41 protein-coding genes (1 of these 41 cut by a window edge) are annotated in these 54,743 nt (G+C 71.1%); 13 read left to right on the top strand and 28 right to left on the bottom strand.

Features of this window, described 5'->3' with window-relative positions; translation table 11 throughout:
• Positions 1–142: 142 nt before the first annotated feature.
• A complete protein-coding gene (locus tag ABD205_RS07025; RefSeq protein WP_344043804.1) occupies positions 143–4,489 on the bottom strand; it encodes a family 78 glycoside hydrolase catalytic domain in 4,347 nt (1,448 codons plus the stop codon).
• A gap of 225 nt (positions 4,490–4,714) precedes the next feature.
• On the opposite strand from ABD205_RS07025, the gene ABD205_RS07020 reads away from it, so the two are divergent.
• Genes ABD205_RS07020 through ABD205_RS07010 form a run of 3 tightly spaced genes read left to right on the top strand, consistent with a single transcriptional unit; the run spans position 4,715 to position 5,906 of the window.
• Positions 4,715–5,188, top strand: a complete 474-nt coding sequence (locus tag ABD205_RS07020) for a DUF5994 family protein (RefSeq protein ID WP_344043802.1) — start codon at positions 4,715–4,717, stop codon at positions 5,186–5,188.
• A gap of 36 nt (positions 5,189–5,224) precedes the next feature.
• On the top strand, positions 5,225–5,464 hold the full coding sequence (locus ABD205_RS07015) for a hypothetical protein (protein ID WP_344043800.1): 240 nt from the start codon (positions 5,225–5,227) through the stop codon (positions 5,462–5,464).
• Position 5,465: 1 nt separating this feature from the next.
• Complete coding sequence (locus ABD205_RS07010; RefSeq protein WP_344043798.1) at positions 5,466–5,906, top strand: hypothetical protein; 441 nt, start codon at positions 5,466–5,468, stop codon at positions 5,904–5,906.
• Positions 5,907–5,933: 27 nt separating this feature from the next.
• Here ABD205_RS07010 and ABD205_RS07005 read toward each other — a convergent pair whose 3' ends face one another.
• A complete protein-coding gene (locus ABD205_RS07005) occupies positions 5,934–6,656 on the bottom strand; it encodes a GAF and ANTAR domain-containing protein (RefSeq protein WP_344043796.1) in 723 nt (240 codons plus the stop codon).
• Positions 6,657–6,700: 44 nt separating this feature from the next.
• Complete coding sequence (locus tag ABD205_RS07000; RefSeq protein ID WP_344043794.1) at positions 6,701–7,417, bottom strand: ANTAR domain-containing protein; 717 nt, start codon at positions 7,415–7,417, stop codon at positions 6,701–6,703.
• Positions 7,418–7,614: 197 nt separating this feature from the next.
• On the opposite strand from ABD205_RS07000, the gene ABD205_RS06995 reads away from it, so the two are divergent.
• Positions 7,615–8,535, top strand: coding sequence for a fatty acid desaturase family protein (locus tag ABD205_RS06995; protein ID WP_344043792.1), 921 nt, complete (start codon positions 7,615–7,617; stop codon positions 8,533–8,535).
• A gap of 8 nt (positions 8,536–8,543) precedes the next feature.
• Here ABD205_RS06995 and ABD205_RS06990 read toward each other — a convergent pair whose 3' ends face one another.
• The 8 genes from ABD205_RS06990 to ABD205_RS06955 form a co-directional block, all read right to left on the bottom strand.
• The gene (locus ABD205_RS06990; protein ID WP_344043790.1) at positions 8,544–8,996 is read right to left on the bottom strand and encodes a DUF309 domain-containing protein; all 453 of its coding nucleotides are present in this window, start codon (positions 8,994–8,996) and stop codon (positions 8,544–8,546) included.
• A 10-nt stretch (positions 8,997–9,006) separates the two neighbouring features.
• On the bottom strand, positions 9,007–9,396 hold the full coding sequence (locus tag ABD205_RS06985) for an STAS domain-containing protein (protein WP_344043788.1): 390 nt from the start codon (positions 9,394–9,396) through the stop codon (positions 9,007–9,009).
• A gap of 126 nt (positions 9,397–9,522) precedes the next feature.
• On the bottom strand, positions 9,523–10,170 hold the full coding sequence (locus ABD205_RS06980) for a hypothetical protein (protein WP_344043787.1): 648 nt from the start codon (positions 10,168–10,170) through the stop codon (positions 9,523–9,525).
• A gap of 175 nt (positions 10,171–10,345) precedes the next feature.
• The gene (locus tag ABD205_RS06975; protein ID WP_344043785.1) at positions 10,346–11,731 is read right to left on the bottom strand and encodes a hypothetical protein; all 1,386 of its coding nucleotides are present in this window, start codon (positions 11,729–11,731) and stop codon (positions 10,346–10,348) included.
• Positions 11,728–13,176, bottom strand: coding sequence for a CHAT domain-containing protein (locus tag ABD205_RS06970; protein ID WP_344043783.1), 1,449 nt, complete (start codon positions 13,174–13,176; stop codon positions 11,728–11,730). Before ABD205_RS06970 ends, ABD205_RS06975 begins: the two co-directional genes overlap by 4 nt.
• Positions 13,169–14,647, bottom strand: coding sequence for a hypothetical protein (locus ABD205_RS06965; protein ID WP_344043781.1), 1,479 nt, complete (start codon positions 14,645–14,647; stop codon positions 13,169–13,171). Before ABD205_RS06965 ends, ABD205_RS06970 begins: the two co-directional genes overlap by 8 nt.
• Positions 14,644–16,032, bottom strand: a complete 1,389-nt coding sequence (locus ABD205_RS06960; RefSeq protein ID WP_344043779.1) for an alpha/beta hydrolase — start codon at positions 16,030–16,032, stop codon at positions 14,644–14,646. Before ABD205_RS06960 ends, ABD205_RS06965 begins: the two co-directional genes overlap by 4 nt.
• A 133-nt stretch (positions 16,033–16,165) precedes the next feature.
• Positions 16,166–16,882, bottom strand: a complete 717-nt coding sequence (locus ABD205_RS06955; protein ID WP_344043777.1) for a hypothetical protein — start codon at positions 16,880–16,882, stop codon at positions 16,166–16,168.
• 176 nt (positions 16,883–17,058) lie between these two features.
• Here ABD205_RS06955 and ABD205_RS06950 point away from each other — a divergent pair, with 176 nt between their 5' ends.
• The 4 genes from ABD205_RS06950 to ABD205_RS06935 all read left to right on the top strand — a co-directional run bounded on the left by ABD205_RS06950 (position 17,059) and on the right by ABD205_RS06935 (position 21,473).
• A complete protein-coding gene (locus ABD205_RS06950) occupies positions 17,059–17,472 on the top strand; it encodes a DUF5994 family protein (protein ID WP_344043775.1) in 414 nt (137 codons plus the stop codon).
• Between the two features lie 187 nt (positions 17,473–17,659).
• Positions 17,660–18,736 carry a glycosyltransferase family 4 protein gene (locus ABD205_RS06945; RefSeq protein ID WP_344043773.1) on the top strand — a complete coding sequence of 359 codons (1,077 nt, stop codon included), beginning with the start codon at positions 17,660–17,662 and terminating at the stop codon, positions 18,734–18,736.
• Between the two features lie 13 nt (positions 18,737–18,749).
• Entirely contained in the window at positions 18,750–20,885 is a 2,136-nt protein-coding gene (locus ABD205_RS06940; RefSeq protein ID WP_344043771.1) for an amylo-alpha-1,6-glucosidase, read from the top strand.
• A gap of 102 nt (positions 20,886–20,987) precedes the next feature.
• Positions 20,988–21,473 carry a DUF4279 domain-containing protein gene (locus tag ABD205_RS06935; protein WP_344043769.1) on the top strand — a complete coding sequence of 162 codons (486 nt, stop codon included), beginning with the start codon at positions 20,988–20,990 and terminating at the stop codon, positions 21,471–21,473.
• A gap of 9 nt (positions 21,474–21,482) precedes the next feature.
• Here ABD205_RS06935 and ABD205_RS06930 read toward each other — a convergent pair whose 3' ends face one another.
• The 9 genes from ABD205_RS06930 to ABD205_RS06890 form a co-directional block, all read right to left on the bottom strand.
• Positions 21,483–24,893 (bottom strand): class F sortase, encoded by a 3,411-nt coding sequence (locus ABD205_RS06930; RefSeq protein ID WP_344043767.1) that lies wholly within the window; start codon positions 24,891–24,893, stop codon positions 21,483–21,485.
• Between the two features lie 337 nt (positions 24,894–25,230).
• Positions 25,231–25,719 (bottom strand): response regulator transcription factor, encoded by a 489-nt coding sequence (locus ABD205_RS06925; protein ID WP_344043765.1) that lies wholly within the window; start codon positions 25,717–25,719, stop codon positions 25,231–25,233.
• Positions 25,694–27,139, bottom strand: a complete 1,446-nt coding sequence (locus tag ABD205_RS06920; protein WP_344043763.1) for a M20/M25/M40 family metallo-hydrolase — start codon at positions 27,137–27,139, stop codon at positions 25,694–25,696. Before ABD205_RS06920 ends, ABD205_RS06925 begins: the two co-directional genes overlap by 26 nt.
• A 6-nt stretch (positions 27,140–27,145) precedes the next feature.
• Positions 27,146–28,381 carry a hypothetical protein gene (locus ABD205_RS06915; protein WP_344043761.1) on the bottom strand — a complete coding sequence of 412 codons (1,236 nt, stop codon included), beginning with the start codon at positions 28,379–28,381 and terminating at the stop codon, positions 27,146–27,148.
• Position 28,382: 1 nt separating this feature from the next.
• A complete protein-coding gene (locus ABD205_RS06910) occupies positions 28,383–31,460 on the bottom strand; it encodes a hypothetical protein (RefSeq protein ID WP_344043759.1) in 3,078 nt (1,025 codons plus the stop codon).
• A gap of 41 nt (positions 31,461–31,501) precedes the next feature.
• The gene (locus tag ABD205_RS06905) at positions 31,502–31,969 is read right to left on the bottom strand and encodes a hypothetical protein (RefSeq protein WP_344043757.1); all 468 of its coding nucleotides are present in this window, start codon (positions 31,967–31,969) and stop codon (positions 31,502–31,504) included.
• Between the two features lie 5 nt (positions 31,970–31,974).
• Positions 31,975–33,939 (bottom strand): peptidoglycan recognition protein family protein, encoded by a 1,965-nt coding sequence (locus ABD205_RS06900; RefSeq protein ID WP_344043755.1) that lies wholly within the window; start codon positions 33,937–33,939, stop codon positions 31,975–31,977.
• 35 nt (positions 33,940–33,974) lie between these two features.
• Positions 33,975–34,778, bottom strand: coding sequence for a hypothetical protein (locus tag ABD205_RS06895; RefSeq protein WP_344043753.1), 804 nt, complete (start codon positions 34,776–34,778; stop codon positions 33,975–33,977).
• Positions 34,779–34,834: 56 nt separating this feature from the next.
• Positions 34,835–36,118 carry a hypothetical protein gene (locus ABD205_RS06890; RefSeq protein ID WP_344043751.1) on the bottom strand — a complete coding sequence of 428 codons (1,284 nt, stop codon included), beginning with the start codon at positions 36,116–36,118 and terminating at the stop codon, positions 34,835–34,837.
• A 238-nt stretch (positions 36,119–36,356) separates the two neighbouring features.
• On the opposite strand from ABD205_RS06890, the gene ABD205_RS06885 reads away from it, so the two are divergent.
• Positions 36,357–36,986, top strand: coding sequence for a Pycsar system effector family protein (locus ABD205_RS06885; RefSeq protein ID WP_344043749.1), 630 nt, complete (start codon positions 36,357–36,359; stop codon positions 36,984–36,986).
• A 209-nt stretch (positions 36,987–37,195) separates the two neighbouring features.
• Positions 37,196–37,999, top strand: coding sequence for a hypothetical protein (locus tag ABD205_RS06880; RefSeq protein ID WP_344043747.1), 804 nt, complete (start codon positions 37,196–37,198; stop codon positions 37,997–37,999).
• Between the two features lie 45 nt (positions 38,000–38,044).
• On the opposite strand, the gene ABD205_RS06875 is transcribed toward ABD205_RS06880, so the two are convergent.
• The 3 genes from ABD205_RS06875 to ABD205_RS06865 are packed head-to-tail and all read right to left on the bottom strand — an operon-like array spanning position 38,045 to position 45,486.
• Positions 38,045–38,551 (bottom strand): hypothetical protein, encoded by a 507-nt coding sequence (locus ABD205_RS06875; RefSeq protein WP_344043745.1) that lies wholly within the window; start codon positions 38,549–38,551, stop codon positions 38,045–38,047.
• 2 nt (positions 38,552–38,553) lie between these two features.
• Entirely contained in the window at positions 38,554–39,165 is a 612-nt protein-coding gene (locus ABD205_RS06870; RefSeq protein WP_344043743.1) for a hypothetical protein, read from the bottom strand.
• Positions 39,166–39,177: 12 nt separating this feature from the next.
• Complete coding sequence (locus tag ABD205_RS06865) at positions 39,178–45,486, bottom strand: RHS repeat-associated core domain-containing protein (protein ID WP_344043741.1); 6,309 nt, start codon at positions 45,484–45,486, stop codon at positions 39,178–39,180.
• Positions 45,487–45,667: 181 nt separating this feature from the next.
• Here ABD205_RS06865 and ABD205_RS06860 point away from each other — a divergent pair, with 181 nt between their 5' ends.
• A complete protein-coding gene (locus tag ABD205_RS06860; RefSeq protein WP_344043739.1) occupies positions 45,668–49,078 on the top strand; it encodes a hypothetical protein in 3,411 nt (1,136 codons plus the stop codon).
• A 74-nt stretch (positions 49,079–49,152) separates the two neighbouring features.
• On the opposite strand, the gene ABD205_RS06855 is transcribed toward ABD205_RS06860, so the two are convergent.
• The 4 genes from ABD205_RS06855 to ABD205_RS06840 all read right to left on the bottom strand — a co-directional run bounded on the left by ABD205_RS06855 (position 49,153) and on the right by ABD205_RS06840 (position 52,380).
• Positions 49,153–49,716, bottom strand: coding sequence for a hypothetical protein (locus tag ABD205_RS06855; RefSeq protein ID WP_344043737.1), 564 nt, complete (start codon positions 49,714–49,716; stop codon positions 49,153–49,155).
• Between the two features lie 66 nt (positions 49,717–49,782).
• Complete coding sequence (locus tag ABD205_RS06850; protein WP_344043735.1) at positions 49,783–50,592, bottom strand: 3-keto-alpha-glucoside-1,2-lyase-like domain-containing protein; 810 nt, start codon at positions 50,590–50,592, stop codon at positions 49,783–49,785.
• 314 nt (positions 50,593–50,906) lie between these two features.
• A complete protein-coding gene (locus ABD205_RS06845; RefSeq protein ID WP_344043733.1) occupies positions 50,907–51,956 on the bottom strand; it encodes a TolB family protein in 1,050 nt (349 codons plus the stop codon).
• Positions 51,957–52,116: 160 nt separating this feature from the next.
• Positions 52,117–52,380: a hypothetical protein gene (locus ABD205_RS06840; protein WP_344043731.1), complete on the bottom strand. Its 264-nt coding sequence runs from the start codon at positions 52,378–52,380 to the stop codon at positions 52,117–52,119.
• A gap of 244 nt (positions 52,381–52,624) precedes the next feature.
• Between ABD205_RS06840 and ABD205_RS06835 the strand changes: the two genes are divergently transcribed.
• A complete protein-coding gene (locus ABD205_RS06835) occupies positions 52,625–52,984 on the top strand; it encodes a LytR/AlgR family response regulator transcription factor (protein WP_344043729.1) in 360 nt (119 codons plus the stop codon).
• Positions 52,984–54,462 (top strand): sensor histidine kinase, encoded by a 1,479-nt coding sequence (locus tag ABD205_RS06830; RefSeq protein WP_344043727.1) that lies wholly within the window; start codon positions 52,984–52,986, stop codon positions 54,460–54,462. The genes ABD205_RS06835 and ABD205_RS06830 overlap by 1 nt, the downstream gene beginning before the upstream one ends.
• An 18-nt stretch (positions 54,463–54,480) precedes the next feature.
• On the opposite strand, the gene ABD205_RS06825 is transcribed toward ABD205_RS06830, so the two are convergent.
• Positions 54,481–54,743 carry the end of a TRAP transporter substrate-binding protein gene (locus tag ABD205_RS06825; RefSeq protein ID WP_344043725.1) on the bottom strand. The gene runs 1,156 nt beyond the window's last position, so the window shows 263 of its 1,419 coding nt (coding positions 1,157–1,419); the start codon falls outside the window, past its right edge — the gene reads right to left on this strand; the stop codon is at positions 54,481–54,483.

Genomic DNA, 54,743 nt, shown 5'->3' with positions numbered 1-54,743 from the left:
ACTCGACCCCTGCCAGCTGCCAGGTTGCGCCGACTCGACCCCTCTCAGCTGCCAGCTTGCGCCGACTCGACCCCTATCAGCTGCCAGGTTGCGCCGACTCGGCCCCTGTGAGCTGCCAGGTTGCGCCGACTCGGCGATGCCATCAGCGAAGACGGAACCCGGCGCTCAGCCGCGACCCGTCCTGGGTGGTGACACTGACCTGGTAGCAGCCGCCCGGGTCCTTGGGCGTCTTCCAGTTGGCGACGAACGTGCCGGCCGAGGCGTCGTACCGCACCCCCGTGTCACCCGTGGTCGTGAGCTCGATCTCGTCCGCCGGGGCCGAGGTGTCGCAGCTCGTCCTCGTCGCCGTGAGGGCCTTGATCGCGGACGTGTCGGTCAGCTCGGTCGAGCCGGCGAACACCTCGAACTTCAGCGGGACCGTCGACCCGCCCTTGACCGTGTTGACGACGCCGTTCATGTCGACCGGGCTGGTGAACCCGACCAGCCGCCAGGCCTGCACCTGGTAGTCGCGCGTCGCCACGGTCGTGTTGCCGGCCACGTCGCGCCCGGTCGCGGTCAGCGTGTGCGCGCCAACCTCCGCGGAGTAGCCCGTCACGGCGCAGCCCGCGGGTCCCGAGCCTGCGTCGGTGACCGCACAGGTCGGCGCCGACGGCACGCTCCCGTAGACGTAGGAGTCGCCATCCCGGATGGCGCCGCTCCAGGTCAGGTCCGGCCCGGTCGAGTCCCGCTTCACGGTGAGGCTGCCGACCGCGGACACGTGCCCGACGTTGTCCACGGCGCGGAACCGGTACGTCGTGACGCCCTCCGGGACGGCGACGTCGTCGGAGTACGGCTGCCACTCGCCGGCGTCGCCGGTGCTGAGCTCGATCGCACTGACGCCGGATGCGGAATCGGTCGCGGCCAGGTGCAGGGTCGGCTGCCCGGCGTACCAGCCGTCGTCCCCGTCGGGCGCGGACGGGTCGAGCGCTCCGGTGACCTCGGGCGCGGTGACGTCGCGCCGCACGGTGACCGAGCCGGTGCCCGAGACGTTGCCCTCGTGGTCTGTCGCGCGGAACAGGTAGGTGTGCTCGCCCTCGGCGGCGGCGATCGGGCCGGTGACGGGCGTCCAGTCACCACCCTCGGTCATGTACTCGACCGAGGCGACACCCGACCGGGCGTCGGTGGCGGTGGCCGTGACGGTGACGTCGCCGACGTACCAGCCGCCGGGCCCGCTCGGCTCGGCCGGGTCGACCGAGACCGCGACGACGGGCGCGGTCAGGTCGGGCTCGGTGCCGGGCGGGCAGACCGAGGTGAGCCGGCCGTCCTCGCTGGCGGTCGCCCCGGCGGTCAGGCTGAGCACGTGGCAGCCGGCGGCGACGTGCTCGACCTGCAGATAGCCGCGGTCGTACGTCGCCGGGGTCGCCTTGCCGTCGACGTAGACCGTGTCGTCGGTGCTGGCGCCGCTCGCGTCCGGCACGGAGATCCGCGCCGCGGTGTTGCCGGGCACGTAGACGCCGACGTCGGTGCGACCGTCGATGGTGTCGTAGGCGGCGCCGATCCGACCCTTGAGCGTCGGGACCGTGACGTGCGCCCAGGCGACGTCGGCCGGCTGGGGCCGCACGTCGAAGGTCGCGTAGCCCGGCGTCGTCGGCTGGATGCCGAACATGCCCTGGGGCACGTTGAACGCCGGGGAGGCGGCCCACGGGTGGGAGTACGTGAGGTTGCTCTTCAGCGAGACGTCCCACGCCTCCATGGTCGCGCCGGCGCCGACCTTGATCATGTTCATCCAGCTGCGCAGCCCCGTGCCGGTGAGCATCGCGTGGGCGACGTCCGCCCGGTCGCCGTTGTAGAGCGAGCGCACCAGGAACGCGGCGCAGTAGACGCTGCACACCATCCCCCGCGTGCGCAGGTACTCGCTCGCCTGCGCCGCGCGGTCGGAGTCGGCGATGCCGAAGGCGGCCGCGAACACGCTCGCCTGCACCGCGTAGTGCGCGACCGGCGTCCCGTCCGCGTTGAGCCCGTCGCGGTAGGCGCCCTTGGCGGGGTCGAACATGCGGGCGTTGACGGCGTCGCGCATCCGGGTCGCGATCGCGGTGAAGGAGGCGGCGTCGTCGGGCTTGCCCAGCGCCGTGGCGATGTCGGCCATGTCGACGTAGCTGCGGTAGCCGATCGCGTTGATCACGGTGTTGTAGGGCCGGAAGACGTAGCCGTCCCGCTCGCTCGTGGGCCAGTCGACGATGTCGCAGTCGTTGCAGCTGCTCGCGCCGTTCGACCCGGTGTCCTTGCGGATCAGCCCGGTGCTCGCCTCGAGCCACTGGGCGGGCAGCTTGGCCTTGAGCGCCGCGTAGTTGCGGGCGAGCGCGGCCATGTCGCCGGTCTGCTGGTAGCTGTCGTGGAAGGCCAGGATCATGTACATCGGCCACTCGGTCGGCCAGGTCCGGCCGGTGAGCAGGTACTCCAGCGAGTAGTTGCCCAGCGTCGGGTCGTCGGAGACGAAGAAGTTGGACATCATCTGCAGGTAGGAGTCGGCCTCGTACGCGCCGCGCTCACGCGTCCAGGAGTCGACGTACAGGTTGTGGTTGGTGGCGTCGACCGTGTTGCGCGAGAGCGCCCAGACCTGGTTGAGGTTGCTGTCGGCGGAGTCGAACGACGCGCCGTCCGGGTCGTAGGGGTAGAGCTGGGCCAGGGCCGGGAAGTCCTTCGCCGTCAGCCCCGAAGGCGCTCCGAGGACCTCGGCGTAGCGGAAGACCCGCATGCCCCACGTCTCCAGGTGCTGCGGGCCGGCGCGCAGCGTCCACTTGTCCTGGTAGCTGTTGCCGGTCGCCATGGCGTACTGGACCGTCTGCGGCGCCGACAGCGCCTCGCCGAACCGTACGTCGAGCACCTGACCCGCCGTGCCGACGACGTCGAGGCTCAGGCCGCCGACCCAGGTGCGGCCGTAGTCGATGAAGTAGTTGCCCGGCGACTTCTCCACGACCGACACCGGCGTCTTGAGCTGCTGCTGGACCTTGGCCGTCGGGGTGGCCTCGAGCGAGCTGAAGGCGTCCTTGGTGCTCGCCGGAAGCCAGGAGGAGTCGTCGAACCCGGGCTGGTCGAAGCCGGTCGGGTACGCCGACGACTGGATGTTCTCCTTGGGCGCGACGTAGTAGCTCGTGCCGATGCTGCCGGCGGCCGGGTAGACCGCGGCGCCGTTGTAGGTCTTCCACGACGGGCCGGTGCCGAACGTCTGACGGGTGCCGTCGGCGTACTCGACGACCATGTAGGCCTGGAAGCGCTTGTCCGAGGTCGTGTAGGCGATGGCGCCGAGGGCGTTCGCCTGGCCGCGGTGGAGCAGCGCGGTCACGTCGTAGCCGTCGTAGCGGGTCTCCGTGGCGATGGGCCGGGTCGGGCCGAGCCCGACGAACGTGCCGTTGAGCCACAGCTTGTAGACGAACTGGCGCGCGGGTGTCGTGGAGGCGCCCGTCGCGAAGACGTTGGCCCAGGCGATCGGCTTGTCCTGCAGCGTGACCTCGCCCCGGAGGAAGGCCCAGTCGGTCGCGGCGGCGCCGTAGACGCAGTTGGCGTTCACCGGCACCAGGAGGCGCCCGTTCGACACCGTGGCGCACGGGAAGTCGGTGCTCGGCTGGTTGAAGGAGTTGAGGTAGAGCACCTCGCCGGAGGCGCTGGTGACCTTGAGGTCGTCCCACGAGCTGGTCTCGGTGGAGCCGGTGCGGAAGCCGATCGAGCCCGTCGCGAACGAGGAGTTGGTCGTGGTGTCGACCAGCGTGCCGTCGAGGTAGGTCCGGATCGTCGAGCCGACCGCCTCGATCTTGAAGGCGTAGTCGGTGTTGGTGACCAGGGCCTTGGGCAGCGCGACGGACTTGAGCTGGGTGAACGTGCCGTTGATCCGCGTGTGCGGGGCGAGGGTGTTCACGCCGTTGCCGCGGAACTGCCACATGAGGTAGTTGTTCGCGTCCTTGGCGCGGAACACGATGCTGGCGTTGACAGCGGTGATCCGGAAGACGCCCGTCAGCGTGTAGTCGCTCCAGCTGGAGCTCGCCGCCGCGCCACCGAGCCAGATCGGCTGGGAGTCTCCCCAGGTCGCGCCGGCGGCGGTCCCGAAGCGGCTCGGCGCCGACCACGGGCTGGCGACGTCGGCGCCGTCCCAGGTGCGCACGCGCCAGACGTAGCTCTCGGCGGCGGCGAGCTTCGGGCCGGCGTACGCCACGTTGGTGCTCGCGCTCGACACCACCTTGCCCGAGTCCCACACGTCCGGGGAGCCCAGCGCGTCCGCGGACGACGCGACCTGCACCTGGTAGCCGGTCTGCGTGGCCGTCGGCACCTCCCAGCCGAGCAGCGGCGCGGTCAGGTCATCGACGTCGGAGGGCGCCGGCAGCTGGCCGACGGTGAGGCCGACGGGCCGGTCCTCCGAGCTGACGGGAGCGGCCTGCGCCGCCGGCATCGCTTGCGCGAGGAAGGCGCAGACGACGAGTTGGAGTCCGACGAGGACGGAGAGGAACGAACGGCGCACCGAGGGCCTGCTTTCGTATTGAAACGAATCAACGGCCCCGACCGTAGGGTGTGATCGCCATCACGTCAAGACGTTTGGCTGACTGACGTCACAATGTTGAACCGATTCAGGACGAGGGGGTCGAGACGGCGGTCTCCGTAACTACCCCGCGTGTACTGTGGAAGCAACTGACCTGCCACGCGAGCGCTCTCCGAGCCTCCAAGACAGGACCGAGAGGCGGACGTCATGACGACGTCTTCGACTGTCCTTTCCACCGCGACCCGGAGTCCCGAGCAGTTGCGGCTGCGCCTTCCCGACACCGAGTCGTCCGGCCAGGCCGACGGCGCCTGGTGGCCCCGGTCGCGCGACCTCCAGCTCGAGGCCGCGGACCTGGTCGATCACTACCCGTCGGAGGGTGGCCGGATCAGCCGCCTGCTCTACTCCCGGCCGGACTGGGACGGCCCGCCGGCCGGCACGGAAGGCATCCACAAGATCCGGGCCGCACGCGGCTGGGTGAAGGCGGGCTCCTTCCCCAGCGACGACACCCACCTCATGGTCCTCACCATGTCGAGCGGACGCCGGCTCAAGCTGCTGGTGATCCCCCACGACACGCCCGCCGCCGAAGGTCAGAAGCGCCTGACGGCGGCGGGTCAGGGGGCCGCAGGGGACGGCGGGGCGGTCGACGTCGCTCGATGGGACAACGAGAGCCCCGGAGACTGACGACAGTCCCCCTGGAGGTCCTCAGTGGCATATCTGATGTTGTACGGCGTGGGCTGGGCCCAGCGCTGGCAGGTGGCGGATGACGCTCGAGACGCGATCGAGCGCGAGATCGGCCGCGTCGGCCAGGACGAGACCGGGCACCTGGCCGTGCTCGACCCGGGCAGCGGCGAGGCGACGACCCTGGTCGTGGCGTGGAAGCACGTGGCCGCTGCGATCGTGCTCGGCTCCGAGGACGCCGGCACGCACGACATCAGCGCCACCGGCCCTTACCGCTGACATGATCCCGACGACGCCCGACCGCGATCTCGAAGCGTTGCTGCACACGGTGCTGCCCTGCGCCGGTCACGTGCTCGGGCGGGCGGAGGGGTTCCCGCCGTTCGCGACGACACTGTCGATCGACGGTGTCGTGGTGCTCCTCGCCGCGACAGGCGCGTCGAACGGCTCGTCCCCGGGGGTCGACCCGCTCGACGTCCTGTACGACGAAGCGCGTGGGGACAAGGAGGCGCTGCGAGCCGTCGCGATCGCGGCGGTCATCCACACGCGCAGCGGGGACTACGTACGCGTCGAGGTGGAGCGCTCCGACGCCGAGCCGTTGATCGTGCTCGTGCCCTACCGACGTGCGTGGTTGTCGAAGCGGGTCACCTTCGGGACCCACGTGCACTTCAACGGCACGTCGCGGATCTGGCTGGGCGGGGCGAAGCCCACGACCGCGGCCTGAGGCACCGGGGTCGCGGGCCCGACGCGCTCACGGCCGCCGGAAGTCGTCCACGGTCAGGACGCGATCGATCACGCTCTGGGCGACGATCTTGAGGGAGCGGTTGTGGCGCCTGCTGTAGTCGCGCATCAGCTGGAAGCCCTGGTCGACCGGGACGCCCGCGCTCGCGAGCAGCACGCCCTTGGCCTGCTCGACCATGATGCGACTGGTGAGGGCGGTCTGGAGCTGCTCGGCGATCAGCCCGGACTGGCGGACCGCGCGCTCCTGGAGGAGGCCGATCGTGGCGATGTCGGCCAGGGCCTGCCCGAGGGCGATGTCGGCGTCGCTGAGGCGGACGTCGTCGCGGCAGAACAGGTTCATCGCCCCGACCACCGAGTCGCGCAGGCGCAGCGGGAGCGCGTGCGCTGACCGATAGCCGACCTCGGCCGCCGCCACGCTGAAGCGCGGCCACCGCTCACGGGCCTCGTCGATACCGACGTTCACGACGGGGCGGCCGCCCTTGAAGCAGTCCAGGCACGGCCCCTCGTCGTTCTGCAGCTCGAAGAGCTCCAGCAGCTGGGCGGCGTCGCTGGTCGAGGCGACGACGTGCAGGTTGCCGCGCAGGTCGTTGAGGATCACGCCGGCCGCGTCCGCGTTCAGGAGCTCGACGCTCCGCTCGGTCAGCGTGGCGAGGAAGTCCAGTGCGTCGAACTCGTCGACGAGGGTGTCGGCGAGCTCCACGAACACCTGGGACAACCGTTGTTCAGTGGTCATGACGGTGGCCTCTTTGCGGTCTGCCACGGGTCGCGGCGGGGGTCTCAACCATCTTCGCCTTCTTGCAGTGGAATGCGTAGTCGTCCGGACAGCACGTCACGGGCGACATCGAGAAGTGGGCGATCGGCCGCGAAGGCGTGGGCACGCAGCAGGAGCAGCGCCTCGGTGATGCCGACCGACGCCTGCACCGACACGAAGCCGGTCGCCTGGTGCACCTCGGCCCGGAGCCGCAGCATGTCGCCCAGGTCGGAGTGGAGGGAGGAGCCGGGCGCCACCTCGGCGTGGAGACGCAGGAGCACCTCGGTCGCGGCGTCGGCGTACGCCAGGGCCGTGGCCGTCCCCTCGACGCCCAGGCTGCCCGGGGCCGACCGGTAGAGGCAGAGGCTGCCGAGCCGGACCGCGCCGACCTGGAGTGGCAGCGCGAAGACGGCGCTCACACCGGCTGCCACGGCCACGGGGCCGAACACCGGCCACGTCGCCGACCCACGGGCACCCAGGTCGGAGCGCAGGATCGGCGCGTTGTCGCGGGAGGCGTCCAGGCCCGGTCCCTCGCCGAGCTCGAACTGGAGCTCCTCCAGGCGGGCCGTCAGCGCGTCGGAGGCACCGACCACGCCCTGGTGGCCGGTGTCGTTCATGAGGGCGATCCCTGCCCCGACGAGGCCGAGGTGCGTGGCGCAGTCGTCGCACAGCAGCTCGGGCAGCGAGCGCGCCGACCCTGCGACGGCGTCGACCGCCGCGAGGATCTGCGCCGTGGTCCGCACTGTCACTCCTCAGGATGCGAGGTAGTCTCGAAGGAGAGCCACCTCAGACCCCGGCGGCGCCGTCAAGCGATCAGCCGGGAGTGCTCATGTCGACCACCGATCCGGTGCATCCGCCCCTCTCGAGCGGATACAGCGAGCTCGTTCGGGAGATCCGAGGCCAGGGACTCCTCCACCCTAGACCCCGCTACTACCTGGCCGTGGGCGCGATCGACCTCGCCGCCCTCATCGCGGTCGTGGCCGGGCTGGTGCTGCTGCGCGACTCGTGGTGGACGCTGGCGCTCGCCCCGGTGCTGGCGGTCGTGTCCACGCAGATCGCCTTCCTCTCGCACGACACCGCCCACAGCCAGGTGTGCCGCGGCCGGACCAGGACGGTGCTCTGCCTGGTCCAGGGCAACCTGCTCAGCGGCCTGAGCTACGGGTGGTGGGTGGACAAGCACAACGCCCACCACGCCCACCCGAACGACCTGGAGTCCGATCCCGACGTCGCCGTCGGAGCGCTGGTCTTCGACGCCGGACAGGCCGGAGCCCGTACGGGGTTGGCCGCCTGGATGACGCGGCACCAGGCGGGCCTGTTCTTCCCGATGCTCACCTTCGAGGCCTGGAACCTGCACGTCTCGAGCGTCCGCGCGGTCCTTCGCCCCGGGCTGCGCCACCGGCGCACCGAGGCGCTCCTGCTGCTGGGATATGCGGTCCTCTACGTCGCGCTGCTGGGCACGACCATGACCTGGCCTCAGGCGCTGGTGTTCCTCGTGATCCACCAGGGCCTGGTCGGCGTCTACCTCGGCTGCTCGTTCGCTCCGTCGCACAAGGGGATGCCGACGCTCACGCCCGCCGAGGACGCGGACCCGCTGCTGCGCCAGGTGCTGTCGTCGCGCAACATCCTCGGCGGGCGGTTCGTCGACGTCGCACTCGGCGGCCTCAACCTGCAGATCGAGCACCACCTCTTCCCGAGCATGCCCCGACCCAACCTCCGGCGCGCGCAGCCCATCGTCGAGCGGCACTGCCGGGCGCACGGCATCCCGTACGCGGAGTCGACCCTGCTCGGGTCGTACGGCCTGGCGCTGCGCCACCTGCACCGGGTCGGCGCGCCGCTGCGCGCGCACGTCGAGGATCGCTGAGGCAGGAGTCAGGCGTTCGGGCTGTCCCCCAGCGCCGCTGCGCGGTCCCGCACGCAGGCCACGACCGCCCGCAGGTCCAGGCCGTACGCCGGCTCGCTGTCGACCCCGTACTCCTCGACTCGGGACGCGCCCCGCTCGAGCAGCCTGGCGGCGCCGACGCGGTTGCCGCGCGCGGCGTGGGTCAGCCCGACGCAGATCTGCGCGAGCCCTTGCCACAGGCTGCGCTCCTCATCGGGGCCTGCCTTCCAGCGCGCCTCCAGCACCTCGTTCGCGGCGAACGGCCGACCGTCCCGCACCAGCTCGCGGGCCCTGTCCAGCGTCTCGGCGGGCGGCAGCGCCTCCTCCGGGACGGGCTCGACGCCGGTGGCGCCGTACGGCAACGGACGACCCAGGGCATCGCGCGGGCGTGCCTGGCGCGGACGGCCGGCGTCGTCCCGGTCACGAGCCTCGCTGCTGGTCACGCCCGCAACCCTAGGCGAGCGCCTCGTCGAGAGACCCGTAGACCTCGAGCGGAAGGTTCAGGGCGGTGAACTCGAGCAGTCGCCGTGCCTGCGGGGAGGGCCGCGCGACCCGGACGGTGCAGTGCCCGTGGGCCTGGTGGTTGACGATCTGAGCGAGGAAGTCCAGGAAGCTCGCGTCGACGAACGTCACCCGGCCCAGGTCGAACACGACCCGCGCGGCGTGCCGCTTGAGGGAACGGCGCAGGAGGGGAACGGTCGTGATGTCGAGCTCGCCTTCAGGCTCGATGACGAGCCAGCTCCCCTGCTTGTGGCGCCGGACGATCCCCGGGGTGTCGTCGGGCCGGTCCTCGGCGCGCGCCAGCTCATCACCCGGAACCGAGATCGAGTCGCCGAGGCTCATCCTTCACCGCCTCACTCGCACGTACGACGGGGTGGCGGGGTCCTGGCCAGCTGACATTCCACTGTGGCACCGCGGGTGTCGGTTGTACAGGCCATCGAGCCTGTGGCTGGCCGTGCCTCTGCATCTCTACTTCTTCCCGCCCGTCTCCGACGGCGTGGACTTCGCATCACTGCTCTTGCTGATGGTGGAGATCGTGTCGTGGAGCTGCTTCGAGCCGGCACCGACGATCAGGCCGGTCACGGCCATCATCACCAGCCTCGCCACGAGTCCGGGACTCGTGTCGTTCCCGGGCGTGAAGTCGACGCCGACCGAGGAGAGGAAGTCCGCACCCAGGTAGCCGCACAGCAGCATCCCGAGGGCACCGGTCGCGCCGAACGTGATCAGGGTCCTGTCGGTGCGGGCCTGGTCGACGTCCGCCTGCGTTGCCGCGGCATTCGCAGCGTGCTCTCCAGCGTCGGAGGCCGAGGTCTCGACGGCCATGACCGCGTCGACGACGGCCGCGTCACGCGCCTGAACGCGTTCGCCCTTGGGCTTCCCGCTCGCCTTCGCGACCGCCTTCTCGGACAGCGGCATCGTCATCTCGACGAACCGCTCGGCGGCCTGGGCGACGACGTAGAAGAGGGCGAAGGCGCCGATCCCCTGCGCGGCGACGTACGACGGTCCTCCGTCGTCACCGAGCAGGATCGCGGCGATCAGCAGTGCGGGCACGAAGTAGGCGAGTGCGAGGGTTGCAGCGTTCGAGGATGGGCGCGGGGCGCTGGAACCGCTCGCCACGGCGACCGTCGTGGATCCTCCGGCCGCCTGACCGCCTGCCCCGGCAGGAGGTCCGGTGCCGCCCGCCGTCTGAAGCGAGTCGAGACCGCCGGGCGGGCGCGTGAGGACGGGCCCCGTGCTCCGAGTCGCTCTGAAGATCGCCATCGCCGTACCTCCCGAGATTGCGTTGGTGTTGTCAGGGCACCGCGACCGTCGGGTCGCCCAGGATCACGAGGCTCTGCCGGTCCAGAGCCGTGAGGCGCTCGGTGAGGGCCTTCGGCAGCTCGGCGTCGTCGCCCCCGTTGATCCGGTCCCGGTCGGTCGCCCAGTCCGACCACAACCCCCCGACCGGCTCGTAGTGCCGGCTCAGGGCGTAGCCGATCGGCTCGCTCTGCGGCTGGTAGAGCCCGTTGTAGAGCGTCTTCACGAGGCTCGAGGTGAGCAGCTGGCCGTTCACGGGATCGCGCAGCGTCCAGTTGAACGTCGGCTCCACGTGCCCGACGAAGGCACGCAGCGGGCTGACGCAGCCGAGCAGCTGCCGGGGCAGCGGAGCCGTACGCGCTCCGGCCTTCGCCGCGACGCCCTGCAGCACGCGGTCCACCTCCGAGCCGGGTGCCGCGACCCTGTCGTAGACGGTCGTCGCGTCGGCGCCGGCCGAGCAGCAGGCGTGGGCGTACCAGATCGCGCCCTGGGGCTCCCATCGATCGATCATCTCGGCGCCGAGCACGTCGCCCGACTGGTCCACCGGCCGCCCGAGTGCCGCCCGCACCTGCTCCGGCGGTGAGTCGACGGGCGTGGCGCCGTGACTGGTCGTCACGATCACGCCCGGCTGTCGCCCCAGCGCGGCCAGCAGCTTGTCGAGCGTGGCGTCGTCCTGCGCCAGGTGGATGGCGTTGGTGACGTCGACGTCCTCGCGATACTTGGCGGCGAGCTTCTCGGCGAGGCCGTGCCGCATCAGCCAGGTGATGTCGGCCTCGCCCCAGTCCACCGACCAGGTGATGGCGGTCCGCCGGGACGCCGTGGACCCGGGCCACCCGTCGATGAGCGCGGACACGTAGTGGCGCAGGCCGACGTCGTCGAGGTCGAGACGGCCCACGAAGTGGGTCGCGTTCAGCACGTACTGGATCCGCCACGGGATCTGCTCGGGCGAGGCGACGATCAGCAGGTAGTGCGGCAGCTGACGGGCATCGGGTCCGAGCTCGCCGCCGGCGGTCTTGACCTTGCGCGCCTCCTGGCCCCGCTCGCACAGCATGAAGTACGCCGACCCCAGCTCCGGTCGGTAGCGCAGCACCGGCGCCCCGTCCCGATGGTCGAGGAGGTCGCGTACGGCGGCCGGCGCGTCCGTCGCCTCGGCACGCTGCCGGTCGTCGAGATCGTCGTCGTCGGGAAGGACGACGCCCCAGCCCGCCTGCCTCCAGTCCTTGAGGTCGGGCTCCTCCTTCGCGTACAGGACCTCGTGCGGAGGCAGCGTGCCGCGCTCGCGGATCGTCCAGTCGTCGAGGTGGGGCGACGGAGCCCCGCGTGCCGCCCGGAGGGTGCCGGGCAGCCACGCGTTGATCTGGAGCTCCGGTGCGCCGTTCACACGCCGTCGCCGTCGCCTTCGCCGCCGCCTTCGCCGTCGCCTTCGCCGTCGCCTTCGCCGGGCTCGTCGCCGGTCCCCCGCCGCAGGTCGGGGCCGAGGAGCTGCCGGATCGCCTCGGCGAGCTCGCGGTTCGCCTGCATCGCCTCGCGCAGCACCTGGTCGGTGACCGTGTCGGTGATCGCCTTCGCGTCGGCATTGCTGACCTCGGTCCTCCCGAGGTCGTCCGAGTCGTCGGGCCGGGCCGCCGCGACGATCACCGAGAGCGGCTCCTGCGCGACGTACAGCACCGGCAGAGCCCACGTCAGCAGGTCGCGGTGCTTGTCGTGCAGCGCGGCGCGCAGGGTGCTCCCCAGCGTCGCCAGCTCGATCGGCACCGTGTCCTCCGGCCGTGCGCCGTTGAGCCGGTCGCGCAGCTCCCGGAAGAACGCCGCGTACACCGACTGGCACAGGACGTGCGCGCTCTCGGGAGCGATCGCGGTACGCCAGCCCAGGGCCGCTCCGGCGCCGGCGTCGACCGTCTCCTTCGCCAGTGACTGGATGGGCCCCGAGGATGCGGCCCCCACGCAGCAGTTGAGCGTCACCAGCCACGGCTTGCGACCGTTGACGAGCCGGCCCAGCCGCGCGAGGTCCACCGTCACGGACGCGGTCGCCAGGTTCGGGTCGTCCTCGGCCCGGTCGCTGCGCGTCGCGAGGGACAGCGTCCCCCCGCCGTACTCGAGGCGACCGTGGCAGAAGAAGTGCACGATGTGGGGCTCGCCCGCGAGGTGCTCCTCGACCGTCTCCTGGCTGTCCAGGCTCACGACCTTGAGCCAGCTCTCTCCCTCGGCCTCGCGCGCGGCGCGGTAGTCGTTGAGCTCCTTGACCAGCTGCGGCTCGGCGGCGATCACCGTCAGGTGGATCGGCAGCTTGTCGCCCTCGCCACGGCCCGGGCGGGGCCGCCGGGCCGCCTCGACCGCCCGCCGGATGCCCTCCCAGTCGCCGCGGGCGGAGACACCGAGCGCTGACATGACCGCCAGCATGCGCACCGGCGCGTGGTAGACCCGAGCGGTCGTCCCACTGTCGACCAGGCGCGCGATCGGCCACTGCGGCTGGAGCGCGAGGAACTCCTTCCCCCGGACCCAGAGCACCTCCCACATCCAGGCGTCGATGAGGCTGGGCTCGCCCTCGATCTTGAAGCAGAGCGGGCGTACGTCGTCCACGGGGGCGCGCAGGGCGTCGCGCATGGCGGCCTTGAGTTTGCGATCGGCGCACAGCTTCGCGTGCAGGGCGGCCCCGTAGGCCTGTGCCGTCGCCTCGGTCGCCTGCTCCGGGTCGAGCTCGAGGTCGAACGGCGAGAGGAGCATGCTGCTCCCGGACCGGCCGGACGGTGCCCGGTTGAGCCGCACGCGCAGCTTCCCGCCCTCAGCGTCCTCGATCACGATGGTCGTCCGCTGGTTGTCAGCCATCCTGACCTCCGCTGTGTCGGGTCCGCTCCTCGAGCACGTCCTGGATCACCGTGAGTGCTCGCTTCACGCCGCGGGCGATCGCCGCGGCCTCGGGGCTCAGGCCGTCCGGTCCGCTGTCGCGCTCGAACTGCGCCAGCTCGACCTGCCGCTGCTCCACGAAGCGCTGCGCCGCCGCGAGCCACATGGGGGTCTCACCGCCGGCGATGAGCTCGGCGACGGCGCCGCGCGGCTGCTCGTCCTGCGGCGTCTCGATCACGGAGCTCACGGCGACCGCCTCCGGCACCGCCGCCGCGACCCGGGGAGGCTCGCAGCAGACCAGACCGGACCGCAGGCGCGGCGGCGCACCGGGGTCCTTCGTGAACAGGAAGCGGTATCCGGCCTCCACCTCCAGGAAGTCGGGGTCCCGGGCCGCGTCGGTCATCAGGATCGGCCCGGGACGGAGCTCGGCGAGCCGACTCGCGACGTGCCGCAGCTGGGGCGCCACGTCGTTGTACGCCGGCGCCGTCATGCAGACCGCCCAGGCGCCGATCTCGTCCAGGGTGGCCATCAGGGTGCGCAGGGACACGTAGCGCGAGGCCACGTTGGTGCTGGTCTTCAGCGGATCCGCGACGACGAGTCGGGTCGCCGCATCGTTGACGCTGGCGTCGCAGACGAGGTGCACCACGTCCGCCTGCTCACCGTGCAGTGCGGCCTCCAGCGTGCGCAACCACGGTGTCTGGGCCAGGCTGCCCCGCTCGGCAGATCGCTGCACCTCCTCCCGGAGGATGTAGGCGTCGTGCAGGCGGACCGGCCAGGTCTCGGGGTCCCGCTTGCGCCAGCGCGCCTTGAGGTCGGTGTGCAGCCAGGGCGTGGCGACGACGTTGACGGTCGTGCGAGCGTGAGGCAGCCCTCGCAGGATGGCCCCCAGCAGACGGTCGACGTCGCCGGCCGTGAAGGCCCGGCTCGTCGGGCGTGACGCCTTCACCCGCTTGTGCGGCTCGCTGCTCGGGGTGAGACCGAGCCGTGAGGTCGTCGCGACCCGCGCCCCGTGCAGGCTGGTGCGCAGGTCGCTGGACCGCTCGGGGTTGGGCACCGCGATGAGGAGCACCACCTGGAGGCTGTCGCTGCGCCGGCGGGTGAGCGTGAGCACGGGGAGCCGCACGACGCCGATGCCGAACCGGTCGACGAGCAGCCTCTCCCACGGCACCAGCCCGAGGTAGCCGAAGGGCGCGACGAGCTGCAGCCAGAGCGAGTCCGGTCGATCATCGGTCTCGATCACGGAGGCCAGCAGCCGGTCCAGCTCTCGCGGGATCCGGAACGCGGTGTCGTCGATCGGCTGGCCGGTCAGGCTCACCGGGATGCCGAACTCCGCCGGGTCCAGCGTGATCCGACGGTCGTCGGACGGGTCGCTGTCGCTGGGCAGGGACGCCTCGACGACCGTGATGGGGCCGGGAGCGGCGACCAGGGTCAGGCGCAGGATCGGCGTACTCATGGCAGTGTCCGGCGGGGTGCGGCCACCAGGTTGTCCAAGGCCCAGTGGGTGGAGTCGTTGTCGATGGACCCGTGGCCGTCGATCGTCGAGGTCGCATCGATGCCGTAGACGCCCGGAGCGTCCTTGCCGAGGTCGTAGGTGTTGGTCGCGGACGACGGCAGCAGGACGTCGATGAGCTGCGCGCCGTCACCGAGCCCGTGCGGGCCGACCCCGCCGAGCGCCGCGAAGCGACTCGGCGCGCCGGCGGCGATACGGGCCTCGTCGCGATCGACCTTGCGGCGCGCGGCGTACGGGAAGAAGCGACCCAAGGGGATGTCGTGGTCGCTGAAGGTGCTGAGGATCGGCAGGTCGACACGGTTGACCGGTGCGTCCGCGTATCCGCCCCTGCCCTCGCCGTCGTCGGCGAAGCAGCGGTGGGAGACGGCCGGCTGCAGCAGCAACAGGGAGTCCACCGGCCGCGGCAGCTCGGCGGGGTAGCAGATCGCGGAGAGGCACACCTTGGCGCCGTACGAGTGTCCGACCATGTGCACGCGCGGTTTCGTGGCGTCGCTCGCCGCGAGCAGGTCGACGAGGAACGAGCCCAGTCCACGCGCACCGACCCGGCCCGCTCGATCCTTCATCGTCTGGACCGTGGCGAGTCTGACGATCTGGCGGGGGTCGAGCCTCCCCAGACCGGCGCCGGTGAGGGAGTCCGACGGGCCGCTCCGGCCGAAGTCGTCGAGGCGCGCGGCCACCGACTCGACGTCGGCGCCGGCTCCTGCCACTGATCCGTCCACGGGCGGCATGGACTCCCACAGGTCGACCATCGAGATGTCGTCGTCCTCGGCGGAGGCCGGCGTCTCGTCGTCCGGGCGGTCGAGGACCGGCGCGAGGATATGCGCCAGCTCCTCGCCCTCCGACCTGGAGAGCGCGTCCTTCTCCACGAGTGCGTAGAGGCGCTCGATCTTGTCGCCGTCGATCTCGTCGGCCAGCGCACTCAGCTCGGCCCCGAACTCCTCGACGTCGGCCGCCTTGACGGCGTCGGTGGGCTGGCCCGCGGCGATCTCGATGCCGCGCTCCGACCCGAAGACGAGGGCCGTGCTGGGCCAGAAGACGCCGACGAGCAACGGCCGGATCGGTCGATCGGCCGGCATCCCGCCGTCGCGCCGAAGGGCCAGGTATCCGTCGATGAAGCTCCGGTAGCGACGTGTCGCGACGTTCCAGTCGTTGTTCCAGCCGTGCGAGAAGACGAACACATCCGTGATCGCGGGATCGGCGGCTCGGTCCACCAGGTGGGCGCGGGTCTGTGGCCCCATGCACCGCCCCTGCTTGTCGAACGGCAGCATGAACCAGTCGAAGCCGCCACCGGCGCTGCGGAATCTTTGGAATGGCTCGACGTCGGGCATCGGCAACACCCCCCGCGGGTTCACCCGAGTGTTTCCCTACCTCCTCTATAGGCCTGTCTCCCCCAGATGGGAACCGTCACAACGGGCTATTGACGCGTATGCGTCCTGCACACTCACGCAGCACGTCGAGGGGTCAGTGGACGTCGTCTGCCTTCTGGAGCGATGAGTCGGTCTCGGGCGCGCGCGACCGACGCGCGCGCTGGTAGGCAGGTTCGCGCAGCCGCTCGACGGCGGGGTACTGCCGCAGGCCGGGGAGCTGGTGTCGGACCGGGTCGAACGAGATCGCCGCGTCGCCGCCGCGGGGCGCCTCGAGCCGGAGCGTGGCGAACGCGTGCCACCGGCCGGCAGGACGCGCCCAGGAGAGCTCGTAGGTCTCCGTCCCCACGCCGACCGCACTGAGCAGCACAGCGCCCGAGTCGGTCTCGTAGGGCAGCAAGGTCGTCAGCGGCCAGCCTTGGGGATGTCTGCTGGCCGTCAGCGTGAAGCGACTGAGCCGGCCGCGGCCGGTGGTGGCGAACAGGAGATCTCCGCCGGCCTGGCCCTGCACCCGCACCGCGAGCCCGTGGATGTCGGGCAGGCGGCGAGGCAGGCCGATGGCGCGTGAGAGACGTACGGCGACGTCGTCCTCGCCGGGCTCGTCGAGCCAGGCCACGCCTGTCTTCTCGTCGGCGCCCCGTCGCAACAGGGTCCCGTCACGGACGTCTCCGTCGGGGTGCAGCGGCTTTCGCGCGGGGCGCAGCGCCGCCAGCGCTTGCGTGCCGGCGGCCAGAAGAGCGCCGCCGACCGATGCGGCCGCCCGAGGGACCGTCGATCGGCGAGTCACGTGCGCCCCGCCCTCGCTCTTGTCCACGTCGTCTCCTCGCCTCGCAGATGCGGTACCCGCGTCGCCGGCACGAAACCTCACCCGCCGGGGGCGCCCCTCCCACCCCGACCGGACCGCCGCGGGCGCGGGGTAGCCTGTGAGGACGACCGCGGATTCCGGACACGTAGCTCCGGTGACGCGGCAATCGTGAGGCGGCGGTCCTGATGGACACGCTCGACAACGCACGACTGACGCTGAACGTGTCAGCAGATCGACGTACGCTCGACGGGGCGTGGTGGCCACAGAGCCGCGCGCTGAGCGAGGAGCTCGTTCGCCTCTTCGCGGCCTGGCCGGCCAGCGCCGGCTACATCTCCCGGGTCATCGTCTCGCCGCGCGACTGGGACGACACGCCGGTCAAGGTGGAGATCCCCGACCGCCGAGGCCAGGTCAAGACCAGCCTTCTTCCCACTGACACCGTGCATCAGCTGGTCCTCATCATGCTCGACGGGCAGCGTCGGACACTCGTCGTCATCCCGCCGCACGCCACGGAGAAGACAGCCACGAAGTTCCTGGGCGCCTTCGACGTGCGACGTCACGCCGCGCCCGAGGGGTCGACCCCGAGCCTGGCCGAGAGCTGACCCCCAGGATCGCAGGGACCGGACCCCGTTCGCTGCGTCGCACGCACACCTGGCCGCTCCGCCGTCCACCCGTGCCGTCCCGGCCACGGTGCGGTGAGGCACGCCACCGAGCACCATCAACCAGAAGGCGACCCCTCATGAGCAACTGCACGCACACCATCTCCTCGAGCCGCGCCAGGTGCTCCGGATGAGGATCGGTCTGATCGCTCCCCCGTGGACGCCGGTCCCGCCGGTCGGTTACGGGGGCACCGAGGTCGTCGTCGACAACCTCGCCCGCGGGCTGCAGTCCCTCGGCCACGAGGTCCGGCTCTTCAGTGTCGGGGAGTCCGCGTGCCCCGTGCCGACGTCCTACCTCTACGAGACCGCACCGCGCCCGATCGGCACGACGGTCGAGGAGGCCGCGCACGTCCTGGCGGCGTACGACGCGATGGCCGATGTCGACGTCATCCACGACCACACCGTCCTCGGCCCGCTGCTGGCGCCGCAGCGTCAACGCGGCATGCCGCCCGTGCTGAGCACCCACCACGGCGCCTTCACCGGCGAGAACCGTCGGATCTTCCGACAGACCGCACGGCGCGCGGCCGTCATCGCCATCTCCCACGACCAGGCGTCCAGGGCGCCCGAGATCCCGGTCGCCGCCGTCATCCACCACGGCATCGACCTGGCGACGTACCGGGCCGGCCCGGGGGACGGCGGCTACCTGTTGTTCCTGGGCCGGATGTCTCCCGAGAAGGGCGCCGCCACCGCCCTCCGGGTGGCACGTCGCAGCGGGCACCGTCTGGTGCTGGCGACGAAGATGCGGGAGGCGGCGGAGATCGACTACTTCAAGACCGTCGTCGAACCGCTGCTCACCGATGACGACCAGGTGCTCGTCGAACCCTCCCTCGGGGTGCGGCTCGAGCTCCTGCGGCACGCCCAGGCGCTGGTCAACCCGATCGCGTGGCCCGAGCCCTTCGGCCTGGCGATGGCCGAGGCCCTGGCCAGCGGCACGCCGGTGGTCGGCCACGGGACCGGGGCCGCGCCCGAGATCGTCGATCACGGCGTCACGGGGTTCCTGTGTCGCGACGAGGACGAGCTGGCCGACGCCGCCGGCCGCATCGCCACCCTCGACCGTGCGGCGTGCCGGGCGGCCGCGGAGGAGCGCTTCTCGCTGCCCCGGATGGTCCGCGACCACGTCGAGCTCTACGAACGCGTGCTGGCGAACCCGGCTTCCACGCGCGAGCTGCACCTCGGCGACCCGTTGCCGGACGCGGTCGTCGCATGAGCGGGCGGTCCGGATGACAACACCCTGGACGTCCGACGCAGAGCCGCCCAGCGACCTCGGTGCGGCGAACACCGTCACCCTGCTGGACGGCACCACCTTCTGCATCAGCGAGACGGGTGGGGACATCCGGCCCTCCGGGGCCCAGGGCCTCTTCGTCAGGGACACACGCGTGCTGTCACAGTGGGCGCTGACCTTCGACGGGGTCGCCCCCACGCTGCTCGACATGCAGCGCGGAGAGCCCTCTCACGCGACGTACCTCAGCCGGATCCCCCCGGTCGACGGCCAGGGTGACAGCACCATGCTGGTGGTCCGGAGCCGTCACATCGGCGAGGGCATGACGGAGCGGATCACCCTGCGCAACCTGGCCACGACCGACGCCCGGGGCGTGCTCAGGCTCTGCGTCGACGCGGACTTCGCGGATCTGTTCGAGGTCAAGGACGGCCGTACGTCTTCTCCCGATCACCTCGCGCGGGCCGTGGACGACGAGGGCATCGGCATCTCGCGGACCCGCGGCACCCAGCATCCAGGGGTCCACGTACGGGCCGACGGCGACCCCGATCTCGAGCCGCAGGCGTTGAGCTGGCGCGTGACCATCCCGGCCCGCAGCGAGTACGCCGTCACCGTGCACGTGGAGCCCGTCGTCGACGGCGTCCGTCTCACCGGCCGCCGGGAGCCGGGCGATCCGAGCGCATACGCGAAGCCGGCCAGCAGGTTCTACGAGTGGCGCCACGGCATCCCCGAGCTGACCACCGGAGATCCCGGACTGTCCGCCGTCCTGGAGCGGAGCATCGAGGACCTCGGCGCGCTCCGCATCTTCGACGACAAGCACCCCGACCGCGCCGTGGTCGCGGCCGGAGCACCCTGGTTCATGGCGCTCTTCGGGCGCGACTCGATCCTGACCTCGTGGATGCTGCTGCCCCTCGACAGCAGCATGACCGTCGGCACCCTCCAGACGCTCGCCGACCACCAGGGCACCGAGACCGACGCCGTGACCGAGGAGCAACCCGGACGGATCCTCCACGAGATCCGGTTCGGTCACACGGCGGTCGACCTCACGCTCGGCGGAAGCCGCGTCTACTACGGCACCGCCGACGCGACTCCGCTGTTCGTCATGCTCATCGGCGAGCTGGCCCGATGGGGTGGTGACCCCGCGGTCATCAAGGGGCTCCTCCCGCACGCGGACCGGGCCCTGGACTGGATCGAGGACGCCGGCGATCGCGACGGTGACGGCTTCGTGGAGTATCAGCGCGGCACGGACCAAGGCCTGGTCAACCAGGGCTGGAAGGACTCGTGGGACGGCATCAGCTTCGCCGACGGCCGCCTTCCCACCGGCCCGATCGCCCTGGCCGAGGTGCAGGCCTACACCTACGCCGCCTTCCTCGCGCGCGCCGACCTCGCCCGGGCCGCGGGCGACGACGACGGCCATCACTCCTGGAGCACCAAGGCGGCCGACCTCAAGCGGCGGTTCAATGAGGCGTTCTGGATCCCCGACCGCGGGTGGTACGCCGTCGGGCTGGACGGCGACAAGCAGCAGATCGACAGCCTGACCTCCAACATGGGGCACTGCCTATGGACCGGGATCGTCGACGACGACAAGGCCGCGGCCGTCGCGGACCACCTGCTCTCCCCCGAGCTGTTCAGCGGATGGGGCATCCGCACGCTGGCGACGAGCATGGAGCGCTTCAACCCGATGGGCTACCACAACGGCTCCGTGTGGCCCCACGACAACGCCCTGTGCGCCGCGGGCCTGATGCGCTACGGGTTCGTGGACCACACCCAGCGCGTCGTCACCGCCCTCCTCGACGCCGCCGGTCACTTCGGCCACCGGCTGCCCGAGCTGTTCAGCGGCTTCGACCGCGACGACTTCCCCTCCCCGGTCCCCTACCCGACCTCGTGCTCGCCCCAGGCGTGGGCCGCCGCGACCCCGCTCTCGTTCCTGCGGACACTGCTGCGCTTCGATCCCGACGCCCGACGCGAGCAGATCGTGTGCGCGCCGTCCGTCCCCGACCAGTACCTCCCGCTCGGCGTGCACGGGCTCCGGATCGACGGGCTCCGACTCACGATCGACGTCACGGCCGGGGGCTGGCTCATGGACGGTGTCGGCGACGCCGGCTTCAGCGTGATGTCGCCGAGCGACCATCGCCGGTGAGGTCCGGGCCGCACGGCGTCGCGCTCGCGGCTCGGCGGCCCGCGCCCGGTCCAGCGGCAAAGTCGAGTGCGCACGACGCCTTCTGGTGACACGCTTCGTCGCGTGCAGGACGAGTCGTGGGTCGAGCAGTACGCCGAGTTCTCCGTGAACGCCCGTTCCTTCGACGGAGACTTCGACCCCGAACTCATCACGCAGACGCTCGGTCTCGAGCCCAGCGACACGAGCCGCCGGGGCGAGACCGTCGACGACGAGCCGGTGAATGCGTCGACCTGGAGCTGGGTCGGGCCGCGACGGATCGAGTTCCGCTGCGAGGCGGTGCTGGACGACGTACTCGAGACGTTCGGGCCGGTGGCCGACCTCCTCGCACTGGCGAGGGATCGCTACGACGTCGAGTACACCGTCCGACTGGTCATCGACATGCACGGCTTCGTCGAGACGAGCAGCCTGGGCGAGCCCGACTTCCTCGTCGCCACGCCGGCGCCGATCTTCAACCCTGCGACGCTCTCGCGGCTGGTCGCGTTGGGTTGCCGGTTCGTCCTCGAGCAGACCGTCCACGCCGACGCGCACGAGTACCGCCAGCCAGAGTGACCCGGGGACCTACCCGCCCACCTGCCTGGCGACGACGACGACGTAGCGCCTGTAGTGGAAGTGTCCGTTGGGGAAGACGACGCGGTCCGTGCAGCTGACGAGGATCAGGCGGTGCGGACCGGTGGTGGCGAAGTACCGGCGCGGCAACCGGTGGGTGCGGTCGAACACGGACGTGCCGACCACCCTGAATCGGAGTCGGTCCGCACCGTGGCGGATGCTGATCCGTTGACCGCGGTGGGCACGGCTCAGGTGGAACATCGCACCGGGGTGGTCGCTCCGGTCGGAGACGTGTCCGCCGACGACCGCCGTGCCGATCATGTCGCCGAAGCCGGCGGACTTCCGCAGCCAGCCCACCTCGCCGACGTCGCCCGGAAGAGTCATCTGCCCACGGACCACGCCCTCGGTGCGGACCGTGGCGTGCAGGCCGATCGCCGGCATCCGGATCGTCACCGGCAGGCGCCTGTCGAGACGCGAGGGGTCGATGGTGCCTGAGAACCCACCGCTGATGATCGGCGAGACGTACCCGCGCTTGGCGACCGTGGTCGTCTCGGCCAGCTGGCCGCAGGGGTGGGACACCGCCCGGTTGGCGGTGTTCGCGAGGACGGTGACCCTCCACGTGTAGATGCCCGACGCGCTGACCCGGACGCTCCGGGTCCGGTTCCAGCCGTTGGTGACGTGCACCGTGTCCGTCCAGGCAAGGGCCGACGCGTCACAGCTCGCCGCCTCGCGGGACCGGAACGGCCCGTACAGCTGGGCGACGGCGGTCGCACCCTGCGCACCCGCGAGTCCGCTCACCTGGATCCGGTCGTAGAACGGCCTGCCGGGCGTCACGCGGCGGTGAGAGGTGACCGTGCTGAGGAGTGGTGTGCTGCTCGGGGTCGGTGGCCGCCGGACGGAGTTGGTGACCACGCACGAGGTCGAGCCGGGAGTGGCACCGACGGTGAAGGCGACCGAGGTGAGGCCGGAGATTCCGTTGTCGCAGACCAGCTCGGAGGTGTAGCTGCCGGTGTTGCCCGTCCCCAGCACCTCGGCGACGGTCACGGTCTGACCGGAGAAGACCTCGGCGACCGCCGCGTTGCCGGTGTCGTCGAAGGACGGTGGCGCCTGGCTCGGCACGGTCGAGGTGCTCTCCCCCGTGCCGCCCTCGCCGGAGACGGTCAGGTGCGCGGTGTCACCCGCAACCCCGCCCTCCCAGATCTTGTGCACGGTCACCGAGCCGGAGGTGCGGGCGTTGGTGAAGGTGCAGAGAACCACGCTGCCTGCCAGAGCCCCGGTCACGATGAACGACCCGTCCGCCTCCGGCACGACGCCGTTGTCACAGCTCGGCGGGCTGACGTCGTAGCTGCCGGTGTTGTCGTTCTGCAGGCCCTCTCTCAGGTCGACCCGGTTGCCGGTGAGCACGGGAGTCCGTGCCTGGTTCACCTCGTCGGTGAACGTCGGTCCCGTCGCCTCGGTCACCGTCGAGGTGGTGATGAGTCGGTTCTGCCTGCCGCTGAACGCGAACAGGTTCGCGGAGTCACCGACGGCGCCGTTGACCCACCGCTTCTGCAGCACCACCGTGGCCTGCTGCCGGGTGTTCGTGTACACGCAGTTCACCGGGTCGGAGGACGGTACGACGAACTGAGCGGTCGCTCCGCCGCCCGTCGGCTCGAACGCGACCGGCTGGCCGTTGCAGACCAGCGCCGTCGCCGTGTAGGTGCCGGTGTTCGTCCTGTTGGGGGCGGGCAGTGCCTCGGACAACGTCACGGTCTGGCCCGCGACGATGGGCAGGCTGGCCACGCTGGTCGAGCGCCCGGACAGGCCCGCCGGGACGACGGCCACGGCGGAGTCCGCGTCGGTCGGGCTGGTGATCGTGAGCTCGGTGCTGTCGCCGGGGGCTCCCCTCACCCAGTCCTTCGCCAAGCTCAACCGGGCGGGGATCGCGGTGTTCGTGATCGTGCAGGCGATGTCGGTCGGTGCGTCCGGGACGGTGAAGGAGCCGCCGTGGTTCCCCGGCTCGAAGTCCTCGGTGTTGGTGCAGGCGGTCGTCGCGTCGTACGACGAAGCGTTCGCAGCGCCGAACGTCTCGACCACGGTCACCTGCTCCCCCGAGAAGACCGGCGCGCTGATCGTCGTGCTGGTTGGCGCGGTCGAGGTGGTCGGGCCGGTCGTCGGGTGTTCCGAGGCACCGATGCTGATGTCAGCCGTGTCGCCGGGTGTCGAGCTCGCCCAGACCTTGGTGAGGCTGAGGGTCGCCTGGGCGCGCGTGTTGGTGAACGTGCAGGTGATGGCGATACCGGCGTCCGCGTCAGCCGGCATGGTGAACGAGCCGGCGCGGCCCGGCGAAGGTGGAGCGAGGAAGCCGTTGTCACAGCCGATGGTGCTGCCGTAGGTGCCGGTGTTCGCGGCGGCCAGGACCTCGGCGAGGTCGACCACGGAGCCCGGCTCGACCGGAACGATCGCCTGGTTCGCCAGGTCGGTGAAGGTGGGGCCGGTGTCGAGGGTCACCGTCGAGGTCGCGGACGTCGGAGTCGTGGTGCCCCCGATGATCGACAAGGCGGCGGCGTCGTTCGTGGACCCGTTCACCCAGCGCTTGCGGAGTACGACGGTGGGGCACGTGCTGGGGACGCTGAGGTCGACCGGGCGCACCCAGTCGATGAGGCCCGAGGTCAGCGTCGTCGACGCGCTCGTGCGCACGTTCAACGTGCCGAACTGGCCACTGCAGTTGGCCGGCCCGAACAGGGTCGTGAGGTTGACGGCCACCTCACCGAAGCGACCTGCGGTCAGTGTCCTGTTGTCCAGGCTCGTGACCGTGGCGCTGTTGGCACGGCCCGCCGCGACCAGGGTGAGATCGACCAGCTCGATCCAGGCCCTGCCGCTCCAGGTCCAGGCGCGAGCGAGCGTGATCGGGGCGCTGCCACTCTTCTCGAACGCCAGCAGCAGGTCTCCGACCGTCCGACACGGGCTGGGGACGCCGCGGTTGGCACGTGGACAGGACGGGTCGGCGTTCGGCTTCTGGTTCAGCTCCACGTGGAGACTGGCTGTTCCGGTGCCGCCCTCCAGCTCGAAGCCGAAGTAGGCGAACACATCCGCGCCGGCGACCCGGGTGGACGCGTAGATGTTCCCGACGTCGCTTCGTCCCTGCCCGGACGGGATGCCACTCGAGTTGGTGGTCTGGGTCTGGGTCCAGTTCGGCCCGTTCGACTCGTCTGCGCCGCCGGTGAACGCCGAGTGGTCGGCGCTGGCCACGGGATCGGTGGCGACGGGCTGGCCGCCGACGGTGTCCCACTCGAGGTCGCCGGTCGTGCCGTTCGTGTTAGTGCACAGGTTGCCGTCGATCTCGAACCCGCCCCACAGCGCCGGGTTCGCCGGGAGGTTCTGCGCCTCCGTGCAGGCGGCGGCGAGAGCCGGAGCGATCGGCAGCACCAGACCCGCGATCACCACCGACAGCGCAATGGCGATCCGGCGCGCGGCCCTGTGGCGCGAGGGCGCAGGGCCGCGCGGCAGGAGCGGTCGGCGTGGCGGCCTGGTCGACCTGGGTCGTCGTACGAGCACGAGGCCTCCTCACGGATCCGCGCTCGTGCGGAGGGCGTGGCTGGGTCGATCTGCTTCCGCCGGAGCACGCACGATCAGGGTAAAGCGCTTCCACGGTGGTGGCCATAGGTCGGGCTGGAGGCCGGCATCGGACGTGCGGCGGTTGTCTCGGACAGCTCGCGACGCCCACTGACGTCGACGCGCGCTGATCCCGGCCGACCGCTGCGAGGCGATCGGCCACAGCTCAGCGCCACAACTCGGAGGTCGCCCCTCTGTCGGTCGCCTCGGGCGGCACGTCTCCCCCGCCGTAGAACTGGGCGACCATCTCGGCGCGGCTGCACACGCCGAGCTTCGAGAAGATGCGGCGCATGTGGGTCGACACGGTCCAGAGGCTGATGTCGAGCGAGCTGGCGATGGCCCGGTTGGTGGCGCCGCTCGCGACGAGCCGGGCGATCTGCATCTCCCGAGGGCTGAGCGAGTGTCGCCGCATCGGGGGCGAGACCACGAGTACGCACCGGACGTTGTCGTGCTCGAGCATGAGTGCCACGCCGTTCTCGGTGGCGGTCAGGTCGAGATCGTTCTCGGCAACCTCATCGATCATGGCGTTCAGCGCTGCGACGACGTGCCCGCGCACCCGCTCCTCGTCGTGGGGGAGCCAGGCGCGGAGCGGATGTTCTCGGTCGGGCTCGTCGCGCGGGTTGTCGGCTTCAGTTGACAGGCCAACGCTGTTCAAGGTCACCACACCTCCCCGGGAGGGTGCGTCGAGGACGCACCCGATGGACAGACCTGAAGATTTCAGTCTCCTGCTTGCCGCCTTCGACGGCCACACCATGCCCGCGATTTAGCCCTGCCAGACCAGGCATCAGCGCGAGCGACGTCTCGACGCTTGCGGCCCATCCCCCGAGGTCCATCGACTCGTCGGGCCCATGGGCGTTGCCGCCCGGGGAGCCGAAGCCGAGCAGGACAGGGTCGATGCCGAAAGCGCGCGCCAGCATCCCTGCGGCGGGGATGGATCCGCCGGATCTCACGTACACCGGGCCCTGCCCGAAGCCGGCCTCGCAGGCGGCCTCCACAGCGCTTCGGAGCGGCGGCGCCGGCATCGTCTCCAGACCACGAGTGGCCGCGATGAGCCGCAGGCGGACGGTCGTCCCGGCGGGGGCGAGCTGCTCGACGAGCCGCCGGGCCCGATCGACCACCACGGTCGGGCTCGCGCGCGGAGGCAGCCGTATGTCGACACGCGCCGCACTCTCAGCCGGCAGCGCTCCGCCTCGGCCTCCCCCGACGAGCCGGGTCACCCCCAAGGTGGCCCGCCGGGTGATCCGCTCGTCGAGATCGGGACCTGTCGTGGACCTGCCCCCCGCCGCGCGGACGACGGCGCTGTCGGGTCGCACCTGCACCGGGACGTCCGGGCGACCTGGGGTCTCGCCGTCGAGCATCTCGAGCAGCTCCGCGCGCAGCGCCAGCAGGATCTCGGCGAGGACCAGGCCGGCGTCCACGACCGCGCCGCCGAGTCGACCGGGGTGCACGTCCGGACCGCCCGTGTCCACCTCGACGCCCGCGACGACGTGGCCGCGCTGGCTCAGCGTCACCGTGGGCGCGCCGTCAGCAGCGCGCTCGGTGTCGGAGATGACGACCGCCGTCGGTCGATGCCGGCGCGCCAGTCGCCCTGCCACCACGTCGAACCCGGGACTGCCGACCTCCTCGGCGCCGTCGGCGATGGAGAGCACACGGACAGGCAGGACGCCCGCCCGGCGCCAGGCCGCCAGCGCGCACAGGTGGGCGAAGAACTGGCCCTTGTCGTCCCCGGCGCCTCGCGCCACGATGCGGCCGTCGCGTACGAGCGGGCGGAACGGCGGCGACGACCATCCTGGCCCGGGCGGCTGCACGTCGTAGTGACCGTAGAGCACGACGAGCGGCGCGCCCGGCGGGCCGGCCCAGTGCCCGAGGACGACGGCCGACCCGTGCGCCGTCCGCCTCACCTCGACGGTGGCTCCGTGGGCACGCTGCCAGGACACCAACCACCTCGCCGCGCGCGCGACGTCGTCAGCCCGCGCCGGGTCTGCGCTGACGGAGGGGATGGCGAGCCATGCGCAGAGCTCGCCGAGTCGCTCGGCCTGCGCGGTCCGAGCGGCGGTGAGCACGGCGCGTGGCACCACCGGTCACCCACGAGGCCTGACGGGCACGCCGCTGCGACCGCCACCGTAGGTGCCCAGTCCGTCGCGTCTCGGGTATGTCGGACCGGCGCGGCGTACGCCGGGCGGCATCTGCGAGGGGGACCTCTCGGCGTACCTCGCCGCGATCCCGGCCTGACCCAGCTGCTCCCAGGGCATGACCCGATCGGTCCCGGTCCGCTTCGCCAGGCTCATCGCCTGCGCGGAGGTGAGCCACTCCTCGGCGGGCTCGGCGATCTCCATGAGCAGCGCCTCGAACTGGCCACGACCGGTCTCCATCACGTGGTCGCCGGCGAGCCAGCGCAGCACCTCGCGCCCGTTGACCGCCATCCGCTGCCGCGGGCTGCTCTGCAGCCTCACGTCGAAGTAGCGGATCAGCACCTCGTCGACGACGTCCCACGCGTTGGCGGCGCCGAACAGGTCCTTGACGTCGTCCGCGCCGAGGATGCGGAAGCACTCCTCCAGCAGCTGCATGACCTCGACGCGCAGCACGTTCAGGTGGCCGTAGGAGGTGAACTTCAGGTTGTTGCGCAGGTCCAGGCCTGCTCGGCGGACCACGGCGATCGATCCGAAGCTCGGGTCGAGCGCACGCTCCCTGATCACGTCGCTGATCCGCTTGTCACGCCAGAAGAGGGTGACCTGGTTGACGAAGTGCGTGAACAGCATGTGGAAGTCGGTGTTCGGCCGGCTCTGTCCCGCCCCGAGCCCACGCCCGTAGCCGAGCACCCGGCGGTACGCCGCGATCCGGTCGTTCTTCGTGTAGCGCAGCACGTCGCGCCGGTCGAACTGGTAGAGCTTGTAGGCGCCCTCGCCGCCGGACAGCCGGATGGCCCCGCCCTCGAAGAGCTCCTTCAGCTTCTGCACCACGCGGAAGACGCCGATGCGCTCGTGCTGGTAGATGTAGTAGAGGTCGCCGACCGCGACGACGCGCTCGGAGTTGACGTTCTCGTCGTACTCCGCGACGCCCTGCGGGATCTTGACGTCGCCGAACCGCTGCGCAGCGTCGGGACCGACGCCGACCAGTTCGGCGAGGCCTCGGTCGGGCGGCACCGGTCCGGTGGCGTCGGCGTTGCGAGTCGCCTGCAGGAGGCCCTCGAGCTGGCGGTTGATCTCCTCCGCCAGCGCCGGGTTCGAGACGAGGCTGCCCGAAAGTCGGTCGGCGACCTGGCCGCGCAGCGCCTGCATGCGGTCGAGCAGTTCCTGGTACTCCTTCTCGGAAAGCATGTCACTTCTCCTGCCCGTCCGTGTTGTCCGTCTCCTGCGGCGTGGGCGCAGCCGCGTCCTCCGGCGGAGGTGCAGCCGGTTCGTCCGGCGGAGGTGCAGCCGGTTCGTCCGGCGGGGGTGCAGCCGGTTCGTCCGGCGGGGGTGCAGCCGGTTCGTCCGGCGGGGGTGCAGCCGCCTCCTCCGGAGGAGGGACTTCCCCGGGCTCGATGTCCGGCAGCACGGGCTCCTGCGGCTCCTGCTCGAGGGCGCTGAGGAGGAACTGCCCAGCGGCCCGAGTCATCTGGAGGCTGCGGATCCGTCTCGCGAGCGACAGTGACTCGTCCTGCGCCTCGAAGACCCGGCGAACCTCCGCCAGGCTCTCCTGCCACTCCTCCGGGGGCGGCGTGGCGGCCGGCTCCTCTGCCGGCTTGTCGATCGGCTCGAGGTCCTCTCCTCCGATGACGGCGGGCTCCGGCACGGGCCCGACGTCCACCACGGGCTCCGGCACGGGCCCGACGTCCACCACGGGCTCCGGCACGGGCCCGACGTCCACCACGGGCTCCGGCACGGGCCCGACGTCCACCACAGGCTCCGGCGCGGGCTCCGGCACGGGCTCGACGTCCACCACAGGCTCCACCACGGGCTCCGGCACGGGCCCGACGTCCACCACGGGCTCCGGCACGGGCCCGACGTCCACCACGGGCTCCGGCACGGGCCCGACGTCCACCACAGGCTCCGGCGCGGGCGCCGGCACGGGCTCGACGTCCACCACGGGCTCCGGCACAGGCTCGACGTCCACCACAGGCTCCGGGACGGGCTCAACCACAGGCTTCACCACGGGCTCGTCCACGGCGGTCAGCCGCGCCTCGAGGCGGTCCCGCGCGATCCGTGCGCGCCTGGCACGGTCCTCGGCTCGGGCGACCTCCTCCTCCGCAACTTCGGCAGAGGTGTCGGCCTGTTGTCTGGCCACCGCGATCCGCTCCTCCGTCGCGCGGTGCTCGGCGACGCGCCGATCGGCGCCGACGACCGCCTCCACCAGCTTCGCCAGGGGCTCGCCGGTGAGGAACCTGAAGGCGTCACCGGGCCCGCCCTCCGACGCCTTGGCGAGGTGCTCGTTGGCCACCTTCGCCGCGTCCGTGACCTGGCTGTCGAGCATGACCTCGCGAACGCGCTTGAAGACACCGTGCAGGGTGCCGAGGGAGTGACACCCGCAGCCGCAGTCCTCACAGTCGTCGTCGCAGTCCTCGAGGCAGTCGTCCTGCACGACCGGATCGACCGGGTCGATCGGGGACTGGGGGACGAACCGCTGGTTCGACGGGATGGTCCCCCACGTGCCGGGCCCGTCGAGGCCGGTCACGACGCCCGCAGGCTGCAGCCTCGGCCAGGTCGTCACTGCAGGCCCCTGGACCAGGCGGCCGAGCTCGCCGTCGACGATCGCGAGCGGAACGTCGCTCGCCGCCATGAGCACGGCCTGGCCGCCTGCGACGAGGGTCCGGAGCACCAGAGGAAGGGCGGACGTCTCGAAGATCCCGGCCATGCTGTCGGAGTCCGCGCTCGCGCTCCCCTGCAGCGGAAGGACCAGAGACGAGAAGTCGTTCGGGTCGCCGACGTCGGTGACGAACGCAGGCAGGTACGTCGGCCGCAGGTGCAGGCCGCGCACTTCGACCCGCACGTAGTCGGAAGAGCTGCCGCCGTCCTCGTCGAAAGGCACGACCGACACGTCGAGCAGGACCGCGCCCGCATACCGGCCGATGCGGATCGACTTCGCCGTCAGCCGCTCGACCAGTCCGCAGAGGGACGACACGGCGATCTTCACCCGGCCGGCGTAAAGCCCTGGCGGCAGCGGACTGCAGCAGCCGAGCGGGATGCAGGAGACCATGCCGCGCGAGCCGCACTGGCAACCGTTCGCGCACGACGCCCCGCAGCACGGCACGAGCCGGCGCACCAGCTTGTCCCGCAGGGTGAGCAGCAGCGCGACGGCCGTCGGGGTGAAGGACGAGACGAGCCCGTCGCGACCGGTGTCCCGGATGATGTTGGGACCGTCCTGCGTGACGAAGACGCGCAGCCACTGCACCAGGTCGTCGAGCGTGAGCCCTGTCGGCGGGTCGAGCACGACGGTCTGTCGCTCGGCACCGGAGACGAGCACGGAGTCGAGCACCGCCTCGAGCTCGTCGACCTGCTCGGAGGTCGCGGCCAGGAGCCGGCTGATCTGCACGAGGTCAGTGCCGAGGAAGCCGTTGCCGGCGGCGAGGGTGAAGTCGAGCCGGCGGGTGTCCCACGACCGCTGCAGGTCGGTGATCAGCTCGACGAGCGTCCAGAAGCTCGTCCGCTGCTTCTCCTCGTCGACCGTGTTCACGTGGTCGTCGTCCAGGCCGAACCTGTCGCGGAGCGTCCCGAGCTGTCCCGGCACAGTGTCCGGATCGATCTCCGCGACGGCTGGGGGCACCGGCGACACCGTCGCCTTCCCGATCGGCGCCCCGGCGCTCGGACCGGACATGAAGCGCCTGAGCGCGCCCCCGCGCAAGATCGAGCCGCCTCCGGTGGACGGCGGACCGGCCGCCGAGGTCGTCGGCTGGTAGCCGGTGAGCACCGAGAACGCGGAGTCGACGAGCGGGACCCTCGGGCCGCCCTCGCGGCCGAGCTCCGCGACGATCCGCCGGACCGAGTCCCGCACGAGTCCGCGGTAGGCCTCGCAGTCCTGCGGGTCGGCATCGGTACGCAGTGGCCGCAGGCTCTCCAACATCCGGGTGATCTGCTCGTGCCCGGCCTGTGCGCGCAGGTACAGCGAGGCCTGCCCGCCGGTCACGCCCCCGAGGTCGGCCTGCACGGCGACGCCGCGGGGCACGTACCTCGCGACCACGTGATCCTCGACCGTGGACAGCTGGAAGGAGGCGGTCAGGGCGGACGTGAACGCCTGCGGGTCCTCGACGCGGGGGCGCCAACCGAGCACGTCCCGGATCGCCGCGGTGACCGTTGGTCCTTGGTCGGCACCGGCGCCGGCCGTCCGGGCCGGGCTCGAGACCCCGTCCGTCGTCATCAGGGGGAAGGCCTGGTCGACCTCGACGACCGACAGCCCTGCCTGCTTCTTGTCGTTGGTCACGGCGACCTCCTGGGGTCTCATCCTGGTCGTTTCGGAAGTGCTCACGGTCGCGGCGGCATGCTGGTGACGAGCTCACGCCAGGCCGCGCCGACGGCTTGGCCGGCGGCGACCAGCGGCTCCTCGCAGCGCTGGAGGCTCTGCTCGACGCCGGTCCACCACGAAGGCCAGGCGCCGCCGCGCCGCTGGGTCGAGCTGCGCAGCTGCGAGACCGGTCCGTGAGCCCGCAGGTCCCGCCAGTAGATGAGGCCCGCCTCGCGCAGCAGCCGCTCGACCTCGCAGAGCTCGAGGGAGGCCTGCCGCGCGTCGACCGGCGACGCGCCGTCCACTCCGGCGACCGCCTGCGCGAGCCGGGCCTGGACCTCGACCGCGAGCTCGGCGACGTGCTCGGCGGAGGCGAGGTCGCTCTGGACCGGCTGGTCGTCATTGGCGTTGAGCACGAGCTCGGCGACGGCCAGCCAGAGGTTGCGGACCGCCAGTCGCAGGGCCTCGCGGCTCTCCTGCAGCGTCACGTCCATCACCGCCTCGCCAGCTGCACGTAGAAGTTGCGCATCAGGCGATCGGGCTCGGCGAGGCGCCGGTCCAACGCCGAGCGCACGGCTCCGATCATGAACCGCTCGGGCACCACCCCGGGGTCGATGCCCTTGGCCAGCCGACGTCCTGCCTCCTCGATCATCGCCTGATGGCGGGGCTCGAAGAAGATGACGTCCCGCAGGGCCTTGCCGCCCAGGCTGGGGAAGGGCGTGTAGCAGACGGCGTCCACGACAGCCGGGATCGCACGGTCGGCGGTGGCGAGCAGCTGGGGAGGCATGCTGGACCCTCGCGGCGACGGGTAGAGCTGCGTCCAGGCGCGCCGGAGCTCCCTGGCACGCTCCTCGAAGCCCATCCGACGCAACAGCTCGCACGACAGGAACAGCCGGAGGTACGGCGTCGGGTGCACGCCGTGCGGTGAGTAGCCGAGGCTCTGCGCCGGCGATCGGCCGATCACGTCCATCAGCGAGGAGATGAACGCCTCGCCGCCGAGCATGCACCCGACCATGTCTCCGAAGATCTCGCGGTTCCACCTCACCCAGATCGCCGTCACCGGCGCGGGCACGCCCGCCGCGCGCACGTGCCGGCCGATCGACGAGGGCACCGCCTGCTCGAGCTGCAGCTCGTTCTGCAGGTTGTGGCTGACCTCGTGCAGGATCGCGCCCATGGTCCAGGGGTTGACCATCCGGTGGTAGGGCAGCTGCACGAGCGGGAAGGGGTTCAGCTGTCGCCCGAGACGACGGAGCGGGATGCCCCGCCGGAACGTCGCCGGCGAGAACCCGGTGCGCATGTAGCAGAAGGGGGGCGGCGCAGGGATGCTCCGCTCGACACCGAGGTGCATGAAGACGTGCTGGTAGCAGTCGAGCGTGATCCGGTCGCAGGCGTCCAGCCACTCGCCGAACGCACTCTGCCGCTGACCGAACAGCTCGAAGTAGAAGTCCCACACGCGCTCGGTCGCCCGCACGAGGTCGTGGGCCTGGGTCTTCATGCTCATCGCCCGGCTGAGCCTGACCTCGGTCGGCCGGGTCTGGGCGGCGTCCGCGGCGCGCTCGAGTCTCTCGACGGCGGTGATCAACGGACGTCGCAGCTTGGCCAGGAGCGCATTCACGGCCTGGACGTGACCCTCGCTGGGGCGAGCGGGCTGCGAGCCGAACTCGTCGCGGCGGAAGTCGCGGAGCGAGTCGAGGTGGCGGCGTACGTTCAGGGCCTGCCCGGACAGGTAGAGAGGCAGCACATCCTGCCCCGCGCGCCGGTCGCCTCGACGAGCGACGGGCGTGGCGCCTCCGGTGCCTTCGGTCTCCCCTTCGAACCACGGGAGCGACGGCACCCACGACCACCAGGACGCTGATCCGGGCGTCGAGGCCGGTGACGGAACGGGCGGCGGGGTCGGGACAGTGGTTTGGACGGGTGCGGGGGCCGGCGCGCCGCCGAGCGCGCTGACGCGGAGGCGGAACGCCGTCATGTCGAAGTTCGGGTCGATCTTGCGGCCCGGTGGATCGGCGACCTCCTTGTGCCCGAGCACCGCCGAGACGCTCAGGCCATAGTGGTCGGCGAGGACCCGGCACAGCTGCGCGTACGCCGCCATCTGGATCTCCGGCCAGGTGGAGTCCGTGCCCGTCGCCTCGGCCTCGATGCCGATCGAGTGGCTGTTCCCCCAGGACGGGTTCTGGACCGTGCCGGCGTGGTTGCAGCGCCCTGCGGCGACGACGTAGACCTTGCCGGAGCGTGAGAGCCCGAAGTGGGAGAGCGGACCGGCCAGGTCCGAGCGGCCGTTGATCAGCGTGGGCAGCGACGGCATGTCGTCCGTCCGGTTGAGGGTCGCCGTGTGGTGGCAGACGACGGCGCGTACGTCGCTCATCTCGCCCCGGCCGCGCGTCTCCCAGCCCGGCACCTCGATCACGTCGAGGCTCGTCTTCCTGGCGACGGCTGCGAGGTCGGTCAGGTACGGCATCGTCCCTCCCCTCCAGGACCGGTCGGTCCGCCGGGTCAGCGCCGGGCGCGTCGCCTGGCGACGCGACGAGGCGGAGCCGTCCGCTGGGTGCGGCGGCGCGCCGCAGGCAGGGGGCGCCGGCTGCGCCGGCGGTATCGGCGGTCGAAGGTGTTCACGGCACGCACGGCCCTGTTGCGGTCCGCGGGCGCCCGCAGCACCTTGTCGGCGATCCGCGCGAGTGTCGCGATCGCGGTGTCGGCGGTGACGGCACGCCCGGACCCGGCCTGGTCGGCCAGGCTCTGAGCGGTGCGCTGCAGGATCACGGGCATCGCGACGACGTACTTGCGTGTCGACGGGTTCTGGCGCAGTCGCCGTCCCAGTGCAGAGGTGCCGCGGATCAGTGCCGGGGCGTTGCGCGTCAACACACCGGCCGCGCGTGGGACGAGCCTGGAGGCCATCGAGGTCATCGCGCCGAAGAACGCCTCGGCCTCCGCGTCGCTCGGGGCCTGGGCCGCCTTGGCGGACAGGTGTGCCATCAGCTCGGCGTCGGGGTAGATCCGATGGACGGGATTGACGAACGCCTCGTCCTCGTACTCGTCCTCCGCCTCCTCCTCGGTCTCAGCCTCGACCTCGAAGTCGAACTCGACCTCGTCCTCGGCCTCGCCCTGACCGAGGATGCCGCTGAGGGCCTGGCCGAGGCCGCCCATCGCGCCGAGGAAGTCCTCGTCCTCGTCCTCCGCCTCGAACTCGTCCTCGAAGTCACGCTCGTCCTCGAGCTCGTCCTCCAGCTCGAGCAGCTCGGACTCGTCCTCGAGCTCGCCCTGGATCGCCGGGTAGTTCCGGTTCAGTGCGGACGCCATGTCGTCCCTCCGCTCGGTCGATGTCAGTGGTTGGGCAGTGCTGGTTGGTATGGCGCCTACCGGCGGCGGCTGGAAGCACTCGTGGGCCGCCCGGCGGGCACCGCGCCTCGCGGCACGCGCACGTCGCTCACGACCCGCACGACGCGGGCGGGGCGGCCGGCCTTCGGCGGGACGCGCACGGGCGTGGTGATCCGGACGTAGCCGGGCCTCGGACGGCCGACCGCTCCGGTGCCGACGCGGGTGCGGACCGGCTGGCGCCGCACGGTCGCGGCTCGACCCGTGGCGTAGCGGCGGCCCGACCGCCCCAGCCCCGAGTAGGCCTGCCCACCCGTACGGCGCCCGTAGTAGCCGCCTCGCCATCCACGCCCGTAGCCACGCCCGTAGTAGCGCCGGCGCGCACCGGTGAGCCCGCGCGCGTGGCGGCGGAGCACGGCCTGCCTGGCGATCCCGGGCGAGAGCGCCTGGGCCGTGGCCGCGCCCATCACCTGGCCGACCTCGACCGGGCCGACGGGCTCGCCGGCAGCGATGCGACGCGCCACACTCCGGGTGGCGCTGTCGGTGATGCCGGGCACCAGGCGGACGGCTGGCCTCGTCGCGCGGTTGCCGTGCAGCATCCGGGTGATCGTGGCCGCACCGCGGAGCAGGTGAGGCAGCAGCCGCTCGAGCTCGCGCCGGTCGGCCGGGTGGATGGCCGAGTACGCCGCGGCTCCGCCGAGCGCCTCCGCCTCTGCCTCCGACTCGGTGGCGGCCGCCTGCGCGGCGAGGTACTCCGCGAAGCTCTGCGAGGGGGCCAGCGGGGCGGCGGCCATCTCCTCGAACTCGGCCTCCAGCTCGCCTTCGATCTCGCCCTCGAGCTGCGAGGTCACCGCACGGGCGACGGCCCCGGCCGCCGGCCCGCCGATGGCGGTGGCGACGAGGGGTCCGGCGGTCTTGGCCAGGGTCCGGAGGAAGGGCGCGGCCTTGCGGAAGGCGCCCTTGAGCTGCTTGAAGAACTCCTCGGCCTCCTCCTCCGCCTCGGCCTCGTCCTCCCACTCGGACTCACCGTCGCCTCCGCCGCCACTCAGGAGCCCGCCCGCGATCTTCGCGATCGGCCCGAGGAGACCGAGGAACGCCTCGTCCTCCATCTCGCCCTCGATCTCGAGCTCGTCCTCCTCCTCGCCGAGCATGCCGCCGATCGCGTTCACGACGCCTCCGATGCCCGGGAAGAAGTCCTCGTCCTCCCACTCGGACTCGACCTCGAGCTCGTCCTCGTCCTCGCCCTCCCACTCGGACTCGACTTCCAACTCGTCCTCCAACTCGACCTCGAGCTCGTCCTCGAGGTCTGCGGCCTGACGTGCCATGGTGGGCCCTCCTCAACTCGGCCGGGGACAACGCTTGTCCGACCATCTGACTGCGCGCCGCTCGGGACGGTCAGTCGCCACTGGAGGTGACACCCGTCGGGGGTCGACTGACCGTGCGACCACGAAAGGGCTAGCGGGTTGGCCCATCCGGGCTAGTCATTTCGTGCGGGTGGCACCAGACAGCGCTGAGTGTCACGGTGGTTGGTGCCACGCTCTTGAAGATCCACTGGAGACCGGAATGTCTTCTGCAGACGACACCGGCGCGGCGACCCCGAACGCCGCCCTCGACTACCTGCGCAACTGTTACGCCGCCGCGCTCGACTGGTACAAGGTGGCGGACTCGAAGGCGCAGCTGATCGTGACGCTGAACGGCCTGATCGTCACCGTCGTGACCGGGACCGCCTTCGCGAGCCCGGACGAGCTGCACCGTCGTCTGGACGGCGCCAGCCATCTCGCCCTGAGCGCGCTGGTCGTCGCTGCCGCATGCGTGGTCGCCGCCCTCGTCTGCGCGGTCCTCTGCCTCTTCTCACGACTCGACGACCGATCCCTGCGGCGCCTCCACGGCTTCGATGCAGACGGCCGACCCAACCCGCTGACCCCGCAGGTCGCCTGGTGGTTCGGCATGATCGCGACACTGTCGACGGGCCGCGCCGCGGAGGGCGCCGAACGCGCCAAGGTCATGTCCGACTACCTGATGACTGCCGACGACGAGTTCGAGGTGGAGGCCCTTGCCTCGCAGATCGTCGTCCTGTCCCAGAACACCCTCGGCAAGCATCGCTGGGTCGACCGGGGCTGGTTGGCGACCGTCGCCGGCCTGATAGCGATCGTGCTGTTCGGCGTCTTCTACACGGTCGGCGTCCTGGACTGATGTCGGCGGGCGGCGACGTCCGGCTTCCATCGCAACCTCCCTGGTGGTCGACAGCTCACGCCTGCGCTGGCGCGCAGCGATCAAGGCCCTCGCTGTGGCGCACCGCCCGAATCTGCGGGACGATGAGCCCGAACTGATGGGGCTCGGCCTTGACGTTTTCGGCTTCAGCGGATGGCCGTCCTCAGGCACTGGATCGGAGGGTGCCCGTGATGAGCCATTGGCTGAGGCGCCACCGGGTCGTCATTCCGATCGGTCTCTTTGTCGTTGTCATCGGCACCGCAGCCTTCTCCCTCAACCTGGCATACGGAGGGCCGCAGAGCGATCAAGCGTCCTTGCGACACGAGGTGATGGCTACCAGCGTTGAGGTGCTGGGCATCGTGACGTTGGGGGCCTTGGTCACGGTTGCCACGACGCAGTTCCAGCAGATGGCTGAGGCGCGTCGACGTCTCGACGTGAGGGTCGCAGAGTTCCTCAATGAGCTCTTGTCGGCCTACAACGGCGTGAAGAGCGTTCGCCGACACCTGGAGGCCCGGACCCGATCTGCACCAGGGCGCCCGCCTGCGATCGACCGTGCCACGTACATGGACCTGATGACCGACCTCATGAGATGGCAGCTCACCTTCGAGGAACTCAGCGATCGAGCGGTCTACCTGCAGGGGCGGGTCAAACCAGACGAGATCACCGTCGGCTGCCTCGACGACCCGGAAGCACCCCGTGTCCCAGCCGCGTGGGACCCCCACCGCAAAGTGCTCCGCGTGGTGGCCAATGCATCTGGACATCTCAAGATCGTCGAAGAGCACCTCAACGTTCTTTGCGAGGAGTACCAGAAGAATCTCTACCGGGTTCGAAAGCGCGGAACCCTTCCCCTCGATCATCTGACCGGCGCCGGAAAGTGGAACAACGGCCCCCAGCTCCCTGTGTTCATCGACAGCACTGAGTGTTTTGACGCGTGCATCCGCCGGCACGTGCGGGCGGTACAGAGGTGGCTGGAGGTGTACCTACTTCGCCAGTGAGCTTTGCGTTCATCGCCGACACCGACGGAGTCGCCGGAACGTCGATCAGCCGGCCGGAACGCCGAGCGCGTTCACGAGCTCCTCCCAGAACGCGTCAGCGGGCTGGACCCACTCCGAGGTGGTCAGGATGCGCCGCAGCGCGTCCTCGTCGGCCAGGCCCCCGGCGTGCGACGCCCAGACGAGGGCGCCTGCGACGGCCGTGTCCGGTGGCGCGAAGCTCGGGACGACCTCGTCGTACTCCTCCTCCAGGCCCTCCTCCCGATACTCCTCGGCGGCGTCGCGGTAGACCACCCCGTTCCAGGTCGCGCCGTCGGGAGACACGCCGACCACTCCGAGGAAGTCGCTGTCCAGACAGAGGCCGACCAGAGCGGGGCTCTGCGTCTCCTCCACCAACCGGCGCAGCGTCCGGTCACGGTCCCAGAAGGCGTCCTCGCCGTCGTACGACGCCGAGGTCCACGAGTCCGCGTACGTCGTGGCCGTCAGTGGCTCGCCCACCCAGCCGATCCCGCCCGGCGCCGACCGCGCGAGCACGAACGATCCTGAGAAGCCCATGCTCAGCGCTGCGTCGGCGCGTGGTCGGCCATCCAGGCGCGCAGGAAGCCGACGTACGCGGGCATGTCGAAACCGGGCCGCTCGTCCGGGTCCTCCTGCTCGAGCGTGGAGAGCAACGCCTCCAGCTCCTCGGAGGGCCCCTGGGTGCAGAGCAGCGCTGCCACGGTCGCGCTCGGCCGACCCGTCGCCGCGTTCTTCGCCCTCACCAGGGGCAGCAGGTTGTCGGCGTCGAGTAGGCGCACCAGCGCCGGGAGCGCCGCAGCGACCGCCTCGGACAGCACGCGGCCGGAGGCCTCGTCCGCCAGGTCGAACGACCAGAGGTCCGACATCCCCCCGGCGCGCTGACCAGGCGGCCGCAGCCGGTCCGACCAGATCCCGGCATGGGTGTCGCCGCCGTCCTGCGTCAGGTAGTCGCGCCAGATCCGCGGCTGGACGTGCACGTCGAGGAAGAACTCCGCGTCGTGCTGCCCCAGCCGGTGCTGCCTCGCCTCGAGGACGGCCCGGTCACCGCGTTCGTCCTCCCGGATGAACAGCCGTCCCTTCTTCGTGTAACCGGCATCCTTCGCCACCGGTGCGATGCGGTCGCGGACCACCTGGTCGAACGGTTTCGCCATGTCGTTCCCTTCTCAGCCTGCGGCGAGGGCGCCGCCGCCGATGATGACAGGTGCACCGATCTCGCAGAGGACACCGGTCGCGCAGGCCAGGCCACCGCCGACGATGAGCGCGCCACCGGCGACGGGGGCGAGCCAGCCGGGCGGATCCCACCAGTGGCCGCCGTCGTCACCGCCTGCGGGCGCGCTGGGCGGCTCCACGGGCGTCGGCTGTGGGACCCGGATCGGGACCCGGTCGGGCGCCGGGACGGGGACCGGACGCGGCACCCTCTTGGGCATCGGCTTCTCCGGCCCGTTGTTGTAGACGATCGCGCCAGGTCCGGTGCCGGTGACGTCGTCACCGTTCGCGGGGTTCTGGTGCGGTCCGCCGATCGACCAGCCGAGCTCCACCGAGCGGTCCGGGTTGGCGATCCGGAGCTTGCTGGCGTACCAGGTGGCCTCGGGGGTCGCCTTCGCGGCCTGGCCGGCGCTCTTGACCTCCCAGACGAAGATGGTCTGACCGTCGTCGTAGGTGATGTCCGCGTAGCCGTTGTTGCCGTTCCCCTTCTTGCTGCCACCCGGCACCATGGTGCTGGGCCGCAGGCCCGACAGGTCCCCACCGACAGCCTCGATCTGGGCGCTGATGATGACCATGGCCCAGGCGACCGCCTCGTTGTGCCGCGTCGTGTAGTCCTTGCTCGGCGTGGACCCACCGGCCGAGGGCGAGCTCGGCGTCGAGGCTGACGAGGAGCCGCCGGTCGAGCTCGACGAGGAGCTCGGCCCGAAGTCCGGCGGGAACATCATGCCGGTCGGGTCGGTGTTGTTGACCGGGTTGTTGCCCGCGTAGTTGTAGCCGTTGAGCTGGGGCGGGCTGGAGATCTCCAGCATCGGGTCGACCGAGATGAACCGACCCAGGGACGCGTCGTACTTCCGTGCGCCGACGTCCGTCAGGCTCGTCAGGGAGCTGCGCGGCTTGTCGAGGAAGCCGTGCTGGTCCTGCCACGTCCCGCCGGTCACCGTGCCGAGTGCGTTGCCGTAGGGGTCGAGGTAGCGACGGGTCACGGCCCAGGTGCTCGGGTTCACCGACACCTGCTTGGATCCGTGGAGGTCCGACATGAGATAGGTCGGGTTGTTCCGGTTGACGCGGAGGGCCACCACGGTGCCGTTGTGCGTGTAGTACTTGACGACGTTGGTGACGTTGGTGGCCGCCGTGTACGTGATCTCCTGGTTGGGCAGGAACAGGGTCGTCGTGCCGCCGTCGCGCCGTAGGACCTGGTTGCCGTCCGCGTCGTAGACGTAGGAGGAGGTGCTGGTCCCGACGGTCACCGAGCTGACCTGCTGCTCCGCGTCGTAGGCGATCGCCTGTCCGGCGCGCGCGGTCATGTTGCCGTTCGCGTCGTACCCGTAGGCGGCGGTCGTCGGGGTCGCGGTGCCGACCTTGGTACTGATGCCGCTCAGCGCGTGAAGGTGGCCGGCCGACGCCATCGTGTAGGTAGCCGTCACATCAGGCGTGGTGGACCCGGGGACGGCGTGCTGCACCTGCTTGGTCCGGTTGCCGGCCCCGTCCACGGTCCAGGTGGTCCAGAACTTCTGCGGACCCCCCACCTTCGTGTTGTTGCCGAGCGTGGTCGGGTTGGTCGCGCAGCTGTCCGTCGAGGACCACGCCTGGGTGAGCACCGCGACCGCGTCGTAGCTGAAGCACTGCGTCTCGACCGCCGCGCCGGAGGCACCCTGGGTGTCCACGGTGCGGGTGACGTTGCCGTAGAGGTCGTAGGTGTAGGCGACGTTCTCCAGCTGCGAGGGCGCCGTCTGCCCGGACAGGTTCACCCCGGTGATGCGCCGGGTCTGGGCGTCCCGGGTGTACGTCAGCCAGCCGGTGAGCGTGTTGACGCCGAGGGTGTACTGGTTGGACTCGCCGTACGGGCTGTAGCTGCTGGCCGAGACGTAGGCGTTGATGCCGGTCGTGCTGGCCGGGTTGCCGGCGGCGTCATAGGCGTACCTGATGGTCTCCGCCGCGACGCCCCCGCCGCTCGTGACGGTGCTGGGCAGCGTCTGGCTGGTCATCAGGTGCGTGGAGGACCACGTGTAGCTCGTGGTGTAGCTGCCGAGGAAGCCGGGCTCCGACAGACTCGTCGTGGTGCCCTTCTGGTTGCCCGCGCTGTCGAAGCCGCTGCTGGCGATCGTGACGTTCCCGCTCGCCGCGTACCTGGTCGACTTGGTGAGCTTGCCGGCCATCAAGGTGTCGAACTCCCACGAGGCGAGCAGCGTGCCGCTGGCCGTGCCGCTGTGGGTCTCGATCTTGCGTCCGAGCGGGTCGTAGACGAAGGCCAGCGTCTGCTGCTTGGCGTCGGTCGTCGAGGTGACGTCGCCGGCGTCGTCGTAAGTCGTGGAGGACGCTCCGGCATCGGGATCGGTCTTGCTGACCACCCGGCCGGCCATGTCGAAGGTGCTCGTCCACGTGGTCGCCAACGTGGTGCCGGTGGCGTTGGTGACCGAGTCCTGTCGACCCTTCGCGTCGTAGTGGTAGGTCGTCCGCTGCGCCGTGCCGCCGCTGACGACGCTGCCGGTGATCGTCGGAGCGACGGTCCAGCGATCCATCTCGATGGTCTGGCCGCGGGGGTCGGAGATCTTCGTGGTGGTCACACCACCGGCGGGCGGGACGATGGTCACGCGGTCGCCGCCGTAGATCGTCTTGGTGACCGCACCGGCGGTGGTGCCCTTGTACTCGGTGCTCTGCACCTGACGACCGGCACCGTCGTAGGTCACCAGGGTGCGCGAGTCGATACCGCCATCGGCGGTGGTGATCAGTGTCGTGCTGGGCGCGCCCGTGGTGTACCAGCGGTTGTTGGTGCGGATGGCCCAGCCATGGGAGTCGGTGTAGCTGTCGGTGAGGACGCGTCCGCCGTTGGCGGCGTCGGTCTGGGTCTGGCGCAGGTTGGCGAAGCCGTCGTACAGGCTGACCGAGGTGCGGTACGCCGCGGCGACCCCGTTGTCGACCAGCGTCTTCGTCGTGACGGCCAGCGGAGCGGTCGGGTCGACCTGGTAGGCGTAGGTGATGCTGGCGGGGTCTGTGGCCTTGGCCTGGCCGGGGTACCACACCGCGGTGAGCCGGCCGAGCGCGTCGTACGCGGCATCGGTGACCAGACCGCCGACGTCGACGTTGTGCAGCGGGACGCCGCGGGCCGGGTCGACGACGCTGCGGCTGGTCTGGTTGAGCGCGTTGACCGTGTCGATCTCCGTCACGGGACCACCGACCGCCGGCGTGTAGACGGTCCGGGTGGTGCGCCCGGTGGTGTCGGCGGCGGAGGTGTAGACCGTGCTGGCCGTGACCCGCCCGAGGACGTCGAAGGCTTGGGTCACCTTGGCGAAGTGGCCGGAGTCGGTCGCGGTGAGCACCGTGGTCGGGTTGCCGGCACCGGTGAGCTCCCCGAGGGTCGAGGAGCCGTCGTAGTAGCGACGGGCGTCGGAGAGCACCCCGGACAGCGCGGTCCCGAGCGCGGGGCAGGCCTGTGCGGAGACCTGCGTCTGGCTCGGCCTGGTCATCGTCCAGCTCGACGTGTCCTGGGCATAGCTGGTCCGCGTGCACTTCGCGGCCAGCCCGGTGCCGGTCTCCGACTCCTGCGCGAGCCGGCCGTACTTGTCGAAGGTGCTCGCGGTGGTGACGGTGGTGGTGCCGCCGGCCGCGAGGTTCACGATCTTGCGGGTGGTGGTGGCCCGCACGACGGTCGCCTGCTGGTCCTCCATGCCGGTGCGGGCGCGCGTCGCGGTGGTGGCGACGACCTCGCGATCGGTGATCGTCGAGTCGACCTGGGTGGCGGTGTCGCCCAGGAAGGTGCGCACCTCGAGCGCTGTGTCGGACAGCGGGTTGTCGTCCGGGTAGCTGGTGCCCAGCGAGTCGGTGACCGTGACCGACCGCTTGCCGCCGCCGGGCAGCCGGTCCCCGTTCATGCCGCGCAGGTACGTCGCCTTGCTGAGCGTCCACTTGTCCGCGACCCCGTTGGAGGTCGAGTTCGGGTTGCCGGTCCGCGTCTCGACCGTGCCGTAGCCGCGGAACTGCCCGTAGGTGCGGTTCTTGGGCTTCACGACCTCGTTGTCGTCGAAGTGCCAGGCCGGGTTGCCGACGTAGGTGTACGTCGTCATCCGCGTCGGCGAGATTGCGTTCCGGTCGACCACATCGATCTCGGTGACGACGTACTTGTGGAAGTAGTCGAGGATCGGGTCCTGCGAGCCCGGGGACGTCCAGTAGACGGGGAAGCACTCGGAGGTGTCCTGCGACGGGTCGCTCGGCACGGTGGACGCCGTGCACAGCGGCTTGGCGCGACCCACCTGGTCGTCGTCGCCGCTGTAGTGGACCGTGATGATCTGGCCGGTCTCGGTGTTCACCTGCGTCAGGCGCCAGTGCAGCATCTCGGGCTGGCCGTTGTAGCCGTAGACCCTGTTGGCCTTGAGCTGGCTCAGGAAGGTGATCGGGGGCAGCGTCACCTTGCTGCCGTCGGCGGCCGTTCCCGTGCGGGTGATCGAGTCGAGGCCGAGCTCGGGGTCACCTTCGGTCGGGAAGGACTGACCGAGCTTGATGGTGTCGACGTCGTCGTAGCCGGCACCCGAGCTCACCTGGGTGCGGATCGTCGTGATCCGCTTCCGCGACCAGAACGTCGGGCTGTGGGTGTCGCAGGCCCCGGTCGCGTCGCAGTCCTGGTCCTGCGGGGTGTCCGGCCAGTGTGAGGCGTTGGTGGCGTTGAACTTGCTGGCGTCGCAGTCGAAGGTGTCGGTCGGCTCGCACCGCTCGGCGGCGTCGAAGACGACGCGCTCGGGGGCCGCGGAGCCGTAGATCGAGCCGCCGGCGTTCCGGAGCCCGTAGTCGATCCGGCTGAGGTAGGACGCCCGCGTGTACTTCACCGGGTCGGTGCCCTTGTCGGCGCCGTAGTAGTTGGTCTCGGTGTTGTAGTAGTACGCCGCCGCGTTGTTGTGGGTGTCCTCGACGTAGTCGAGGTTCCAGCGCCACGCCTGCAGGCATCGGGACGCGCCGAACCCGCTCGAGTCGTAGCACGGGTCACCGGCGTGGGCGCCGTACACCGGCACGGTCGAGACCGAGTCGGTGGCGTCGGCCGCCGTGCCGCCGGGGAGCACGTCCCGCCCGAAGAAGTACTGCGTGCCGTCGGCGGTGGTGATCTTCCAGTACTCGCCGTTGCGGGCCCCGTTGTCGGCGCCGCTGAGCTTCTCCACCCGCTCGCCGTCGTCCTGGGCCGGGTGCCAGTCACCGGTGCTGTCGTCGCGCACGAGCGCGGTCGACTTGCCGTTGAGCACGAGCGTGATGACATCGTCCTCCCAGCACAGGTCGCCGGTCTGCTGGGCGTCGGGCAGGGAGGTGTCGTCCGAGCAGGAGCGATAGGTGCGCTCGACGTAGCCCGGCTGGTAGTCCCAGCCCTCGCCGTACGCCGAGGACTGGTTGTTCGTGGCCGAGTTGAGACCGTCGATCGAGCCCGAGTTGTAGGCGATCTCCACCTTCGGTTCGGCGGGCCCGCCGCCGGGGCTCGCCGGCACCGGCACCGGGTACTGCCAGGCGTAGCTGCCCGAGGAGCCCGACACGGCCCAGGTGCCGCTGGCTGCCAGCGAGCTGGCCGCGAATGTGCCGTTCGAGCCGGAGGGGGCCGCGACCGCGGCGAACGTCGTCGTGCTCGCCGGAGCGACGGCGGTCAGCGACTGCTGCTGCCCGTCGTTGACGGTGCGGAGCGGTCGCTGGGTCTGGCAGGCGGGCACCTCGGGGGTCGTCAGCGCACAGTCCGGCAGGGCCACCAACGTGAGCCGGTTGCCGAAGTCGGCGCCTGCCGCATGCGCGAACGACGAGTAGTCGATCCCGACGGTCCGGCTCTCCCCGGCCGAGTCGGCCGAGTCGGCCGAGTCGACACTGAACATCACGCCGGTCAGCCCGGCGCGGACCGCCTGCTGGTGCGAGGCCACGCTGGCCCGGTAGGCCCGGCCAGCGCCTCCACGGTCCGCGCCCACCAGGACGGGCGTCGCGCCCACCCGCATCGGCTGGGCACGTCGCGCCGCCGTCGATCCCTTCGCCGTCGATCCCTGCGCCGCCGGCGCGACGTCGACGGACCCCGTCGCCGCCTGCGGCCAGACGGTGTCCGTGCGTGGGTGTCGCGCGGGCCGGCCCGCCGGCGACAGCACCCCGGTCTGAACGGCCGTGTGCGGCAGCGGGTCCTCACGCTGGACCGCCGGGGCCTTGACCTTCACTGCCGCCTCCGCCGGCGGGGCGAGGCTCAGGTTGGTGGCCACCAGGGCGATGGTGGTGGCGACGGTCGTGAGCGTGGAAGCGAGGAGAACGGACGGACGGCGCACGGCGACCTCCAATGAGCCAATCGGCGACGACGGTCGCCCCCGAGGCGATGGCGAGCGGGAATCTAGCCGTTGACGGCCGGACCCGACATCCTCCGAACGGGTCTTGTGGGGCGAAAACCTGCGGCCCTAGAGTGCGCCGGGCCGCCACCCATCGGGGCGTGGGGGTCGAGGAGGTCTCGGGATGTCAACGTCGTCCTGGTGGGCTGGGTCCCGCCGCCGGTCCAGCTGGTTGACGGCGGGAGCGCTCTTGCTCGGGTCGTGCGCGGTCCTCCCGTCCGTCGCCGCCACCGCCGCCCCGCCCTCCGCGTCCGCCACCGGGCAGCCGGTGGGCGAACCGCTGGGCGAGTACGGCGACGCGGCGCGCGAGGCTGAGGCCACCGGGACACCGGTGGAGGTGGCCTCCCAGACGACCGAGACCACGCAGGTGCTGGCTCAGCCGGACGGCACCTTCACCCTGGACTCCCACACCGCCGCCGTACGGGTGAAGCGGAACGGGTCGTGGCACGCCATCGACACGACCCTGCACCGCAACGCCGACGGCTCGGTCTCACCGTCGTCGACCGCCATGGACGTCAGCTTCTCCGGTGGCGGCGACCAGGCCCTGCTCACCCTCGCGCACGGTGCCGACTCGGTGGAGCTGCACTGGCCCTCGACCCTTCCGGCGCCGACGGTCTCCGGCGACACCGCGACGTACGCCGACGTCCTCCCCGGGGTCGACCTGCGGCTCATCGCCTACCCCGAGGGTTACCGGGAGGTGCTCGTGGTGCGCAACGCGGAGGCGGCCGCCAACCCGGCGCTGCGGACCCTGCGGCTCGACACGGTCGCCCGCGGCCTGTCGCTGCAGAGCGACGCTGACGGCGGCATCGCCGCCGTCGGGGCCGACGGAGCGCCCGTCTTCTCCGGACCCGCCCCGGTGATGTGGGACTCCGCCCCCGAGCGACTCCAAGGAGGGCGGGGCAGCGCGCGTTCCGCGAACGGCCACGTGAACCGCCTCCCGCTCGCGGTCACCGCCGCCGACGGCCGGCACGGCACCGGACGCGGGCACCTCACGTTGACACCGGCGGACGCCGCACTGACGGGTCCTGACGTGCAGTACCCGGTCTTCATCGACCCGTCGATGTCGAACTCGCGCAACGACGGACTCTCCGGTGACCACTACCTCACCGTGCACAGCGGTGGCTGGGACTACTTCGACGACTCCACCGAGGTGATGCGGGTCGGGTACTGCGGCTGGTCCGGCTGCACGAGCGTCCAGGGCAAGTCCCGGTCGTACTTCGGGCTCAACGTCGCCGCACTGACCGGGAAGCCGACGGCGGCCCACGTCTACAGCGCGACCGTGTACGCCCTGCAGAAGCACCAGGCCGCGAACTGCAGCACTCCGGAGCCCACCGACCTTTGGTCCGCCGGCTCGTTCTCCTCCTCCACGAACTGGGGAGGCCCGCGTACGGCGAAGCTCGACAGCGACTCCAAGGCCTACAGCGAGGACTGCGGCACCGGGAACCTGATCTTCAACAACGCCAACGTCGTCGACTACGTGCAGAGCGCCGCCAGCTCCGACACCAAGGTCCTCAACTTCAACCTCTCCGCGCCGGACGAGTCGAACGCCTACCAGTGGAAGAAGTTCGGCAACGACCCCTCGATCACGGTCTCGTTCGACTTCCCGCCGTCGGTGCCCGCGAACCTCGACCTGGCCGCCAGCGTCGACTGCAGCGGCAAGCCGCGCTACACCCGCGACCAGACGCCGACGGTCTACGCCTCTGCCATCGACTACAACCCCAACCCCGGCAACGTGGGCCTGCTCTACCAGATCTACACCAACCCTGCCGGCTCCTCCGCGGTGCGCTACAACCCCACCGCGGTCTCGGCGCCGAGCAACACCAAGACGGCCTGGACCACGAACAGCAGCAACACCAACAGCACCGCGGCGATGGCCGACGACGCCTACGCACTGCGGGTGAAGGCGGTCAGCCTCTCCCCCGACACCGCCGACCAGAGCTCGGGCTACACCGGCTGGTACTACTTCACCATCGACCACGTCGCACCCGCGGCCCCGACGATCTCGAGCTTCGACTACCCGCAAGGGTCGTGGGGAGCACCGCAGGGCACGCCCGGCCAGATCACATTCGCCGGCGCGAGCGACGTCGCGGCCTTCACCTACTCCTTCGACACCAGCGGTGGCGAGCCGCTGCCGACCGACACGACGTGCGCCTACACCACCACGCCCACCAAGACCGGCGGCATGGTGACCGCCACGTCCGGCAAGGGCAGCGTCACGTTGCCGACGACGCTGACGCCCGGCTACCACACCGTCTACGCCAAGGCCTTCGACGGCGCCCACAACACGTCCGGGCAGTCCGCCGCGTACGTCTTCTACGTCGCCCCGACCTTCCCCGGCGAGGGCGCCACCCAGCACGAGGCCGAGGCGATCACCCCGACGCAGCCCGAGGGCCAGGGTGACCCGGCCTTCAACTTCGGCGCCGGCTACCCCGTCTACAGCGAGGGGACCAGCGCGATCTGGTCGGCCGGTGCGCAGTCACACCTCGTCGCCACCGCGGGCACCCCGGAGACGCCGGCACGCTTCACGTACGGGTTCGACGTGCCGCTGTCGGCGTACTACGGGCTCGGTGTCCAGGTCACCCTGGCGAACCACTACGGCATCCTGACCTTCGAGCTGGACGGGCGGCCCGTCTCGCTCAACGGCCAGGAGGTCAGCGTCGACACCTACAGCGCGACGACCGCGACGAAGTACGTCGACCTCGGTGGCGCCATGCTCCTGCCCGGTCCGCACAAGCTGACCGTCAAGGTGGTGGGCGCCAACGCGAGCAGCGGCGACTACGTCTACAACGGCACCTACGGCGGCGTCGCGATCAGCAGTCTGCACGACCACGGTCGCTCCGCGGGCATCGACTTCTTCAACGTCGTGCCGGTCAACAACGTCACCTTCGGATCGTTCGCGGCATCGTTCAACAACAACGGGATCACCAGCGACGGAACGGCCGGCGACTTCGGCCCCAGCAGCAGCGACTCGGCGCTATCGCTCCAGGCGATGACGCAAGCCGGCTTCGGGCCTGGAGCCCGGCCGGTGGTCGACGGCGTCACCTTCACGATGCCCGCGCAGAACGCCGACGGCACGGACAACACCATGGCGGGCGGCCAGACGCTCCCCCTGCCGACAGATGCGAACGGCAACTACCCCGTTGCCTCAGCGGTCGATCTGCTCGTCGCCAGCACCTGCGGTACCACCCCGACCGGCGCGAGCATCCAGCTCTCGATGAACCACATCGACCCGGCCAACCCCGACGGCGACCTGATGATCACGGACACGCCGATCCACGCCGTCCCCGATTGGCTCAACGGGACCACGCCCGTCGGTGACACCCAGGTGACCCTCGCGGTGCGGCTCCCCTACTACGACACCGGTACGACGACCAGCACGGCGAAGCAGCCTGCCCTCTACCACCTCCGGGTGCCGGTGAAGCCCGGCTACGAGGACAAGCCGATCAAGTCGATCACCCTGCCCAGCCTGGGCAGCAACTTCACCCAAGCCTGCACCACGCCAACGCTGCACGTCTTCGCGATCACCACGAGCTGAGGGGTGCCCGGACGGCGTCGGGCCCTGCGGTGCGCGGCCCGACGTCGTCCGAGCTCACGGCTGCGTTCCTGCGCTCAGGACCTCGGTGCCGGCGCGTGGTCGGCCATCCAAGCGCGCAGGAAGCCGACGTACGCCGGCATGTCGAAACCGGGCCGCTCGTCCGGGTCCTCCTGCTCGAGCGTCGAGAGCAACGTCTCCAGCTCCTCGGAGGGCCCCTGGGTGCAGAGCAGCGCTGCCACGGTCGCGCTCGGCCGACCCGTCCCCGCGTTCTTCGCCCTCACCAGGGGCAGCAGGTTGTCGGCGTCGAGTAGGCGCACCAGCGCCGGGAGCGCCGCAGCGACCGCCTCGGACAGCACGCGGCCGGAGGCCTCGTCCGCCAGGTCGAACGACCAGAGGTCCGACATCCCCCCGGCGCGCTGGCCAGGCGGCCGCAGCCGGTCCGACCAGATCCCGGCATGGGTGTCGCCGCCGTCCTGCGTCAGGTAGTCGCGCCAGATCCGCGGCTGGACGTGCACGTCGAGGAAGAACTCCGCGTCGTGCCGCCCCAGCCGGTGCTGCCTCGCCTCGAGGACGGCCCGGTCACCGCGTTCGTCCTCCCGGATGAACAGCCGTCCCTTCAGGGCCGCCGCCGCCGACAAACGGCCTCGTCGCCGCGGGAGAGACGACCTCCCCCGCGGCGACGAGACGGACCGATGGACGGACGGTTACCGCCGCTTCACGACCTTGACGACGACAGACGTCGTGACACCGTCGGTCAAGGCATCACCCCGGTAGGTCACGGTGCCGCGGACGGTGCCGGGCTTCGCGAACCGCGGCAGCCGGATGAGCGCCTGGCCGTTCACCAGCGTGCCGGTGACGGTCTTGCTGCCGAGCTTCACCGTCACCGCGCCGGTCGGAGTGATCCCTGGCGCCCGCACGACGATCTGCACGGTCGCCTTGGTCTTCTTCGCGACGATCCGGCGCGGCAGGACCCGCGCGGTCAGCGTCGAGGCGGCCTTCCTCACCGTCACGCTCGTCGATGCGGTGCTCGGCTCCACGATGTCGCTCCCGACGTACCTGGCGGTGATCGACTTCGTGCCGGTGCTGGCGAAGGCGGGGAGGGTGGTGTGGGCGGTTCCGTCGACGAGCGCGACGGTCGCCGTCTTCACGCCGCCGACCGAGATCTCGACGTTGCCGGTCACCGGGGTGCCACCCGCGTCGACAGCGACCGTGACCGAGGGGCGACCGTTCTTGACGACGACCGCGGCCGGCGCGGCCTTCACCGTGGTGGTCGAGGCCACCGTGGCGGCGGGCAGCATCTGGATGGACTTGAACCGGACGGCGCCCGTGCTGCTGTTCTCCAGGCCGATGTAGCCGTCGACGGCGAGCGGCGAGTCAGACGCCAGGGTGTTGACCAGGGTGCCGTTGAGGAACACGCGAAGCGCGGAGGGCGTGACCTGGATCAGGTACGTGTTCCACTCGTGCTCATACGGCCCCGACCGGCGTACTCGCTGGTCGGGGTCGATCGAGCGCACCGACGGTCACCTTCCCCGCACCCGGGTCGACCGACCTTGCGGCGACGAGGCGGCGTTTGCCCGCCATCGCCGTTGCGGTCCAACCAGGACTCGGCCCCGTCTTGGGCACAGACACCCGCCCAGACCGGATCTCGCCGGGAACCTCCGGACAGAGCACGCGAGGCTCTCACCGGCGCTTCCGTTGGTCAGAGGCTCAATTCCCAGTGATGGCGGGTGAAGGATCCTTCGCAGCTTTCGCGACGGATCTACAGACCGGGGCCCAGCCGCTCCGCCCACCGACGGTGGACGGAGCGAACGACAGACGGGGAGTGCTCTCAACGTGCGATCGCGGGACCCCAATCAGGGAAGCTGTCGTAGAGCTCGGTGCGAGTGACGAGACGTTCGCCGGTGCCGTTGGCACGCATGACCACGACGTCGGCTGTGTTCAGCTCCGGACCGCCAGTGGAGGGGCGCTTGCCGACGACGATCGACTTCCCGTCCGGTGAGAACGACGAGCCGAGGTAGCGGGTGATGCCGTCGCCGACGAAGGTGAGCTGCTTGAGATGGGAGCCGTCCGGACGAACGGTGTAGAGGTTCGCGTTGCCCTGGGGCGTGTCGTTGTTGTCGTGGAACAGGATGTTCTTGCCGTCCGGTGACCAGTCCGGGGTGTCGCCGGCTTGGAGGTCGTAGGGGGTGATGCGCCGCTCCGCTCCCGTGCGCAGGTCGAGGACCCACAGTGCGAGGGCACCTTCGGGCGTCGCCGTGCGCACGTTGCGCCGCTGGAAGAGCAGCCGGGTGCCATCGGGCGAGAACTGAGGTGCGGAGTCCTGCCCCGTGTCGCCGGTCGCCGGCGAATGGAGCTGGGTGACCTGCCGGACGTGCGTGCCGTCGGGACGCATGACGAACAACGCCTGCGTCTCGACGACGTCGTCCACGACCGGACCGAACGCCCGGTTGAACACGATCCAGCGCCCGTCAGGCGACCAAGCAGGCGTGCCGTTGCACTCCCCGCCGTCGGGAAGGCAGTTGCCTTCAGGGAAGGCGGTGCTGGTCAGCTGACGCAGCCCGGTGCCGTCGCTGTTCACCACGAAGACGTCGTCCATAGTCTCGCCCCCGCGCTGGAAGACGATCCGGCGACCGTCGGGCGACACGTCGGGGTCCTGGTCCACGACGCCGGTGCCGGGGTGTGTCACTTGGAACTCGTGGGTCCCGTCCGATCGCACGGTGAAGATGGCACCGGAGGACCGGTCGAGACCGAGGAAGCGCCGGAAGGCGATCCGACCGTTGTCTCCCTCGAACGTCGCGTTCGCGGGCGCGGACAGGGCCAGGCAGGTGAGGGCGAGTAGTCCGGTCAGGCCGAACCGGGTCGTCGCGGTACGTCGCATGGTTCTCTCCTTCGAATGTCGCGGCCGGTCGGACCTGACGGGCGACTCTTCGGGCCGTGCGTTCGACGCTAGGAACGGCGACGGCCGGCGCCATCGCGGCCAGCACGGGAGCTGCGGTGGACGCGACCCGGGCTAGCACGGATGTGCATCCCGGCGAGGGTCAGAACAAGCTCTCCCACCACGTCGTCGTCAGCTGGGCGTGGCGGGCGGCGAGCATCGTCTCGATCGTCCAGGTGCCGTCGTCCCAGACCGGCCCCTGCGGGGCGCTGCCGGAGACGCTGGGGCTGGATTGAGGCGGCGTCGGACCGTCGGGGTCCGGCGGCCTGGCACCGGCAGCGCCGCAGACGGCGGGGACGGTGAGCACGGTGAGCGCGGTGAGCGCGGCGGCCGTCGCGAGGGCGCGACGGAACGTGGGTGTGGCCATGAGGGTTCCTTCTCTCGAGCGCCGAAAGGGGCGCGATACCTGGATCTGGAGAGATCTCCAGCGGCCGATCGGCCGTGTCTTCGACGCTAGGAGCCGTGGCGGGCGGCGACACCGGGGCCAGCACGGGACCCTGCTGGGGCGCGATGCGGGGTGGCACGGGTCCTCCCCCCGTACTGGCCACAGCCGTTGGACCTCTCGTGCCAGCCCCAGTGTGCGCAGCGACGAATCGGACGATGATCGCCCCATGGCGTGGTCGCTGCTGATCGTCGACGACCATCCCGACTTCCGGAGAGCAGCGCGGGAGCTGCTGTCGTCGCGGGAGTTCGTGGTGGTGGGCGAAGCCACGGGTGCGACCGACGCCATCCGGCTCGCGGCGACCCTCGAGCCCGAGCTGGTCCTGCTCGACATCCGGCTGCCGGACGGCGACGGCTTCGCCGTGGCGGAGTCCCTGGCCGGCATGCCCGTCCGCCCTGCCGTCGTCCTGACCTCGAGCCACGACACGACGGTCTTCCGTGATCGTCTTGCTGCAGCGCCGGTGCGGGGCTTCCTGCCGAAGGACGACCTGTCGGTCGGCCGACTCCTGGCGCTGATCGGCGGGCCCTGATGGGTCAGGCCGTATACGCCGCAACGGACCTGGCCGTCGGCATCGCGTTCGTCCTCGGCGGACTCGTCGCGTGGCGCGATGGCCGGGCACGCCGGCCTGCCGCCTTGATGGCGCTGGCCGGCGGCCTGTGGTTCGTCGGCAACCTCGGCGGCTTGCCCGGCGCGGTCGGCAGCGTGGCCGCGAGCGCGGCGTACCTCCACCGAGGCCCGCTGCTCCACCTCGACCTCACGCTCCCCACCGGTCGACCGCGCTCGCGGGTCGTGCTGTCCGCAGTCGTGGTCGGGTACGCCGTCTCCGCAGTCCCCGCCCTGGCCCGCAGCGCGGCCGTGAGCCTGGCCGTGGCCGGAGGCCTGCTCGCCGTCACCGCGCTCCGGCAGCGGCTGTCGATCGACGCGCTGCCCGTCGCCGCGCTCGCCGCCGCGCTGGCAGGCCCGGCGCTCGTACGCCTCATGCTCCCGGCGTCGACCTCGGGAGCGGCGATGCTCTTGTACGACGGGTGCCTCCTGGTCCTCGCCGCGGCCCTGACCGAACGCCTCCTCCGAGCGCGGAGCGTCGACGTGGCCGACCTGGTGGTCGGGCTGAGCGTGGCGCCCTCCCAGACACTGCGCGACGCCCTCGCGCGCACCGTCGGAGACCACACCCTGCAGGTCGCGTACGTCGAGGGTGACGGTCTGGTCGACACCCTCGGAGCACCGTGGCGTCCTGACCCGGACGACGGTCGCACCCTCACTCCTCTCGAGCGGGACGGGCAGATCATCGGGTTCATCTCGCATGACCCGGCAGTGCTCGCCGACCCCGTCCTGGTCGAGGCGGTGGCGACAGCAGCCGCTCTGACCTCGACGAACGCCCGCCTGCAGGCCGACGTCGACCGGCAGTCGGCCGAGGTGTACGCCTCCCGACGGCGGCTCGTCTCGGCCGGCATCGAGGAGCGTCGCAGGCTGGAGGCGGAGCTGAGCCTCGGCCCGGGCGCACGACTTCGGCGGGTGGTGGCCCTGCTGCAAGCCGTACCGGCCACCGCCACGCGGGACGGCGTCGTCGACGTGGCCCGCGACCAGGCCGCACGGGTCGGCTCGGACCTGCGTGATCTCGCCCGCGGCTTGCGTCCGATGGCCCTACGCGCGTCGGGTCTCGCGGGCGCGATCAACGAGCTGGCCCCGTCCGCTCGCTTTCCCGTCCTGGTCGAGACGGACGTCTCCGAACCGTCGGAGGGTGTGGCCGAGACGGTGTACTACGTGTGTGCGGAGGGGCTCACCAACGTCGCGCGGCACGCGCAGGCACAGTCTGCGTCGATCCGAGTGACCCTCGAAGGTGACCAGGTCCGCGTGGTCGTGACCGACGACGGCCGGGGCGGCGCCGACCCGACGGGGTCGGGGCTACGTGGACTCGCCGATCGCGTCCAGGCCCTCGGCGGGACGCTGAGCGTGACGTCTGACTCCGCCGGCACGCAGCTGCAGGCCGTGGTTCCCATCGACGCGTGATCGAGCATCGCGGAGCTTTCAGCGCAGGCGCACCCACTCGTGCAGGCCCCAGATGGCGCGGTCGGCCGCGTAGCCCGACTGGACGTCCTGGAACCGGACTCCGTCGTCGGTGAGCTTCCAGTGGGCCGTCCAGTCGCCGGAGCACTTCACCGTGGGATCGAAGTGGAAGGAGACCATCATCCGCGACACCTCGTAGGTCCCGGTGCAGTCGTCCTCCAACGCGGAGTAGTGCCCTCCGGCGAGGGTGATGGTCCAGGGGGCGCCGGCGTTGGAGCGAATGC

The sequence above is a fragment of the Nocardioides panacihumi genome (assembly GCF_039530925.1).
Taxonomy (GTDB): Bacteria; Actinomycetota; Actinomycetes; order Propionibacteriales; family Nocardioidaceae; genus Nocardioides; species Nocardioides panacihumi.
Note: the sequence above shows the minus strand (reverse complement) of the source record. Positions and strands in the feature narration are given on the sequence as shown.

Excerpts from the sequence above, each read along its gene's own strand:
- ABD205_RS07020 (WP_344043802.1), top strand. The coding sequence starts at position 4,715 with ATGACGACGTCTTCGACTGTCCTTTCCACCGCGACCCGGAGTCCCGAG.
- ABD205_RS07015 (WP_344043800.1), top strand. The coding sequence starts at position 5,225 with ATGTTGTACGGCGTGGGCTGGGCCCAGCGCTGGCAGGTGGCGGATGAC.
- ABD205_RS07010 (WP_344043798.1), top strand. The coding sequence starts at position 5,466 with ATGATCCCGACGACGCCCGACCGCGATCTCGAAGCGTTGCTGCACACG.
- ABD205_RS07005 (WP_344043796.1), bottom strand. The coding sequence starts at position 6,656 with ATGACCACTGAACAACGGTTGTCCCAGGTGTTCGTGGAGCTCGCCGAC.
- ABD205_RS06985 (WP_344043788.1), bottom strand. The coding sequence starts at position 9,396 with ATGAGCCTCGGCGACTCGATCTCGGTTCCGGGTGATGAGCTGGCGCGC.
- ABD205_RS06970 (WP_344043783.1), bottom strand. The coding sequence starts at position 13,176 with ATGGCTGACAACCAGCGGACGACCATCGTGATCGAGGACGCTGAGGGC.
- ABD205_RS06965 (WP_344043781.1), bottom strand. The coding sequence starts at position 14,647 with ATGAGTACGCCGATCCTGCGCCTGACCCTGGTCGCCGCTCCCGGCCCC.
- ABD205_RS06960 (WP_344043779.1), bottom strand. The coding sequence starts at position 16,032 with ATGCCCGACGTCGAGCCATTCCAAAGATTCCGCAGCGCCGGTGGCGGC.
- ABD205_RS06950 (WP_344043775.1), top strand. The coding sequence starts at position 17,059 with ATGGACACGCTCGACAACGCACGACTGACGCTGAACGTGTCAGCAGAT.
- ABD205_RS06945 (WP_344043773.1), top strand. The coding sequence starts at position 17,660 with ATGAGGATCGGTCTGATCGCTCCCCCGTGGACGCCGGTCCCGCCGGTC.
- ABD205_RS06940 (WP_344043771.1), top strand. The coding sequence starts at position 18,750 with ATGACAACACCCTGGACGTCCGACGCAGAGCCGCCCAGCGACCTCGGT.
- ABD205_RS06915 (WP_344043761.1), bottom strand. The coding sequence starts at position 28,381 with ATGCTTTCCGAGAAGGAGTACCAGGAACTGCTCGACCGCATGCAGGCG.
- ABD205_RS06900 (WP_344043755.1), bottom strand. The coding sequence starts at position 33,939 with ATGCCGTACCTGACCGACCTCGCAGCCGTCGCCAGGAAGACGAGCCTC.
- ABD205_RS06895 (WP_344043753.1), bottom strand. The coding sequence starts at position 34,778 with ATGGCGTCCGCACTGAACCGGAACTACCCGGCGATCCAGGGCGAGCTC.
- ABD205_RS06890 (WP_344043751.1), bottom strand. The coding sequence starts at position 36,118 with ATGGCACGTCAGGCCGCAGACCTCGAGGACGAGCTCGAGGTCGAGTTG.
- ABD205_RS06885 (WP_344043749.1), top strand. The coding sequence starts at position 36,357 with ATGTCTTCTGCAGACGACACCGGCGCGGCGACCCCGAACGCCGCCCTC.
- ABD205_RS06880 (WP_344043747.1), top strand. The coding sequence starts at position 37,196 with ATGAGCCATTGGCTGAGGCGCCACCGGGTCGTCATTCCGATCGGTCTC.
- ABD205_RS06875 (WP_344043745.1), bottom strand. The coding sequence starts at position 38,551 with ATGGGCTTCTCAGGATCGTTCGTGCTCGCGCGGTCGGCGCCGGGCGGG.
- ABD205_RS06870 (WP_344043743.1), bottom strand. The coding sequence starts at position 39,165 with ATGGCGAAACCGTTCGACCAGGTGGTCCGCGACCGCATCGCACCGGTG.
- ABD205_RS06860 (WP_344043739.1), top strand. The coding sequence starts at position 45,668 with ATGTCAACGTCGTCCTGGTGGGCTGGGTCCCGCCGCCGGTCCAGCTGG.
- ABD205_RS06845 (WP_344043733.1), bottom strand. The coding sequence starts at position 51,956 with ATGCGACGTACCGCGACGACCCGGTTCGGCCTGACCGGACTACTCGCC.
- ABD205_RS06840 (WP_344043731.1), bottom strand. The coding sequence starts at position 52,380 with ATGGCCACACCCACGTTCCGTCGCGCCCTCGCGACGGCCGCCGCGCTC.
- ABD205_RS06835 (WP_344043729.1), top strand. The coding sequence starts at position 52,625 with ATGGCGTGGTCGCTGCTGATCGTCGACGACCATCCCGACTTCCGGAGA.
- ABD205_RS06830 (WP_344043727.1), top strand. The coding sequence starts at position 52,984 with ATGGGTCAGGCCGTATACGCCGCAACGGACCTGGCCGTCGGCATCGCG.